Below are 52,990 nucleotides of genomic sequence, written 5' to 3'. Positions count from 1 at the left end.
GTGTTCAGGGGGCTGGTGCTGGCTTGTTGACGTAGCCTATCGGCCTGTGGCCTTTACCGGAAAACGTCTTTTCGAAGGTGAGCCTTGTCCCAGCCGTCCTCTGCCACACCCGGTGCCTTGTCCGGTCTTGTTGTCCTCGACCTGTCCCGTATTCTCGCCGGGCCGACCTGCACCCAGATCCTGGGTGATCTTGGCGCAGAGGTGATCAAGATCGAGAGGCCGGGCCGGGGCGACGATACACGTGGCTGGGGCCCACCTTTCCTGAAGGACGGAGAAGGCAGGGAAACCGGCGAAAGCGCCTATTACCTGTCTTCCAACCGCAACAAGGCCTCCGTCGCAATCGACCTTGCCAGCCCCGAGGGGCAGCAACTGATTGCCGATCTGGCGGCAAAGGCCGACATTCTGGTTGAGAACTTCAAGGTCGGCGATCTGAAGCGACGCGGATTAGACTACGACACGCTGAAGACCCGTAACCCGCGCCTGATCTACTGTTCCATCACCGGCTTCGGCCAGACCGGCCCCTACGCGCAGCGGGCCGGGTATGATTTCCTGATCCAGGGCATGGGCGGGATCATGTCGCTGACCGGCTTTTCTGACGAAGACGGCGGCACGGAAACCAAATGCGGTGTCGGCATCGCCGATGTCATGTGCGGCATGTATGCGACGGTCTCTATTCTTGCCGCGCTCAACCACCGCAACAGCACCGGTGAAGGTCAATCCATCGACATTTCTCTGCTGGATGCCCAGGTATCCTGGCTGATCAACCAGGGTGTTGCCTATCTTACGTCCGGCAAGGTGCCGGGACGTCTCGGCAATGGTCATCCAACCATCGTTCCCTACGAGACTTTTCCGGCGAGCGACCAGTCCTTCATTCTGGCAGTCGGCAATGACAGCCAGTTCGCCAAGTTCTGCAAGGTTGCCGGAGCGCCGGACCTGGCCGTTGATCCGCTTTACGCCAGGAACGCCGACAGGGTGCGTAACCGCGCAGAGCTGATCCCGAAAATTCGCCGCCTCACCATCGAGAAGACCGCGGCAGAATGGATCGCCGACCTAGAGGCGGCGGGCGTTCCCTGCGGCCCGGTGAACGATCTGGAGCAGGTCTTCGCCGATCCGCAGGTGATTGCGAGGCAAATGCGCATCACGCTGCCCCATTCTCTCGCCGGTGAGGTTGATCTGATCGGTTCGCCCATCAATCTGGAAAAGACGCCGGTTGACTACCGCAGCGCACCGCCGCTTGTGGGGGCCGACACGACGGATGTTCTGACCCGTCATCTCGGCCTTGGCGCGGCCACCCTTTCCGATCTTGCCGGCAGAGGGGTTCTCGACCTCGGCCCAACCCCGCCAGACGCGGCGACTGAAGGACACAGCAGCAAATGACCACCGGTGCGGATATTATCGCAGGCAAGCTTCACGCGGCAGGCTGCCGCCACGCCTTCGGCATTCCGGGCGGCGAAGTTCTGGCCCTCATGCAGGCACTGGACGAGGCGGGCCTCAACTTTGTGCTGGTGAAACACGAGAACGCTGGCGGCTTCATGGCCGAAGGTGGCTGGCATGCGGATGGCGCGCCGGGCGTGCTTCTGGCAACGCTCGGGCCGGGAGCAGCTAATGCGGTCAACGTCGTTGCCAATGCCTGGCAGGACCGGGTGCCGCTGATCTTCCTCACCGGGTGTGTCGACCAGGGCGAGGCGGAAAGCTACACCCACCAGGTGTTCGATCATCAGCAACTGCTGCGCCCCATCGTCAAGGCAAGCTTCTCTGCCCGTCTGGGGGCACTCGACGTGATGATGGAAAAGGCCCTGGCCATCGCGCTCGATGGCCAGCCCGGGCCAGTGCATATCGACGTGCCGATCCGTGTTGCCGAAGTGGACACACAGGAAGCCTGGAGCCGTGCGTTCCAGTCGTCTCCAGCGGCGAGTGCCCCGGTGTCCGGTCCGGATCTCGACACGGCGCTGGAGCTTTTCAGAAATGCCGAACGGCCAATTGCAATTGCCGGTGTCGATGCCGTCAACGAGGCAGCTTCCGCAGCAATAAGCGAATTCTGCGAAGCGTTTCAGATCCCCCTTGTCACCAGCTACAAGGGCAAGGGACTGCTGGACGAAAACAATCCGCTTGCGCTTGGTGGGGCCGGTCTCTCACCCAAGGCAGATGGTCTGCTCTTGCCACTCATCAACAAGAGCGACTGCATTCTGCTGCTCGGCTACGACCCTATCGAGATGCGCATCAACTGGCGCAATCCCTGGGCGGCCGATGCACCGGTAATCGACATCACCCCGGTGCTGCGCACCCATGGCATGCACAGCGCGCGGTCAACGCTGCGGAGCGCCGTGCAGCCGGCGCTTGATCTTCTGGGCGCTGCGCGCCAGCCGGCAAAGCCTTCCTGGCCGGAGGGCGAACCGGCCGCTGTTCGGGCCGAACTGGACAAGGCCTTTGCGCCGGAAGCGTCCGGCTGGGGACCGGGCACGGTCTTCCACACACTGCGCGCGGCTTTGCCGGCTGACACGGTGGCAACCGCCGACAGCGGTGCTCACCGCATTCTCGTCAGCCAGATCTGGCGCTGCCCGATGCCGCGACAGATGCTTCAGTCCTCAGCCCTCTGCACCATGGGCTGCGCCGTGCCACTGGCGATGGGCCATCGCGTGGTTGAGGGCACGTCTCCTGTGATTGCCTTTGTCGGCGACGCGGGGCTGGAAATGTGCCTCGGCGAACTCTCCACCCTGCGTGACCTCAAGATTCCCGTCATCATCTGTGTGCTGGTCGATACCAGCCTGTCGCTGATCGAGTTGAAACAGCGGTCCAGCCAGCGCCCGAATGTGGGTGTCGATTTCGGCGAAACGGATTTCCCCGCCGTTTCCAAAGCCTACGGGGGTCACGGGGTGTGGGTGGAAGATGCAGAGACCCTGCGCCGCGAAGCCGAGGACGCCCTTGTCCGCGAAGGCTTCACCCTGCTGGCCTGCCGGATCGAACGGCGCGCGTATGATGGGACGTTCTAGAGAAGGGCGGACCAGAGGCTGAGATCTGCACTGTCTAAACGTCAGTATTTGATCAGCCAGCGAAAGGCATCCCGAAGAAAGGTCTTGCCGTTTTCTGGCACAGGGGTGCCGTGTGCAATCAGAACCTTTTTACAGGGCCAGTCCAGAATGCGCTGCAGGGCAGACCGCGCGGCCTCCCGGTTCGTGAAGGCTAGCCGGAATTTTCGGGGAACAGAAGGCGTTTGCCCCACCATCAGGTCGAGACGGGCAACAAGGGCACGCCACCCCTTGAACCAGCCGGGTGAAAACTGCTGCAGCAGATCCGCGAAGATGGCCGTGCCGCTGGCCCAGTGGAAGAGGACGGCCTCGCTGGTAATCCGGTTGCCCGGAACAACCACGATATCAACCTCTTCCTGCCGACCGGGCTGCAGGAGGTCGACGAGCTCGCCAGCGAAGATAAGTTCCGGTCGCCGGTCACGCAGACCGGGTGGCGCGAATATTCCGGCGTTTGGATAGGCCTGCTGCCACTCGGCAAGGAAAGTGTCATGCAGGCTGTTCGGAGGGATAATGTAGCGGACCGTGCCCAGGGCAGCTATCGCTTCACTGAGGTTTGGAGAGAGCGCAACAGGTGACCAGACCATGAGCTCTTCGGTAGAGAGACGGATAATTGCCATGCGCGTGGGATAATGGAACCCGGCAGCAGCCATAAGCGTAGGGCCTTCAGCGATCCAGATTTCCGGTCCGAATTCCTCGAGCATCGCTCGGCTCCGTTTGTTTACACGAGTATAAAATTACACTAGTGTATAAATATGGCAAGCATGAAACGCACTGAGCGCTCACGCGCACTCATCCTCGATGCAGCGGAAATTGCGTTTCGCGAACTGGGGTACGAGGGGGCTTCAGTTCAGGAAATTGCGGAACGTGCTGGCCTGACGCGCAAGACCGTCTATAACCTCTTCGGATCAAAGGAAGACATCGCTCTTAGCATCATCGCGCGGGTGGAGGCCGAGGACGCAATCTATCGTGCGCGCATTGTCGAGGGGCATGACGCCTTGGCGCTGCTTGAAGCGGTTCTGATCGACAGCACTCAGTGGTGCATTGCCAATCCCGCACTGGCGCGACTTGTCCTAATTCCCGACCAAAGGCCTTCCCTCGAACCACCGCCGAACCGCCCCTCATTTCAAGGGCTGGTGCGTGATATTCTGGCTCTCGGCCAGACTCAGGGGCGCATCCGAAAGGATGAAAAGCCGGAATTCATGGCGTTGATCATGCTAGGCGTATTTGGACAAGCCATGCTGAACGGGTTGCAGGCAGGGGAGTTTCCAGAAACCGACGTTCGCAGAATTGTCCGCTTGGTGGTGGAAGGCATAGGCGGCGTAACTGCTTGAAGCATAAAATTCTGTGACGCTGTCTGTCCTGCCTTTTTCGCAAAGCCGCAAACACATCAAAGTTTAATCAGTCTGGTAAGAAGTCTTTAACCAACGTGCCTGAAAGCAGGTGCCTGCTCCTGTTTCCCACCACCGGTAGTGGTTGTCGTCACACAATTTCCCTTATTCGCTGTGTCTGATTCCTCTCTATGGGATGAGGAGCGAGTGATGACCGAGAAGCGTGCCAGGAGTGGCTACCCTTCCCTGGTGGTGGCCATATGCGGCTTTGTTGCGGTTGGGGGCGTGATCGCGGTGCTGACCGCATGGTCGTTTGTCGGCGAGCGACTGAAGGAGAGCCGCGACGCAGCTCTTGCGGAAGCGGTCTCGGTCAGGGCCGAAGGGGTCGCGCTTAATTTTGCCCGTGAGCTTTACCAGGATTGGCGTAATCTTCGCGTTATTGCGGAGGAGATACCCGGGCAGGGTGAGCCAATCGTCCGGACCGCGTTGGATCTGGTCGTTGCCGGAAAGGATCGGATTTCCTGGGCCGGCCTTGCGTCTGTCGATGGAACGGTTCTGACGGCGTCCTCGGGCCTGCTGGAAGGTGCAGATGTTTCGGGGCGAGCCTGGTTCCGGAATGGGCTTGGAGGTGATTTCGCCGGGGACGTCCTCCAGGGTGAGCTGCTACCTTCCGCGGGAAACGAACTGCGGCCTTTTCTCGACATGGCAACGCCTGTAACCGACGACTTCGGGGCGGTCGAGGGGGTGCTGACCTTTTACATCAATCATCACTGGGTCGAACAACATCTGACAGAATCTGCTCATTCCATGGGGCTGGACGTTTATGTCATCGACCGGACAGGAAGCATCGTCGCAAGAACGGACGGTCTTTCCGGGCCTATCGACAAACTGCAGAGCTTCCGGTCCGCAATGACCGGGGTGCGGCAAACCGGGAGCGAGACATGGCCGGACGGCACGACTTACTTCACGACGGTGATACCGGCCCTGCGCTACGCGGATCTGCCTGCATTCGGTTGGAGCATGATCGCGCGCGTCAGCAACAATGCGCATCAGATCGGTGATTTCACGAGCTTGTTCATCATTTACTTCGTGACCCTTGGTATCGTCCTCGTGGCCCTCACGAGTTTGTTCATTCTGATCTTCGTGCGCCCTTTCGGCAAATTGGCAAACACGGCAAGGGCAGTCATGCGGGGCGAGGACATCTACCCATATGAGGCGAAGACAACGGCTGAGGTGAGGGTGTTGAGTGCGGCGGTCGCAAGGCTGCAAAACGTAATGCATCCCTGAAAATGGGCCCTGTCAGCGGTGCGGTGTCGACAGTCTTTGTGTCAGATCGCCAAGCAGCGCACGGTATCGGGTCTTGGTCACCCCCGGGGCGTCTCCCGTCGTGTAGAAGCGGCGTAGCAGGGCTTCATGTTGTTCCGGTTTCGGCTCCAGAAGCAGGCGGGCGCCGTCGTCATCCGGCATTGTCACGATGGCGTTGACGATGCCAACGCCGTCTATTTCGATCTTGACCGGGGCATCGTCATGCATGGCAGCCCCACGGATCCTGACCGAATTCTGCGTAAGCCCCACAATCCAGACACGGGTCCTGCCCTTGTCTGAATGAAGAATGGCCCGTTCGGGCTTGTCCTGGAAATGGACCTCGCGCCTGGGAAGTTCCACACAGACAATCATCGTCACACCCAGGACGATCAGGTTGTAGAAGGTCCAGAACATGATAACGATCTTGCCGTCGCCCGCGTCCTCATACGCAAAGTAGTCGGAGATGATCCCGAGCAGCAAACCGACAAGTGTCAGCAGGAAAAAAGCGCCGAAAAGGGCGATCAGGCGCCACTGAACGACCACCCGGCTTCGGTCTCCGCCTTTTGCGGTCACGGAGAAGGGATGCCCTTTGGGAAAGAACAGTCCGGTGATGGCGGCTCTGGTAATGGGAACGGCACCCAGCAACTGGCTGATGTCGTTGACAATGGGGACGACCAGACCTCCGGACACGAAGTTCAGGGAAATAAGGATCCAGAGGTAGTAGGTGCCGAAATACCGGAGCACTTCCTGCATGGTCGCATCGACGACCAGGATGTTGAAGTACCAGTAGAGCAGCGGATAGACGAGGATGGCGATCCGGAAGGGAAAGTTCGTTGTCCAGTATAGAACGCTGTCGATCACGCTCCACCGGTCGGCAAGCCCCAGGCGGTTGCCGGAAAAGGGTCCGAGCCGGCTGCGCGCGATCTGCATCATGCCCAGACACCATCTGGCGCGCTGGCTGATATATTCCTTGAGCCCTTCCGGTGCGAGGCCTTCCGAAAGGGCTTCGTTCAGGTAGACAGTGGTGTAGCCGGCGTCCTTCAGGCACAGCGTCAGAAGGAAGTCCTCGGTGACGCTTTCCGTTGAAAACCAGCCGATCTTCCTGAGCGCGCCCCACCGGATGACGGAAGAGGTTCCGCAGCAGAAGGCAATGCCCCAGGCGTCGCGCGACGGCTGGAGATAGTCGAAGAAAAAGCGCTGCTCGTCCGGGTAGGACCGGCTGAGGCCGAGATTGTGCTGGATCGGATCTGCGTTGAAAAAGTGTTGTGGTGTTTGAACCAGCCCAACCTCGTCGTCCTTCAGCAGCGCGATCGTTCTTTTCAGGAAATTGCTGTGCGGAACGAAGTCTGCATCGAGAATGGCAATGAAGGCGGGCTCTGGACCTTCCGCAGCCATCTGCCGGAGGGCATGGTTCATGTTGCCGGCCTTGGCGCCTGTGTTTTCGGCGCGCCTGACATAGGTAACGCCTTGCGAAGCGCAGTAGTCCTTCAGCCAATCGCGCCCACTGTCATCAAGCACATGGACGCTGAAATCCGGGTAATCGAGGGCAAGGGCCCCGACAATCGTCCGTTCCAGTATGTCCCGGTCTTCGTTGTAGGTGGGAATGAGAACGGCCACCTTTGGTGCGGGCTCCGGCTTCCACCACGCCTGCTGTCGGTTCGCCTCCTGCCTGCGGTCTCGATGCCGCGACAGGATAAGAAATGCACTCAGCGATGACAGGCATGCGGCGCATTCGATCGCAAAGAAGGACCAGCTTGCGAGACAGTCGAAAGTCAGGTCCAGCGGCGCAAGCGTGTAAGCGGCACGCCAATAAAGATATCGGGCGGTCAGAACGGCGCAGGCTACGAAAAGCAATGCCCTGTGCCAGGTCTTTTCCCGGGAGAGCAGCAAAGGCACGAGCATCCCGAAGGCAAGCACCAGATTGAGCTGTACGATGCTGGAGACGGTATCGCTGAGATAGACGACCGGGAACATGTCAGAGCCAGAGGTTACGCAGGAAATCGAGCGGCCTTGCTTCGAAGAAGACCCGTCCCGTTCGCCCGATGGCACAGGCAAGTGCCGGGTCCTCCCGGATGGTCGGCGCAACAAGGGTCACATCAAAGCGCTGCAGGTGCCGTTCGCTGGGCGCCACGGCAAGGTTCCGGTAGATCGTCTCTGCCCCGGAACCGGCCAGGCGCGTGATCGTGCCTTCCAGAACCTTTTGGTCGTTGTTCACGCGAAACTTCGCAAGGTCACCGATCTTCAGACGGTTATAGACGGATTCCGCGACACTCAGAGTGACGATGGTGGAGGAGCAGTTCACGAGGCGCATCAGCGGCTCGCCCCGCCCAACCGTCTCGCCATTTGCAGCCAGAACTTCCCATATGGTTCCGTTGACGTTCGAAATGAGTTTCGAGGATCTCAGCCGGTTCACTCTGAGCCGCTCGACGTTGATGCGATTGTCCAGAGCCACTGCCTTTGCCTTTTGTGCATTGAGCAAGGCCTGCTTTTCGGATTGATCAAGTGTCAGTTCCGAAATGCGTTGCTCGGAATAGGGGGCGTCATTGTAACCATCGCCCAGAAACGTCCCGCTTCGAGCCGCCTGCAGTTCGATTTCGACTATCGCTGCCCTCTGACGCGCACTTTCCAGGTCCTGAGCGGCCACGCGCTGCGTCGCTCTTATGCGCTCGAAGGAGGCGGAAGGCTCCAGGCCGCGGTCTGTCAGTTTTTTCGACCGCTGGAAAGCCGCCTCTGCTTCATCCCCCCTGGCTTCGGCCGCGCCAATCTCGAAAGTCAGGGCGCGCAGCTCGGCTTCAAGCTGCTGGATCCGCTGCCGCTGATAACGTTCCGATCTCGCCTGCAAATCGTTGATGGATTGTTCGATCGCGGCAATCATGTTCGTCAGCCGGTCGATCTCGGCTGCCACGAAAGCCTTTTCGCGGATCAATTCGTTGAGGTGGACGTTGTCGACAAGGGGATCATTGATCGACCCGAGTTGCTCGCCTTCTGTCACGGAAGATCCAAGCAACCGGTGTTCCAGCGTCAGGCGCCCGGCGGTTGGCGCCCGGACCGTCGTAAGCCTGGCATTGATCACGGCATCTGCGCTTGTGCCTGAGAGATGTTCGCCTGCAATGACAAACCCTGCAGTGACGATAACCAGGCCCGCAAGCAACAATCTCAAAATCCGCATCGGACCTCTCAAGTGAGCCTGGCGAGAATGAATGCCCCCAACGCAGACTCCCGTATCGCGCTCTGCGTGTAAAGGTGGCTTTTTACTTTCGTTGCTGGTGCGGATTTTCCGATGGAATACCAATCTGCTCAAACGAAAATTGCGCCGGCAAAAATTCTATCAAAAGTTGTGTATGGGTGTGTGCTGCGCAGCCCTGATCCCCGTTTGATTGGTCAGGACATGCAAACCGGCAAAATTTGGCAGGGGGGGCTGGCTCTAGTCGCGGTTCATGCCACAGCGCATTTCAAGGGCATCCTGATGGAGCTCTCTTTTCCTTAGGTCAGCCGGTGCGCGCAGAATTCCAGACGGCAAGGTCCCGCAAGATAGGCACCAGCGCCAGACCATCACGAGTCAAGGAATAAACTGTTGCAACAGGAGCCGATCGCGATACCAGCCCGTCCTTTTCAAGGTCGCGCAATGCCCGGACGAGGACGCGGCGGCTTGCAAACTCAAGGCGTCGCTGAATGTCCGGCAGACCGCTATCCTTCTCGGACAGCGCAATCAGGATCGAAGCTTTCCATTGTCCGCTCACAGTCTGGAGGCCGGCTGCAAGATCACACCATCCATGAAGATTGCCCCGGTTTCGCTCCTGGATCGTCGACCAGGTCCGATCTGCTGTGTCAAAATTGTCAGACTGGCTCATGTGCGGGAAGCTCCGGTAGGTGTCTCCCGAAACATGGAGATCCCCTTATGTCAGAACAAGTTTTTACCGGCTTTCACCATTTTGCGATCCGCACCCCCGACCTTCAACGCTCCGTCTCATTCTATGAAGAACTCGGTTTTCGCCAGGTACACGACTGGGCTCTGCCGGACTACGGCATTGATCGTGCCGTCATGATGCAGGCACCTGACGGAAAAAGCTGGATCGAACTGTTCGATCTGAAGGCCGGGATCCCGATGCAAGGTGTCGGTGCGCAAAATGGTCAAAAGGTTTCAACCGGTGCCCTCGCGCACCTCTGCCTGAGCGTGACAGATCTTGATCAAGCGTGCCTCCGGATTGGTGAAGCCGGTGCCAGGCATCTCAATGGTCCGGAAACCCTGACCCTTGGCGACCCCGAAGTTCGGGTTCGAAACGCTATTTTTGAAGGGCCGGCCGGGGAGGTCATCGAACTCTTGCAAACCGTCCGCTTCCCGGGTGACCGCTAGGCTTGTCTTGGGCTGATGTTGGAAGGTCGCATGGCCGCTGCGTCCGCCCCTTGTCCCAGGCCTTGAGCTGGTCAACGGCGCGTCTGGGGCCAAGGGTCAGGCGAAAGAAGTCGAACAGGCCCGGACGTACCGAGGCGAAAAAATAATTGAAGTGAAGCGCAAAGAAGCGAAAGCGCAGATGGCGGAACCTGTCTGCGGTCATTCTGTCGGGAATGCGTACGCTATACCGTCTGGGCTCCGGCAGAGTTTCGCTTGGCCCGGCCGGCCGGGCATACCGCGCCACCGGTGCGGTGCGGCCGCCGCAGAGCGGATCGTGGGGGCCGTAGAGATCCGTCCAGTCGACACCGGAACGGGCCACCGCCGTCACGGCGTCGCCAAACCCGCCGTCCGGTCCGAACGCACCCAGGCAATCGAACGCGGGCCCCAGCGTGACAAAAGAAAAACCGCCGGGTCGCCTGACGATATCCGGCTGTCGGCGCAGGACCGCGGCAAGAATATAGATCGCCACGAAGGTGCCGCAGCTGTGGGACACGAACACGATGTCCGTGTCGTCCTCTGCTTCCGCAGCCGCGGCAACGATCAGATCGGCGCTTTCCTCTATGCGGGCAAGCATGTCCGGGTGGTCGTTGCGGGCAAGCCGGGCCATGAAGTGCCAGCTGTTGACCAGGTACCGGAAGAAGGACCTGGGCTCCAGCCAGGTCATGAGCAGATAAACCGCGACCAACCACGCCGCGCTGCCTCCCAGGAACACAGCCCAGGCCGCTTCATCCGCATGGTCCCCCTGGATGGCAGCCGCCACATTGCGGAAAATCACCGGCGCCAGAAGGAGCGGCGGCAGCAGGCTGGCCAGAAAATAGAGAAAAAGGCCCACAGGAGGATAGAGGCAAAACACCCCGTGCGCCCAATTGCTTCTCAGGGCGGCACGGTATCCACCTGCCTGCGCGATCATCAGGAAAGACCGCAGTGCATCCCAAATCGTGCGCGGCCAGGAGCGTTGAAAATCGGGTTTGATGACGTCCCGCCAACCAAGTTGCACAAACGTCGTGTCGACGCGGCCCTCCGGCCAGTCTACGTGCCCGTTCCAACTGGCCGTGGTGCTTCCAGGCGCAAGGCCTTCCTTGAGTGGGGAAAAGGCCCCGTCCACCCCCCGGATGGTCAGGAAAGTGTCGAACTCCTTCTGGAGCAACGGGAAACAGTGCCGCGTCGGGCGTAAATCATAGCCAGGACAATAGATCACGAGCCGCTTCAGATACGTCTTGATAAGCCTCTCCCCCAATACCAAGCCTTCCCATTTGGCCCGTAGTCGCAGGGCGATTAGCCTTATGGCACCAGCTGCGGTCAAGTCTATGTTTTCTCCGGCGCGGCGATCTACCCTGTTAAAACAAGCAGGCGAGGGGCCCTCGAGGCACGCTCTCCTTTGCAGACTGGACATTCCTTTCGTCGTCATTATGCTGCACCCGCGAAAAGAAACCCGGACGGCAAACGGGGCGCGGGAGGATGAAAACGATGATCATCTGCCGGACAAAGGCGGAGATGCGCGAGGCCTTGCGAGGCTGGAAGCGCGCTGGTGACACGGTCGGGGTGGTGCCGACCATGGGCTACCTGCACGAAGGGCATCTCGGCCTCGTGCGTATGGCGCGGCAAAAGGCGGACCGTGTGGTTGCCACCATCTTCGTCAATCCCACCCAGTTTGGCCCCAACGAGGATCTGACGACTTACCCGCGCGATGAAGCCCGCGATCTGGCGCTTCTGGAAGCGGAAGGCGCCGACGCCGTGTTTCTGCCGAGCGTTGAGGAAATGTACGGTGCCGGCGGGGACACCTTTGTCGAGGTTCCGCGCCTGTCCTCCATTTTGCAGGGCGCACTCAGGCCAGGTCATTTCCGGGGCGTCTCAACGGTGGTGACCAAGCTCTTCAATATTGTCACGCCGGACTTCGCCGTCTTCGGCGAGAAGGACTATCAGCAGCTCACCTTGATCAGGCAGATGGTGCGCGATCTCGACATGCCGCTGGAAATCGTGCCGCACAAGACGGTGCGCGAGACCGACGGGCTCGCGATGTCGTCACGCAATGTGCGCCTGACGCCGGAACATCGGGCTGAGGCTGTTCAGCTCAGCCGGTCGCTTACCGCTGCCGAGGAGCTTGCAAAATCCGCCCCGGCCATTTCGGCGCTGGAAGCCGCTGTTCGAAAAAGCCTTGGCGAAGCGCCCTCCGGAAAGGTTGAAAGCGTCGATATTCGCGATGCGGAAACCCTTGAGGAGCTCTCCGGCAGGCTCGACCGCCCGGCCGTCGTGCTGCTGGCCGTGCGCTTCGGTACCGTTCTCCTGATCGACCAGCGGGTGATTGCGCCCGCCACCCGATAATCCGTCTCAAGCCCCTTATCGAAAGGACGCCGCATGAGCACCCAGAAACCCGTCCGCCGTATCACGGCCCCGCAGATCACCCGCCGTAAGGGCGCAGACCCCATCGTCTCGCTGACCTCCTATCACGCGCATACGGCGGCTATCGTCGACAAATATGCCGATTTCATTCTGGTGGGGGACAGCCTCGGCATGGTCATGCACGGCATGGAATCCACCGTTGGCGTTTCGCTGGAACTGATGATCATGCACGGCAAGGCCGTGGTGCGCGGAACAAGCCGGGCGCTGGTGGTGGTCGACATGCCCTTCGGCACCTATGAGGAAAGCCCGTCGGTTGCATTTCGCAACGCCGCCCGCGTGATGAAGGAAACCCAGTGCGGTGCCGTGAAGCTGGAAGGTGGCGCACGCATGGCAGAGACCATCCGCTTCCTGACCGAACGTGGCATTCCGGTGATGGCTCACATCGGCCTGACGCCGCAGTCGGTCAACGTTATGGGCGGGTTCAAGACGCAAGGGCGAGACGAGGACAGCTGGGCGAGCCACGAGGAAGACGCAAGGGCCGTCGCCGAGGCCGGCGCATTCGCGCTTGTTGTGGAAGGCATGGTCGAACCGCTGGCGGCAAGGATCACCAAGAAGATCTCGATTCCAACCATTGGCATCGGCGCATCGGCGGAATGCGACGGCCAGATCCTGGTGCTGGAAGACATGCTCGGCCTCAATCCGACACCGCCGAAATTCGTCAAGGTCTACGGCAATCTCGGCGGTCAGATCGAGGCGGCGGTGAAGGCTTATTCTGACGAGGTCAAGGACCGCAGCTTCCCAAGTGAGAGCGAAGTTTACCGGTAAGGCCGGGTTCGCACCTGTCGGCTCGACAACCCGGACGCCGTGAAACTTGGATCCGGGGTCGGGGCGCCCGTGCCTCGCCTTTTGAACGCATGCCCACCTCGTCCGCCGGTGGCTCTCCGGTCCCGACTCGTGCTGACGCTTGGCCGGGATGACGATGGAAAGGTTTGTTTTCCGGCGCTATCCGATGGAAAAAATCAACGCCCGATTTCCGGCTGCAAAGCCTCCGCGCCGGGCGTAAGGTCGGGTCATGCTGATGACACGACCCAGTTTTGACACGCTCTATGAAGCGCTCCTGAACCGTGATCCGTCTTACGATGGTCGCGTTTTTGTCTGTGTGGCTTCCACTGGCATCTTCTGCCGGCTGACCTGCCCAGCGCGCAAGCCAAAACGGGAGAACTGCACCTTCTACGACACGGTATCGGAGTGTTTCGACGCGGGGTTCCGGCCTTGCAAACGCTGCCGTCCGACCACGCCGGAGGCAAGTGCCGACCCGGTGGTGAAACCGCTGATCGAGGCGTTGGAAAAACGGCCTGCCTATCGCTGGGGCGAGCCGGATCTCGTGCGCCTGGGGTTTGACCCCTCCACGGTGCGCCGGGCCTTCAAGCGCCATTTCGGCATGACCTTTCTGGAAATGGCCCGCCAGCGGCGCCTGCAGGAAGGCTTCTCCACGCTTGCCGAAGGCGGCAAGGTGATCGATGCACAGCTCACGGCAGGCTTCGACTCGCCAAGCGCGTTCCGCGAGGCCTTTTCCAGGATACTCGGCCAGTCTCCCGGTGCCTTTTCCGCCAAGCCGCTGCTCTTTGCCGACTGGGTGGCCTCACCGCTCGGCCCGTTGATTGCCGTTACCGACAGGACCCAGCTGCACCTTCTGGAATTCCTAGACCGTAAGGCCTTTCCGGCCGAGTTCAGGAAACTCCAGACCTATGCCAAGGGCGAGATCGGCTTTGGGCGGACGGAGGTCACCGACCAGATCCAGAGCGAACTCGACCGTTTCTTTGCTGGAACCGGCGGCCGGTTTGAAACAAGGCTGGCGTTGCACGGATCTGCCTTCACGCGGGATGTCTGGCGCGCGCTCTTGACCATTCCGCCCGGCGAAACACGAAGCTATTCCGAACTGGCACGGGCCTTGGGGCGGCCGGAGGCAGTGCGCGCGGTCGCTCGCGCCAATGGCGCCAACCAGATCGCGCTTGTGGTGCCCTGCCACCGGGTGATCGGCGCCGACGGCTCTCTGACCGGTTATGGCGGGGGGCTCTGGCGCAAGCAACGGCTGATCGAACTGGAGCAGAGCTACCGGAAGACACCGGCCGCTTGACGGACGTCCTGCGTGCCGGCCAGTGGCGGGCATCGTAGCAGGCAACGTTCCGCCTTGGACAAGGTCGTGCAAGTGCCGACGGCCTTGCACGGACGCATCACCGGTCGAAGCGGACAGGCACCTGCATCTTCATATGTGCTACGCGAATATCGCGCGGAAACTTGGGCATGGGCGAGGCCCTGCGCACCATGTCGAGCGCGGCCTGATCCAGCAACGGGTGACCGGAAGACCGGGTGATGCGAATGCCGGAAACAGAGCCGTTGGAGGAAATCGTGAAGCTGACGCTCACTGTTCCTTGCAGTCTCTGGCGTTTCGCTTGCCTCGGATAGCGTTTTGCCCGGCGCAGTTTCGCCACCACCTTGCCCTGGTAATTGGAAGTCGCCTTCGTGCCGCCGTCGTTGGTGCGGGCATCCGCCCGGCCATTGGCGTTGGAATTCGCACTTCTGCTGGTGATGCGTTCGCCACCCTTGCGGGCGCTGGCCTCCGCCCCCTTGGTCTGTGCTTTTTGGGACTTTCTGGATTTTTCGCGCTTGTCCGGCTTGGCAGCTTCCGCCTTGCGCACCGGCGGCTTGGGTTTGCGGGTCGGCGTCTGTGTGATCTCGGCGAGCGGATCGGCAATGGGCTGTCGCGCTTCGGTTCGCGGTTCCACGGGCTTTACTGGCTTCACCTGAGCGGCGGGCTCCACCCGTGCAAGGTCGACAGGCTTTTGCTGCGGTGCCGGCTCGACCGGTTTGACGGGTTCCGGTGTGACCCGGCCTTGTGCTGTCTCTGTCTGCGTCTTCGGCGGTGTGAAGGGCGCTGTCACCAGCTCCGTGGACGTAACGCCTGCCACCGCCGGAACGGACGGGACAGGTTCAGAAACCGGGCTGTCAGGCACTGCCTCGGCAACGGCCGGGACTGGCTGGGCCTCTACCGGTTTCATCGGTGTGTCGGGCGGCACCTCGGGCGTTGCCGCACGTTCGTCCACGTCTTCAATTGGTGTCTCGTCCGGCGTCACGTCTTTGGCCGGCTGATGGTCGGCAACCGAATCCACCTTCGCGCCGGCAACAAGATCCTCAATGGACCCGATCACGGAGACGCCGCCACCTTCTGAAGCTGCAATCGAGACTTCGTTGGGATCTTTGGCAAAGAAGGCGGCACCGGTGCCGTGCAGCACCAGGGAAAGGATTGCCCCGGCAGCAAGGAAACGCGCGAAACTCACTTCGAGCCTCTTCTTGTAATGAGCACGATGTCGCTGCGCCCGGCATCCTTCAGGTCGCGCAGCACCTTTTCCAACGCGTCCGCCTTCAATGTGCCGTCGGCAGCCACCTTGACCGGGCCGTCTGAGCCGCCTGTCGTACCATGTGTTGCCAGCCAGTCGGCGACACCGATCTCGGTTTCTCCGGCAAAGGTTCGACCTTGCTGGTCGACGATGAGGGCGCCGGTGGACCGGATGGTCTCGTCCTCCAGAATGTTCAGCGGGGGCTCGATTTTCCTGGCATCGTCCCGGGCAACCGATCCGGCAAACAGGAAAAAGATCAGCATCAGGAAAACGACGTTGATCAGCGGAATGGTGTTTTCCGGCGGTTCGCGGCGTTGTGGCAATTTCAAGCGCATAAGATCACCTATTGTCCCGTCACCAGAATGCTCTTCAACCCGCTTCGGCGGGCCGTCGACATGACGTCAACCACGTCCTGGACACTTGCCTCCGGCCCGGACCAGATCGCGACGATGCTGTTTGCCTTGAGCGCGGAAAAGAGCTCCGGCATGTCCGCTTTCAGGATCGGGCGGCCGTTCAGGTCCAGATGGTCTGAAGTGTGAATGCGCAGGTAGGCCGGTCTTGCCGCCGCGCCGCCGCCTTCACCGCCGCTGGAAATATCCAGCGACTGATAGCGCGTGAAGCTGGACGCCAGCATGAAGAACAGCAGCAGCAGGAAGATGACATCGATCAGCGACGTCAGGCCTACGGGCTTGCGCCGGGCCCTTGCTTTAAACTGCATGCCTCGTCTCCGAAGCCTCCAGCGCCACAATCCGGGCCGAGCCGCGTTCGGCAATGGCGCCGGTGAAGAAGGCTGTGACGAGCGCTTCCATCTCGGCCTGCTCCGCTTCGATGCGGCTGTCGAACCAGCCGACAATGGCGGAGACGGGGATCGCGACCGACAGGCCGACGGCTGTCGTCAGCAACGCCACCCAGATACCGCCAGCCAGAACGGAAGGGTCCACCGCCGCGCCAGCGCCCTGCATGGCCTGAAAGGCTTCGATCATGCCGAGCACTGTCCCCAGAAGGCCGATCAACGGGGCCGTCTGGGCAATCATGTCGAGCGGGCGCAGATAGGCCCTCAGCATGTTGATCCGCTGGATGCAGATCCGCTCGACATCCTCTTTCAGAAGCTCGGTCCTGGTGTCGTTGCGCGCTCTGCCCTGAACGAGCCGCAGCATGATGTCGGCAACCACGGATTTTCCGCCGGCGGCCATCGCTTTTGCTTCCTGCGGCCGTCCGTCCAGCCACAGGAACAGCGCCTTGCGGGCGGTGCCGAAGCGGCCGACCCCCAGATAGAGGAACTGCAGCAGCTTGGCGGCGATCAGGGCTGCGGCCACCAGAGAAAGAACGAGCAGGAACAACACCACCGGGCCGCCCTGGTCGACAAGGCCGGAGAGCGGAGACAGGAAGTGCGGCAGGGCCGCGGTTGAAACATCAGGCATCTTGATCACGCTTGGGTTTTCATCAGAGGATCAGGTCGATTTCCGACCGCGAGTCGATCCGCAGCAGCGGCAGGCAGTCCTGCTGCGCGGCATCCTGAAGGTCGCAGGCACGCACCTCGTTCAAAAGGACACGGGAGATGCCGGTGCAATCGCCCTTGGCAACGTCATATTGCCGGACACGCATCTTGCCGGCGGGCAGCTCACCGAAATCAATGGCGGCATAGCCGGAAACACCATCGGAGGTGTCGAACATCACCAGATCGAGACCAAGAGCCTTCACAGGTGTCGGCAGGGTGTTGCGGACGACGAAGGTCAAGCGGCAGGACCCATTGACCGTCTCCGCATCATTCAACTGGACGGAAATCTCTTCGGTTGTCTTGGTGGTCACCTCGGGGGCAAGGCTCTGGGCGCTCGCCCCGGCTGCAAGCTGACTGCTCAGCATCAAGGCAATCGCACAGGTGCGAACAGGCACCGGAAACAATGATGTCTTCATCCCTTCGCTCTCCTGCAGAGGCTGGCGGCAGGTATGGCTCCACACTGGAAAGTCAGCCGCACACCATTCGAGTTACAGATATCTCTCCAGCCGGCAGGTTCTGGTCATGCGCCAGGCCGCTGGGGCCGCCATCCCGCTGACAAGAGTGTCCTGTCGGGACACACCAAGGGTGGCATTGGCTCGCAGAACTGCTGGAGAGTTTGGAGGGCTGAGGCGGCCGGTGCTGTCATGAAAAAGACAGCCGCTGCCTTGGCTATTCGTTCTTTATACCGAAAGTGGCAGCCGAGGAAACCGGTCACGCTGAAAAAAGTTGAATTTTTTTATCATGTTTTAAAATGCCTCCCAGCCTGCTGGCTGAAAGAACGAAATGGCTACGCCCAATGAAACACCCCGGCAGGTTCTGACGCGTGACCGCCTCCAGGCACAGCCGTCATTGCGTTGTCAGACAGAGCATGGCTTGATGACTTCGAGACCCAATGTCGCGGAGCAAGTGCATGATCGACCCTGCCACCCTGATGACCTATATCGCGATCGTCCTCGGATTTGTTTTCATTCCAGGACCGGCGACGATCCTGACAGTCGCCAGGGCGACCAGTTCGGGAACAAGGGTGGGAATTGCAACGGGGGCCGGTATTGCGGCAGGCGACGTGCTTCACACCGTCATGGCAATCGTTGGACTGTCCGCCATCATAGCGACATCGGCGCTTCTCTTCAGTGTTATCAAATACGCTGGCGCCGCCTATCTCGTGTATCTCGGGATACGGGCAATCTTCGAGAAAGCCCCGAGCGACCTGACGAGAGGAGCGCTTCCGATCACTGCAGGCCACGCATTCCGCCAGGCGGTTTTGGCAGAAGTTCTGAACCCGAAAACCGCACTCTTCTTCCTGGCCTTTCTGCCCCAGTTTGTTAACCCCGAGAGCGGATCGGTCGCAATTCAGCTGAGCGTATTGGGTATCGTCTTTGTCTTTCTCGGATTGCTCAGCACGATCGTTTTCGCGGTCAGCGCCGGTGGCCTCGGTAACTTCCTGCGCCGGCACCCGGCCGTCTTGAAATGGCAGGGCAAACTGGTTGGCAGCATCTATTGTGCACTCGGTGTCCGCTTGGCATTGCAGGAACGGTAAGCTTGTCCGCATGGGAGCAGAGCGACTTTCGCTCCCGCAGTCTCAGATGCCTGGAATGTGTGCCGGTTTCGGACCATGCCGCGTGATGAACGGCACTCACAGGGCCTCAGTGGACAGCAACAACAACCTCTTGGAAACTGCATGGTTCCAACTGAAACCAGCAGGGAGGTCTCATGCCCCGATTTGACGCCCTGTCAGCTCCAGCGAGCCCGAAGCGCCACGCCCTGTCGGCCCTTCCCTTGTCTCTGCTCGCTTGCGTCGCTGAGACGTTCATGAACTCCCTATCAAGCAACAGCAAGAGCCGTGAAAGACGGAGGGCTTGCGGCTTGCAAAAATGCCTGGTCCCATTGGCCAAGAACGTTTGCCGTGGAAAAGCGATCCAGCGAGGGCGGGCCGGCTTCGCAGAAAGATCTGCGCAGCGCCGGGTCGGTAAGGACCCGAGTGATCGCCGAAGCAAGCGCCTCTTTGCTGCCCATTGGCACGAGCAGGCCCGTGGTTCCGTCCTGCACGATCTCACCGGGGCCCCAGGGGCAGTCGGTAGAAACAACTGCCATTCCGCTCGATATCGCCTCAAGGACGACATTCGCAAACCCTTCGAAGCGTGAACTCAGGGCAAACACGTCACCGGGCGATGTCCATTCGCCCGGCACTTGCGTGACACCCGCCAGGCGAACGACTTCCTGCAGCCCGAGGTCTGAAATCTGCTTTTCGAGTGCGGACCGCTCCGGACCTTCGCCATAGATCGTCAACTCCGCATCAGGGACGCGCTCCACGACCTGGGCAAAGCCAGCGATGAGGATATCAAACCCCTTTTGTTGGTCGAGCCGTCCGACCGCGACAACCCTGCGGCCCGCATCAGGCCGCGGCTTGGCGCGTGGCAGCGGTGTGACCGGATTTGGAATAACGGTGGTCTTTTTCTGGATGCGGGCGGATTGTCTTTCACGCGCGCGCTCCGTCATCACGACGACCCTGTTCGCTGCAAGGGCCGCCATCGGCCGGGTCCAGCGCCAGAAGCGGCTCATTTGCTGAAGATCGAAATTGTTGCGTTCCGATATGATCGTCGGAGTGCCGGTACCCGCGGTCGCAAGCACCGTGATGACGTTGATCTTGGTCAGGAAGGAGACGACCAAATCCGGTTTGATCCTCGCCAGGCGTCTACGCAGATCCATTGCCCGTTGTGCAGCGACAAAATGCCGGGAATACTGGCCGGTGCGGCTTAGGCCTTCGACCTGAATGTCGGGATCATAGGAAAAATATGAGGTGGAATCAGTCGCGTTGACGGCGATCACATGCACATCATCGCCAGCGGCAAGACGGTGGTGGGCCAGCAGGTTGACGACTTTTTCCGCACCGCCTGCGCCGAGGCCCGCAAGTACAAACACGACACGCATTACGGATCCTTTCTCGCGACAGAGCAGGTGAAGCCGTTCCGCACCAGATGGTTGTCCATTTTCGCGCTGTTCATCCCTTCATGTTCAGCAGCGGAACGGATCATCTGTGCACGCGAATGAAGGTCGAGCTTATCGGTCGCCCTGATCTTGTCGGTTTCCACCGGCTTGGTGCTGATGTGCGCACGAGCGACAATTAAAGAGCTGTAAAAAATTGGATCTCCCCCCCAGGAAATGCACAGTGAAAAAATAGCGCTGCTAACAACCAAACGGTCGCGGCTATTTTGTTATGAAGCTTGGCGGTATTCCATTCTGCTACAAAATAATTAGTATTCGTATCGTCTTAAGTTAAAGCTCTTACTCAAATATAAGTAAAAGAGCTTACATTCCAGGCGCAGCCTTGCGGAAAATCTTACGGGAACTCAACCTGCTCCCTGGTCGGACCGTGCAGCCTCTCTCCCACTGCAATTTGGTTCCTGACCCGCTACATGAACTTGTCGCACACGAGCGAAAAAATGTGGTTTAGTTAACGACCAATCCTCCCAATTTAATAAATATTACACCATTTGCGCCTCGCAGGGAATGCTTTGAATACAACAAGTCCCTCTACGAGACGCAGGATCTTTTCGCTGCAATTTATGCTTGCGCGATAGACCTGTAAGAAGTGAATATTTTTGATCGTATATTGTGTCCCAAATAGTAATATTATGATATTTATAGAATAATATTAGGAGGCGAAAAGACTTTACAACCAATATTTCAACGCATACGTGAATTTGTCGGGGATATTTGGCTTCGCCAGGCTCGTACATCGAGATACGTATTGGTAAGTCAGGTTTTAGCGGTTCCTGGAAGATGTATTCGAAATGCGTTCATCGAGTTCAGACAGCGTGTGCTGGACCCTGTTTTGTACCGGAGAGTGGCTGCAGGCAGCTGACAAACTATTTGGCCCGAGGTTGAACCCGGGTCATCGGGTCGGGCAAAGCCAAGACCAGCCTGGGATCTCGGACAAGGGCAATCCACGACACCTCCCGGTATCGTTCGATGTTTCGAGAAGAGCGCTTCCCGGGAAACCCATGGATGATGGGCCCCAACTCTGTTTGCTCCTGCGCTGATCTCATTCGGAAAGTGTTGCGGGACGTTCGCAAGTCTCACGGACCGCTGTAAGCGTCCTCGACGCCTCTTCCGCGAGACAGTTTGCGACTTCGTTCGCGATACGTGGAAGAGTTCTGCGTGCACTGACGGCAACGCTGATTGACTGGGCGGCAATTCCCCTTGCTTTGACCTCAAGCGCGACCATGCTGCCGTTCATCAGTTCAGGAGCAGCGTCCATTTCGGAGGTCAGGGCAACATGGCTTCCCCCGATCACGAGCTGCTTCAGAAGCTGAAGCGAATTTGTGACGACGGGGGGAGGGCCGTCCTCGAAGACCCAGGCATGCTGTTCATCCAGCATACGGCGGATCGAAAGGGCCCTGCTCTGAACGACGATGGCCTGCTTGCGCACGTCCGCAAGCTTCACGGAACGCTGAGCCGCCAGTGCATGTCCAGGTGCAACGACGCAATAGAGCGGCAGGTCGGCGGTCCAGATGACGTGTACGTCCCTGAGCCGGCGAAGATTGAAGGCGAGGATCAGGTCGCATTGACCGTCGTCCAGAAGCTCTGCGGCACCGTCAGGGGTCGCAACTTCCACATCGACGCGCACGCGCGGGTACCGTTCGCTGATGACTTCAAGAAAACGCGGTATGACGCCATTCACCTGGCTGTCCATTGTCGCAAGGCGGATGTGGCCGAAATCAACACCCTGCATGCGCTTCACATCGGACTGGATGCGGGTTTCGTCGGCGCGCCACCTCTGTGCCAGGAGGACGAACATTTCGCCCGCGGGGGACAGCTGCATGCCCCGCGTCTGGCGGTCGAACAGCTGAACACCGATCCGGTCCTCGAGCAGCTTGATCTGCCTGTCGATTGCCGAGGCGGAAATGCCGATGGCGCGGGCCGCCGCCTGAATCGACCCGTGTTCCGCAACAGCCTCAATGTAGTGCAGGCTGCGGGGCACAAGATGGAGGTGCATCGTGCATCATCCTAATTATTAGAATGCAATGTTGCCTATTCCATCATGGATTGCAACGGAAACGCCAAGTAGCCTGACTTGGACAGCCACGGAGAACGAACCGAATGTCCAGGGCCGGAAGCCTTCAGCAACTGAACGTCGCGCCACGGGAGACAGCGCTCCGGATGCTGGAGCGGATTGTCGAAAGGTCGTCCTGGGTGGCGGAAATCGTGGTCGATCAGCGCCCCTTCGCTTCCGACCAGGAAGTTGCCCGGCGCTTGGTCGAAACGATCCTGTCGTCAGGGTTCGACAAACAGGTCCAGCTCTTCCGCGCCCATCCGGAACTTGCCGGCCGCGAGGCCACCGAAGGCACGATGACCGAGGCCTCGACGGACGAACAGGGCCGCCTCGGGCTGACGGCATTGGCCGCTGAAGACGCGGCGCGCCTCAAACGCATGAATGCGGCCTATGCGGCACGTTTCGGCCACCCGTTCATCCTGGCGCTGCACCGCATGCCTGACCTGGAGGTGGTGTTCGACACCTATGAGCGCCGGCTGGCTGCTTCGCCGGTGGAAGAGCACGTGTCGACGCTGGCGGAAATCGCTTCGGTTATCGGGAACCGTGCTGCGCAAGCCTTCGGATTACAGTCAGGGGAAGACCCGGCGGAAACGCAGGCTTCCGCAGTGGAGACCGACCGTTTGCGGACAAAGACCAGCGAGGCGCGCAATGTCTGAACGCCATCTTTTCGGAACGTCGCGGCCTTTGTCGCGTCTAGGCTCCACCTCGGAAGAGCGAAAAGCCCCAGGGGGTGAACTTGAACGGCAGATGGAAATGTTCGTGAACGGCATCGATGCCGAAGCGAAAAACCGCGACGTCCAGAAAAGACGGGTCGGGAATGGAAACGCCGCCCGCCCTGAAATACGCGCCGACGTCGAACTCCACCTCGTAGGTGCCGCGCAGGACACCTGTTCCTTCCGCGACAGGATGAATGAAATGCCCCGTCGCCGTGCAAGCGCCTTCCGCGACCATGTCCGGCTCCGGCGACAGGCGCCTCAACCGGACCGTCAGGCCGGACGCCGGTATGCCGCGCGCAACGTCAACCGCGTGGATGGAGATGCCCCCGGCCTGCACTGCGGTTTTTTCATCTGTCATCCTGATGCCTCATCTGATCTCGCGGTGCCACGTCTTCGGGCAAACTCTGTCACGCCAGTTCCTGCGATGCAAAGGCGACCTGAGCGGCATTTCGAACGCAGGCATCCCTGTGTGGAAGCGAGGCAAGGATGAACCAGTACTCCAATGAGCCCGAAGATAATGGTCAGGGCGAACTGGCCGTCGAAAGCCCTGTCGGGGCGACCGGCTGGGGCGGTGAAATTGGCGGTGTGCTTCTGCTTGTCCTCAGCGTCGTCTTTATGGTGGGCGGATGGCAACTGGGCCTTGGCGTTCCGACACGTCTTGGAACCGGCGCCTTTCCCTTCGCAACGGGTGCCGTATTAGCCGTGCTCGCGCTCGCCATCGTTATTGCGGAGCGAAAGGGCGACGGACTTGCGGAAACGCCGGACTGGATCGGGCTGCTGGCCATCTCCGCATCGCTGGCCGTCTTTGCGATCGTCGTGGACCGGCTGGGTCTGGTGCCTGGGGTCTTTGCGACCGTCGTCGTTGCCAGCCTTCCCGACCGCAACCTTTCCCTGCGGGGCAAGGCTCTCCTGGGGATCATCGTCGCACTGGGATGCTGGGGTGTCTTCATCGAGCTCCTGAACCTGCCCATCAAGCCTTTCCTGGAGTTCTAGCATGGATATTCTTGCAAACTTCAGCCAAGGCCTGCTCGTCGTCCTGCAGCCCGAAAACCTGATGTACTGCTTCATCGGGGTCTTTCTCGGTACGTTCATTGGCGTATTGCCCGGGATCGGCTCCATGGCGGCGATTGCGATGATCCTGCCGATCACCTTCTATCTCGATCCCACGCCGGCGCTGGTTATGATTGCCGGTGTCTTCTACGGCGCCGAATACGGCGGTTCGACGGCGTCGATCCTGCTGAACGTTCCCGGTACGCCGGCGGCCTCCATCACGGCAATCGAGGGGCACCAGCTGGCCAAGAAGGGCCGTGCGGGTGTTGCCCTGTTCTCAACGGCGACGGCCTCCTTCGGCGGCGGTATCATCGGCATGGTCGTCATCGCACTCTTGTCGCCCCTCCTGGCAAAGCTCGCCTTGTCCTTTGCTCCGGCAGACTATTTCGCCGTCATTCTGCTTGGTCTGATTGCAGCGTCCGCCGTCAGCAACGGCGGTGCCCTGAAGGGGATTGCGATGGTCATCACGGGGTTGATGCTGGGCACCATCGGGATCGATCTCACTACCGGGGTCACACGGTTCACCATGGGTGTTCCCGAGCTACGTGACGGCATCCATATCGTCATCGTCGCAATGGGACTGTTCGGTGTTGGCGAGGTGATCGCCTCGATCCGTGCCACACGCAGCGGTACGGCAACCCAGACCGTGGATTATTCCGATTTTTACCCGTCGAAGAAGGAATGGAAATCGCTGTTCGCTCCCATCCTGAGGGGCGGGGCCATCGGATCCTTCATCGGCGCCCTGCCAGGCACCGGGCAGACCATCGCGGCGGCCCTTGCCTATGCCGTGGAAAAACGGGTCTCGCCGCAGCGCAAGGACTTTGGAACCGGCGTTGTGCCGGGTGTCGCCGTTCCCGAGGCCGCTAACAATTCGGCAACCCAGACTGCATTCATCCCGACGTTGACGCTGGGTGTGCCGGGCAGCCCGCCGATGGCAATCGTCATTGGAGCACTCATGATCTACGGCATCACGCCGGGCCCGCGCCTCTTGACGGAGCAGCCCGACATGTTCTGGGGGCTGGTTGCGAGTTTCCTGGTCGGCAACATCATGCTGCTCATCCTGAATATTCCGCTCATTGGCATATGGGTCAGGCTTCTGAATATCCCGTACAAATACATGTACCCCACCATCATCGTTCTGATCTGCATGGGGGTCTACAGTCTCAACAACAACGTTTTCGACATTTGGCTGACACTCGTCATCGGTGTCGTCGGATACGTGATGCGCCTCTTCCGGTTCGAGCCGGCGCCGCTTCTTCTGGGGTTCGTTCTGGGTCCCATGATGGAAGAGCACCTGCGCCGCACGATGCTGCTCTCGCGCGGAGATCCCATGGTTTTCGTGACGCGTCCCATCAGCGCGACGCTTCTGGCAATCACTGCGCTGATTATCGTTTTCGCACTCTACTCCACGGCACGAACGCACCGCCGCGCATTGGCGGCCCGTCTCGGATCAAGCAGAAAGGAACAGCCAAATGAACTATAAGGCCCAATTTACCGGTGCGGTGATGGCAGTCGCCACCGCCATGACATCCACGGCGGTGCTGGCGGAACCGGGCGCCTGGAGCGATGAGCCCGTCCGCATCGTCGTGACCTTTCCCCCTGGCGGAACAAGCGACCTCGTCGCCCGTCTTCTTGCCCAGCAACTCGATACCGGTTTCGGGCAAAAGGCGGTTGTCGACAATCGCCCCGGCGCCGCCGGAACCGTGGCGGCGGACTATGTTGCCCAGCAGCCTGCTGACGGCACGACGCTGATCTTGTCAAACAACGCGCCATTCACCATTTCGCCAACGCGCTTCAAATCTCTGCCTTACGATCCTATCGCAGACTTCACGCATGTCGCCTACATCGGCGCATCCGCACCCGGGCTCTTCGTGCAGCCATCGTCGGGCATCACGACGCTTGAAGCGTATGTCGCCCAGGTGAAGGAGACACCAATGACCTACGGGTCGAGCGGCGTAGGCTCGATCTCCCACATCCTCGGCGAAGCCGTGGACGCGGCATTGTCGGTCGAATCCATCCACGTGCCCTATCAGGGCAGCGCGCCCGCGATCCAGGATTTCCGGGCCGGCGCGCTGGATTCTTTCTACGATATGGTTGTTCAGAACAGTGACATGATCGAAGACGGCGAAGCCGTTGCGCTCGCAATCGCGTCGCCGGAACGCAATCCGCAGCTTCCGGATGTGCCGACATTCCGGGAACAGGGATATGACATCGTGATCGAGAACTGGGTCGGCCTTTCCGCACCTGCAGGTCTCGACCCTGCGCTCCGGGACAAGATCCATGAAACGGTCCTTGCGGTATTCGCCAAACCGGAAGTCCAGGCAAAACTCACCGATCTCGGCATCACCCACGTGGCCATGTCATCGGAAGACTATGAGGCCCTTGTCAGCGAACTCATCGGGGTCTGGGCGCCGCTGATCGAAGCGGCCGGCATCAAGGAATGATCTAAGAGTTCCGCCGTTCCGCTTTCCGGCGGGGCGGCCCCGGTTCTGCAACGGGGGCAAGGGTCGCAGCAGCCACGTGGTCAAGCACGTTGTTTGGCCCAGGCGAACAGCACCTTCATTGCATCCTCGGAAAGAGCCTGACGTGCCGGCATCGCCCGTTCCTCGACCGTCTTTCCGCACTGTTCACGGAGCGTGTCCGCGGCTACCGTGAAACGTGCCGACAAGGGCAAATGCTGGAGGGCCGCATTGCTCTCGGCAAGACCCGCCGCGTAGTACAATCGCCGGATTCCGGAGATCTGCATTGCGGCGACACAAAGCGCACACGGTTCGCAGCTCGAATACAGATCGCACTCGTGTAGATCGACCGTGTCGAGGTGCCGGCAGGCGTCGCGGATCGCTTCCGTCTCTCCATGCGATGTTGGGTCACGCTTTTCCAGAGACCGGTTGATGCCTTGCCCAACGATCTGTCCATTCCGGACGACAACCGCGGCGAACGGTTCGGTTCCCGGGGTCTCCAGGGCCGTTGCCGAGAGCTCAATCGCCCGGCGAAGGAATTGCTCTTCGAACATCACACAACCTTTTCGCACCTGCAGTTTCTGCGCCGTTGCGCGAGTTTGACACGCAGAGGCGCTGGAGAGAAGACGTGCTCAAATTGTGTTTGATGCGACGAGGGGAGAGCCGATTTCCGGGAAATTTTGCGCATGCTGCGATGTGGATCGCGTTCTCCTTGAAGGACATGAACCAATACCGATTGCGCGCAATCACGAATTGGATTGTGGCCGCCTGACCGAGTTCCCCCCGGCGATGATCCGATTGATCAGATCAGACACGGCCCGGTGAGTTTCCACGTCGTCTTTCGGACCGGTCGCGTTTTCATGCGTTGAAGCGGCATCGCGCAAGACGCCCACGATCTCTTGTTCGGGAAGAATTTTGTGATCGTTCATTGCCAGCAAAAGGGCTTCACAGATCGAGAGCGCCGCCATTCCTGAATAGTCTCTTTGGTCAGGCATCTTGATGACCCCTTTCACGGGCTAGAAGCCCAGGCATATCCCAACTTCGGCTGCGAGGCGCAACGAAAGGCTCAGCCGTCGGGATCCGCGGACGTTGTTGTGCTTAATGGTTGATGATGCGCCTCGACCGGCGCACCGATCCTGGCCGAATGACCTGACAAGCGGGCTGATGAGCGATCATCGGCAGTGGTTGGTATTGGGTGCCAGTCCGATAAACTTCACCATGGTGACAGAAAATCAGTATGCTGCACTGATTGAAAGCAGTCTTGGCCCAGTCATTTTGGAAATGGTTCGTTGCCTGGGAGAAAAGGATTTGAACTCTATCGAGAAAAGTCCGCTTGCCCGCAAGCTTTCCAGCTTCGTGGCCTTGTCCCCGAACGAACTCGAAGTGTTGCACCATCTGCATCAGCGTCGCCGCTCATTCGTGGCAGGACGTGATCTCGTACAACAGGGACAGTCGGAACAAGCTGCCTATATCCTTTCCGAAGGTTGGGTCTGTTCCTACAAACTTCAGCCGGACGGGACACGACAGATCATCGATTTTCAGATTCCTGGAGATTTTCTGGGGTTGCGAAGCGTTCTGTTGCGCACCTCGGATCATAGTTTCGAACCGGTCACCGATATTCAGGCAGTTGAAGTTCCCTCAGATGATCTGCTTGCGGCCTTCGCGCAGAGCACCCGCCTGGCGACCGCTATTCTCTGGGCGATATCGCGGGACGAGGCGATGGTCGTCGAACATCTCGTAAACCTGGGACGCCGTGATGCGGACGTCCGTATGGCCCATTTTCTGCTCGAACTTGGCTCCAGGTTGGCGCTGGTCGGCATGAGCAGCCAAACGGGCTACAACTGTCCGCTGACACAGTATCACCTCGCCGACGCACTGGGACTGAGCGCCGTGCACGTCAACCGCATCTTGCGGCAGTTGCGCGAAAACGGGCTTGTGACGTTTCGAAATGGCAAGGTGACATTCGATGATCGTGACCGCCTGGTCGAATTTGCCCTGTTCGATCCCGAATATCTCGACCAGACCGGGCCATTGCTGAAATAGGCCACACCGAGTGTCTCTCTTGGGGAGCCGGTATTGCGTAGGGATCTATGGTGGATCTTCTATCCGCGCAACAACGAACGCCGTATCGCTCGTTTTCTGGTCGGGTGCGGGCGGGATGCATCCGATATTCCGCTGACACGGACATTTGGTGAAAACACTCTGAAAAACTTCGAGGTTTGGACAAAGATTTCCGATGAAAACTAACCTTGATCAGTACAGGACGATCCGGGTCTCTCTAAGATGTTTGAAATAGTCGCGCCCCAAGAATTGGCCGAGCAAGGCCATCCAGGGAGCCTGACTTGAGCATACCCAAGACAAATGGCGGACTTTACGATGAACACTCGGTCGACCAGATCGACGGTGAAGTTCTTCCATCCTTTCTCTCTGAGAGGGCAATCGGAAGTCCTACCTGCCGGAGACTATGAAATTCTTGTCGAAGAAGAGCTTCTTCAGGGATTGAGCTTCCTCGCCTACCGGAAGACGGCAACGTATCTGATCGTCGCCGACAACGGCAGGACCGAGATGCGGGAGATCTCCGGAAACGATCTGGAAGAGGAACTCAGCCGAGACCGGGCCGCCAACGATGACAAGCAACAGAGCGAGGCGGCGCCCTTTCCGCCGGAGGACTTGAAATGAATATTCCAGAATGGGTGAAACCTGCCGCGTATGGTGTCGTGATCGGCGCAATTGCCGTCAGCATAGCGGGATTTTCGTGGGGAGGCTGGGTCACCGGCGGAACCGCGGCAAAGATGGCAAGCACGTCGTCACATGACAAGGTGATTGCAGCGCTGGTGCCGGTGTGCGTCGGCCAGTCTCGTTCCGATGATGAGCGCACGGCAAAGCTGGCGGAAATTCGCGAAACTTCAGCTTACCAGCGCAGGACCGTACTCATGGAAACCGGCTGGGCGACGATGCCAGGATCCGACAGCGCGGACCGGGATTTGGCCCAGGCCTGCCTCACGGCACTTGAGCCTGACCTGTCTTGAGTGAAGTCCTGTCTGGAGACAGGAGCGGGGTGTCAGTCATGCCTGAAAAGACAGTCCTAGAGTTCGACTTGGAAGCTGCCGATACCGTCGCGTATTACGTGAAGCAAGACGTCATATGCGAAGGTTTCTTCTGCCGACAAAGGCGAAATCGCCGGGAGAGTACGTTCTCCATCCAGACAGCAAGCCCAGGCATGCCGGCGCATGGAGCCGAGACGAGACGAAACATCGCTCCGCAGTTCGTTTCTGCTGACAATGTGCAGCAGAAAACGGATCTTTTTGAAAACGCGCCAATCGATCCGGATGCGAAAACGCTCTCGAACACAAGCCGCGAAAGCAATCCACCCAAGTTTTAGTTTCCGGAGAGGAAAAGTCATGTCTTCCGAAAAAGACGGTCCGCAGAACTCGGGCCCATGGGGGACTGACCCTAAGAGCCAGTCTTTGGACGTGGACGCCTTTCTACGTCAGGGGCGGCAGCATTTCGGTGGAATGTTTCCGGGCGGTACACCGTCCGTTCGCGGAATTCTTGTCGCCGGCGGGCTTGCCATCGTCGCACTCGGCTTGTGGTCGTCCTATTACACCGTGCCGAGTGACTCCGTTGCCGTGATCCAGCGATTTGGCAAGTTCGTCGCTGAAGTACCACCGGGATTGCATTTCAAGTTTCCCATGGGCATCGACACGGCGACGATCGTCCCGGTCAAGCGACAGCTGAAGCAGGAATTCGGCTTCACAACACCAGGTGGCTCGGATCCCTATCAGAGTCCCGCGGACGGACGGCGCGAGACCGAAATGGTCACGGGCGATCTGAATGCGGCCCTTGTCGAGTGGGTGGTTCAGTACCGGATCTCCGATCCGGTCAAGTTTCTGTTTGAGGTACGCGAACCGGCCGCAACGCTTCGATACGTCTCTGAATCCGTCATGCGCGAAGTGGTCGGCGACCGCACAGTCGACGAAGTCATCACGATCGGTCGGCAGGAAATCGAAAGCGAAGCGCTGCTGAAGATGCAGACACTGGCGACCAAATACGCCATGGGCATCAGCATCGACCAGGTGCAGCTCAAAAATATCAATCCGCCCGAGCCCGTTCAATCCTCGTTCAATGAAGTCAATCAGGCCCAGCAGGAAAAGGAGCGTCTGATCAACGAAGCCCGCCGGGAATACAACAAGGTCATCCCGCTGGCGGAAGGCGAAAAGGACCAGCGTATCCGCGAAGCCGACGGTTATCGGCTGAAACGGATCAACGAGGCTGAGGGCGATGCCGCGCGCTTTACCGCGCTGCTGACGGAATATCTGAAAGCACCGGAGGTCACCCGGCGGCGAATCTATATCGAAACCCTTCAGGACGTGATGCCTACTATCGGGTCGAAGATCATCGTTGACGGGTCAACCAGCAGCATCTTGCCGCTTCTCAATCTCGACCGCCAAAGGGAAAGCCAGCCATGAAGATCGTATGGGGACTTCTTGCGGGCATTGTCGCCGTTGCGGTTGTGACCGCTTCCACCGCCGTCTACACGGTCAGCGAAGTTGAACAGGCGATCATCACCCAGTTCGGCAAGCCCGTTGGCGAACCGGTGACGACGTCGGGCCTGAAATTGAAACTGCCCTTCATACAGGACGTCAACCGGATCGACCGACGGGTTCTGGAGTGGGACGGCAATCCCTCCGATATGCCGACAAAAGACAAGCTTTACATTTCGGTCGACCTCTTTGCCCGTTGGAAGATTATCGATCCCTTGCAATATTTTCTTCGTCTGCGTGACGAACGCAGTGCGCAATCGCGGCTCGATGACATCCTTGGCAGCGAGACACGCAACGCGGTTGCCAAGCACGAGTTGATCGAAATTATCCGCACGACAAGGGGGCGCATCCCCTTGCGGGATTCTCTCCTGACCGACGAAGAACGCGCCCAGGATATCGGTTCACTGGTTCCGATCCAGAAAGGCCGTGCACTTGTAGAGCAGGAAATTTTCGGAGCCGCGGCCGAAAAGGTTCGTGTCTTCGGGATTGCACTCCTCGACATCCGGTTCAAGCGCATCAATTACAATGAAAGCGTCCGGCCGAAGATTTATGACCGGATGGTCTCCGAGCGGCGTCAGATCGCCGAACGTTTTCTGTCCGAAGGCAACGGCGAGGCGGCACGTATCCGCGGCAACCGGGTGCGCGATCTGAACAAGATTCAATCCGAAGCCTACCGGGCGGTGGAAGAAATCCGCGGTGTGGCCGACGCCACCGCCGCCGACATATACGCCCAGGCGTACAACATCACGCCTCTTGCCGCGGAGTTCTACGAGTTCTCGAGAACTATGCAGGCCTACAAGGACATGATTTCTTCCGGAACGACCCTCGTCTTGTCGACGGACAGCGATCTCTTCAAGTTCTTGAAGGGCGTGCAAGCTTACGACGGGAAAAAAGAGCCTGACCTTCCGGAGTTGGATGCCGGGGTGCTGGGGCGCGTGAGTCCTGTCCGCCGTTGAGCCGATCTGTCCGGGCGTTTTTTCGCCCGGAGCGAGAAATGAAAAGTGACTGCGCCCCAAAAAACCGATGAATTGTGGTCGCTTGGTGAAAGTCGAAAACGCTCAAGAGAGTAAATGTCGAGGAGGGTATTATTCTTCGGTTTGAAGTAAATCGAGCAGGTCTGCCCTATGTACTAGGGAGAAATGCCTACACGATATCCGATTGTTTCGCGTATTTTTTCTTTTATTCAAATGACGCAATCCGGAGACACCGTTAAACCGCAATTGAGGCGCTCACTCACTCTGGTGAAGAGCCTCTAATCAGCAGTCATTTTTCTGTCTGGCGAGCGCCAGTTGGCTGCTGTCGCGAAGGTCAAACTCACCTTAGGGCAACTTCCGCTCAAAACCAAAAACCACTTCGTGCCTCTGTCTAACCCGACATGCATGTTCCTTCATTGGAGAGAGTGTTAAAGGCACGGCCATTGTGAAGAAATCCGAACGTCTTCTGGAGCGTTCTCCCGATCCGCCATCAGTCTTTGGACCATGCATGGCTGGCTCGTCGGTGGTGAATCCCATGATGGTTGGTGAGCTTCCCGTTGCCAACGTTGCTCCGTTCGGCAGTTGCTGGCCGGTGCCTGATGGTGCCCCTCCCGCCGCACATCCGAAAGTGATGCGAAACCGGTTGCCGGATCCCTTTGATTTCACGGTGCGGGCACTCGCAACTTGGGATGACGAGGGCGGCAGACCAAGTTTGGACTCGATGCACAGTGAGTATGGGAAGCGGATCGAAGTCGACGGCTCCTGGACGATCTACCACGTCTTTACCGGAGGGCCGGCAACAATTGACGGCGATCTGATGCAGGGCATGAATGCAAGAAATGCGCTGGACCAGATGACGAAGAACAATTCGGACAATTCCAGTCGGCGCGCGGCACGGCCACAGATTTTGAAGGCGCGGTTCTTGGCGGCCTGGTGGGTTCGATTGACCAAATACTTCTAATTGGGCGTCTTCTTTGTACCTGTCTAATCAGGCCTTCGTCGTACGAACCTGAACCAGCTCAGTCAGCTCTTCGCGGTCGGAGACATTCGGCAGGGATGCTTGTCCGCGTAGATGAACCTGGTGTCCGCAAACCGGCTGTCCACGGCCTAATCTATCCCTGGTAGATTTGGTATTTGTTCCGCCAGGTAGTCGGCAAGCAATCTAACGCGGGAGATGCCGCGTCGTTCGGGAACGATGAGCATACTGACGGGGACCGGCTGCAATCCGTACTCCGGAAACAGGATTTCCAGTTCTCCTGTTTTCAGCAGGTCGTCGACCAGCCATTGATGTGCGGGGGCAATGCCCCGGCCTGCGGCCAGAGCCTCGCGCGCGGCCAGCCCGTTGTCGACGCGAAACGAGCCCGTGAGGTCCACCCTGCTGCGGTCCCCATTTTGACCGGTCAGCTCCAGGGTTTCGCTGCCGGCAACGTTTGTCATGCGAATGGCTTGATATCCGGAGATATCTTGAATGTTCAAAGGTCGCGCGACTGTTGCCAGATAGGAAGGCGCGGCGACCAGAATACGCTTGGACATACCCAGTGCATGAAGCTTCATTGAACTGTCGCTCAGGGGCCCAAGACGGATCGCTATATCAATCCCTTCCTTGACCAGATTGATACGCTCGTCTGTCAGGCTCAGGTCGATCCCGATCGAAGAATATTGATCCTGAAAAGCAAAGAGCAGCCGGCTGACATGCAAAACACCCAGGGCAGTCGTACAGGAAATTCGAATGTTGCCTGCCGCAGCACTCCGGTCGTTTCGAGCTTCATCGGTCGCCTGCTCCACCAGGCGTAGAACATTGAGGCAGGCCGCATAGAAACCTTGCCCTTCATCCGTCAATGCAACGCGGCGTGTCGTGCGCGTCAGCAACGGCACTCCCACGGCCTCTTCAAGCTCTTTGATCTGGCGGGTGACTGTTGACTGCCCCACACCAACCTCGCGGGCAACGGCGGAGAAACTGCCCCGTTCCGCAAGTCGGACGAATGTTTGCATCCGATCGATGCTGATGTTCAATCTATCCATATTACGGAATAGTATTATGCATTTAGCCGCTATGGCGCAATTAATTCGGCCTGATTATTTGTCAACGCGTGAGACCTTCAAGGAGCCGGTGAGCCCATGGCCTTTTGCGTGGCACCAGCTGCGATATCCGGCAACAATCAGGAAAAAATCCAGATGACTTCAGAAAACAGCCCGCTAATTGTGATTGCCGGCGCAACCAGCAAACAAGGCCGTAGTGCGGCAAGCAGCCTGCTGAAATCCAACCGTTTCCGCGTGCGCGCATTAACCCGCCGCGGTGACACACCGGAGGCCTTGGCGCTGGCAAAGTTGGGCGCCGAAATTGTCACGGTTCCGCTCGAACCAGGTCAAAAAAGGCAATTCGTTTCCGCATTCGAAGGCGCTGACGGCGCTTTTCTCATGACACCTCCCATTGCTCCGCCACAGACGCACGAGACGCAACTCGGCATTGAGCTGGCCGATGCCGCGGTCGAGGCCGGGGTGGGACACGTCGTGTTCAGCACGCTTGAGAATGCCGACAAGCGCTCGAGCGGGCGGAAATACGTCCCGCATTTTACCGACAAGGCGCGGGTGGCGGATCACATCCGCAGCCTGCCAATATCCCACACCTTCATTATTCTGAGTTTTTTCTACACCAACCTGCTTGAATACTATACGCCGCGCATGGAAGGCGGCACGCTGGTATTGCCAATCTATTTGCCCGAAGACTTTCGAGCGCCTTTCGTCGATCCCTTGACCGCTACCGGTCCTGCCGTCCTCGAAATTTTCTCAAATCCTGGAACGTACAATCACAGAACATTGCCGATCGTCGGCGACGTTATTTCCCCGCGAGAGATGATCCAGACGTTCCGGCGTGTTACGGGGCTGAAGGCCGAATATCGCAATGCCTATACGCGCGGCGGTCTGTTGCAATATTTTCCCGAATTCGCAGCCAATGAACTGCATGTGCAAGAGTTGCTTGGGATGGTGGAATATGCCGTGGACTATGGCTACTTCAGCAAGGAACGTGATCTTGAATGGAGCCGTCGCATAGACACAAATTCACTCAACTGGGAACAATTCCTGCGTAAAACGGGATGGCGCGGAGAAGCACGTTCTTTCGCGCTTGATGCCCGGTAGCTGCAGCCGGGCAGCCCCGCTCGAGGGCCTCAGACCGGCACTTCCGACGTCGCCTTCACGGTTGAGACAACGATAGATGTCCGGAACTTGCGGACGTTCTTGTCGGCAAAGAAGAAACGGTGGGTGAAGGCCTCGTAGTCGGCGATATCCCGGGCCATCACGATGAGGATGAAATCGGCCTCTCCGGCAATACAGTAGAAGTGGGTGACCTGGCGATCTTCACGCGCTTTGCGCTTGAAGGCGTCGATCTGGTCGAGGCGGTCGCGCTCCAGTTCAACAGCCACGATGGCCGTGATGCCGAGGCCGACCTGTCCGGGATCGAGTATCGCGACCTCCCGCTGGATCGCTCCTGTCTCCCTTAACGCTCGCACCCGGCGCTGGACCGAGGCCGTTGAGAGGCCGGCCGTCTCGGCAAGGGACTGGATCGAGGTTTTGGCGTTCTTCTGGAGCTGATCGAGAAGTTTTCTGTCTGAGGCATCCATGATGTCTTTCCTTTAGTTCAAGCAGTCTTCTGATCTTTTTGTATCATTGATCGGCCATATCGTGTGTCGTGTGCATCAGATGGACTCGTCTAAGGTGCGAAGCATGACACATGGTATGAAAGTTGGGGCCTTCGCCATTTTGCCCCTGGCGCTTGGAGCCGCCGTCTACGGTTTCGCGTTTGGCCTTCTGGCTGCGCAGGTTGGTTTCCCGTGGTGGGGCGTTGGCTTGATGAGCGCCTCCGTCCACGCCGGATCTTCGCAGATCGTTGCCGTAGAACAGTTTGCGTCGACGGGTGCCGTCCTGGGCGCGGTCTTCGCCGGGGCTGCCTTGAACCTCCGCTATGTCGGCATCGTCGCGTCCCTCTCGGAAGTGCTCAACGGACTTTCGCTTTGGAAGAAGCTGGTCGCTATCCACGTGACCGGGGACGAGAACTGGGCTCTGACAATGGCCGAGCGCGCAAAGTCGCCCGATGTCGGAGCCAAATTCCTTCTGGGGTCCGGAATGGTGATGATCTCGGTCTGGACCACTTCGACCGCACTCGGGGCGGTGATCGGAGCTGTCCTGCCGAACCTCGAACGCTTTGGTCTGGGCTTCGCTTTCACCGCGGCCTTCATCGCCATGGCGCGGGGGCTCTGGCGGGGACGGTCTCAGGCGCTTGCCTGGTCTGTGGCGGCAGGGGCAACGATTGCGGTTGTCTCGCTTGGCGCACCCAAGGCTTACGGGATCGTTGCGGGCGCGATTTGCGGGTTGGTGGCCATCTACCTGGTGCGCCGCGCGAAGGAGGCAATCACATGAGCGGGGCACTTTGGGCCGTAACCGGTCTGTTGGCCCTGGCGGCTTTCCTGGTCCGGGTCGCGGGGTTGATTGCAGGCGAGCGCATCCGGGCGTCCCGTCAGGCCTGGATCCTGGATGATGTGCCGGGATTGATCGTCGTCAGTCTGGTCGCCTCGTCGCTGACCGGACAACCACTGCCGACCTGGATTGCAGCCGGTGTGGCACTTGGCATCGCAATCATGACAAACCACGTGATCGCGACCATGGCGTTGGGCGTGGTTGCCTTTGCCGGCCTAAGGTGGCTGGGGGTGTAAAGGGGTATTTCATTCAGTGCGCAGGCAAGCACGCTGACGCTTTCAAGGACCCTGAATTAACCTGGCGGCCGTCAGACGACAGAACGCTCCGCAATGCGCCTCCCAAACGCTCGCTCAGCGGCTTACGGGACGGTCCGCCAAGCGCTTCCGCGGCTGAGGTTTCCTGTCTTCAGCAGCATGAACTTTGCTGCCATTGGCGGAACGTCTCTGTCAGCCGGCAGGCATCGAAATGCCTGCCGATCAGAGCTGTTCGATCACCGCGTCACAGATCGTGCCTTTCGCCCCAAACTCAGTCGCCGCCGACCAGGCCCGTTCCGGCGAAGAGCATCATCCAGACTTTCATCCGCATGATCAGCGCCTTTTCCAGCGCCCAGGCCTGGATGACACCGCCCATGAAGGTGCCCTGGAGCGAGCCGGAAATCCGGGTCGTATAGGCCTGGACAAGGCATCTGGTACCATCGACAAGCAGAGCATTCTGTTCCGGATATTCAAGCCGGACATGCACGACCAGATCGCCTGGGCCGCGCCGGTCCGATGGCTGCATCAGGGTGCCGGTCGGACCGAGCTGACCGGTCGCGATAGCGTCCTGGATGCGGACGATGCGCGCTGCCAGAACCGTGTCCTTCATGCCGTTGTTGATGTTGCTTTCGCAGGCAACCTCCGCCGGCATGCCGACATGCAGAACCGCGCTGTTGGTCTGGCTGAAGCCGGCGACAATCTCGATCGGATCGCTCTTGTTGCGATCCGGAACGATCACCATCGCCGGGTTGACGGAGAACTGCGCGGCGCGGGCGCCGACGTTCAAGGTAAGCTGCTCGATCCGCCCGGAGACAGACGAGTAGACCTTGGTCTCACTGAGAGTGACCTTGGCTTGATCAAGCGCGGCTTCTGCGGACTTCAACTGTGCAGGCAACACCTGGCTGAGCTGTACCTGCAGCGCCTCCAGCTTGGAGTCGGCGGCATTCACATTGGCGGCGGCCTGTTCCTGCGCAGCCTTTGCGTTCTCATACCTGTTCAACGTGTAAGCGGGCGACTTCCTGTCCTTCAGGTCCTGCTGTTCCGTCATGGTCAGGTTTGCCTTGTCGAGAGCCGCTTTGGTCCGGGCAAGATCAGCGCCTGCTTCCTTGATCTGCGCCTTGATGACATCAATCTGGCTGTTGACTTCGCCCACCGTGGCCTGAGCGGTGGCGACTGCCGCCTTTTCACTGCTGTCGTCCACCGTGAAGAGGAGATCGCCAACCTTGACGTTCTCACCGGCCTTGACGGACACCTCGGTGACCGTGCCGCCGCGTTCGGTGACAACCGGAACGACGCGAAAAGGGATCAGCGCATTGGTTGTGTCGGGATGATAATATTCTACCGTGAAGATCAGCGCGACGAACAGCACGATCCAGACGAACAGCGCACGGTGGACGTTGTAGAGCGTCACGGCGCGGCCCCGCCAGCGCAAATAGGCAATACGCAGCAACAGCGGAAAGCAGGTAATAAGGAGCTCGATCATGCGTTGGCTCCTTTTGTCTCGTCGACCGCCTGAAGATCCGCGACCGGTTGTTCATCCGGGGCAACTGTCTCATTGGCAGGTGGTGTGTCATCGACGGCAGCTGTTTCCACCACCGGCGCGAGTTCGTCCTCAGCCGCTTCCGGCTTCAGCCATAGAACAACGTCATAAGCGAAGGCGGCAATGATCAGTGTCATCGGCAACAGAAGGCTGACGTCCCGCAAGGGTGGCACCAGGTCATAGGCAAGGCCGACCACCAGCATGGTCGGGATCGTTGTGCGTAGCGGGGTCGTAGATCCCCTGTGTTCCGCGTAACGGTCGAAAACGGCGTAGAGGTAAATCACCAGAAACAATAGAAACAGCAGGGTAATCAGTCCCGCTGTGGCAAAGCTGTCGCTGGTGCCGGGCGCGACCCAGGAATCTGGTGGCGGATCCAACGTCTGCCCTGTCGTTGCCGTTGTGCTCATGAATGTCCCCCTGTCGGACGCCCCATGACGCGGCGTCGCAGACACCATAATGACCGGACCAACGCCCGATTGAAACTGTAAATTGTTGCCCCAATTGAAGACACGCCACGCCGATAGCGCCCGGTCTTGTCGGGACACACGCTTTTCTGGGGTGAGGCATCGACCTGATTGACACGCGGTTTGACGTGTTTCCCTCGCGCGGCTCAATTTCGCTTTCATGTCAGCTGGTTAAGCGGCCAACGGGGTTCCCTGTCAGTCGCGGTGCTTCGGAACTGAATGAGAATCATGAGCAGGCAGAGAACTGACATTCGCCGGGTGTCGTTAGCCTCCTGAAAGCGAACATGGCGGGTTACGGGCTTTCAACGTCGGCGTTGCCGCCGTAGCCATCAGCATGCCGGTTCCAGGGGTCAGTTATCCGGTAGAAACTTTTTCATGGAGACGGTGTTGTTGCTTCGGGACACCTCAACCCACCCCAGGTGCTGATATAATCGGACATTGTCAGGCATATCGACGTGTGTGTTTAGACGCATTTCGCCATATCCCTGCCGCTTGGCCTCGCTTACTGAAAGCTCGATCAGTCGTCGCCCCAAACCCTTACTGGCGTGGTCGGGACGGACCGCGAGGTTCGCCAGTTTCAAAAAACCATCACCGGCGACAAGAACGAGACCAGCAACAACATCATCGCCGTGCACGGCAACCCAGACCTGATTGACGGCAATGTCTTCCGCACACCCCTCGGAAACCGGGGGCAAATCGGAGATGCGATCAGAATATTGGGCATATGCCGCGTCGATGCAGGCTGCCAGGGCGGTGGCATCCGCCGCTTGAGCGGGGCGGATGACCAGATCTCGGGGTATCAAAACGTTACGTCCATCGGGTTCGTGTCAGGGGCCAACACTCGTAACTCAATACTCAAGGGTGTTGAAGCGGACTTTGGCGGCGTCGCAGAAGGCTGGAAGATTGAGTTCGAAGGTCTGCTGGCACGGATCGTCGCGGTGGCCGGCAGGCAGCACATGCCGGTGCGCGTACTTCCCTAACGAGAAGCCCTGTCGAATGGTCTGTGCCGAAGACCCGTCCAGCATTTTCTTCGGGATCCAAGTCCGTAGTTACGAGTTGACCTGTTGGGGTGGCGCCTGTGCCTGACCGCTTTTGAACAGCTTTCATGATGTGCGGGGCGCGTCCCTTGTGATGGTGTCGAAAAACCCCCACCTGCACGACGACATTGAAACAAATTGGAATACCTCATGACTCAAACCGACACCGAAAACCGCAAGTACGTACTGGTCGAACGTCCCAAGGGCGCTCCCGACGGCAACACCTTGCGGCTGGAAACTGCAGAGGTGCCGAGCCCGGGTCCTGGCCAGATGCTCTTGCGCAACGAATATCTGTCGCTCGATCCCTACATGCGCGGCCGGATGAGCGATGCGCCCTCCTATGCTGCACCCGTCGAGATTGGCGCGGTGATGGTGGGCGGCACCGTGGCACAGGTCGTGTCATCGGACGTGGCCGGCTTCGACAAGGACGACTGGGTCGTGGCCTTCGGCGGCTGGCAGGACTACGTCCTGTCCGATGGCTCCGGCGTGATCAACATGGGCAAGTCGCCGGAAAATCCCTCATGGGCGCTTGGCGTTCTCGGCATGCCGGGGCTGACGGCGTGGTCGGGTTTGACCCAGATCGGGCAGCCGAAAGAGGGCGAAACCCTCGTCGTCGCCGGGGCCAGTGGTCCGGTGGGCGCAACGGTTGGACAGATCGGCAAGATCCTGGGCTTGCGCGTCGTCGGTATCGCAGGCGGTCCAGAGAAGTGCCGCCATGTCGTGGATACCCTCGGCTTCGACGATTGCATCGACTACAAGGCCGACGGTTTCCCCAAGGCGCTTGAAACTGCTGTCCCCGATGGCATCGATATCTATTTCGAAAACGTCGGCGGCGCGGTTTTCGATGCGGTCTTGCCCCTGCTCAACACCTCCGCACGGATCCCGGTGTGCGGGCTGATCTCGCAATATAACGCGACCTCGCTGCCGGATGGCCCCGACCGGATGAACCTGCTTCTGGGCACGATCCTGCGCAAGCGGATGACCATGCGCGGCTTTATCGTTTTCGATGACTTCGGTCACCTATACCCCGAGTTCGCCAGGCAGATGGGCGACTGGGTCAGGCAGGGAAAGATCAAATACCGCGAAGAAATGATCGCCGGGCTGGAAAAGGCACCCGAAGCGTTCATTGGCCTGCTGAACGGCGAGGCTTTCGGCAAACGCGTCATCAAGCTGAGCGCATAAGCTTTCTGAAAATCAAAGGAATGATCCGATGAAAATTCTCATGGTGCTAACATCGCACGATCAACTGGGTGACACTGGCAACAAGACGGGGTTCTGGCTCGAAGAATTCGCCGCGCCCTATTACGTCTTCAAGGATGCCGGGGCCGACATCACCCTGGCTTCGCCGAAGGGTGGACAGCCGCCACTGGACCCGTCCAGCGACAGCGACGATGCCCAGACCGACGCCACCAGACGGTTCAAGGCAGACGAAGCCGCACAGAAGGATCTCGCCAACACCAAGGTCCTCTCGACCGTCTCGGCCGAGGGCTATGATGCGATCTTCTTTCCCGGCGGACATGGACCCTTGTGGGACCTCGCCGAAGACAAGGACAGCATCGCTCTGATCGCAGCATTCGCTTCAAGCGACCGTCCCGTCGGCGCTGTCTGCCACGCGCCGGCCGTGTTCAAGCACGCCAAGGGCACGGACGGCAAGCCGCTGGTGTCGGGCAAGACGGTGACCGGTTTCACCAACACCGAGGAAGAGGGTGTCGGCCTGACCAACGTCGTGCCGTTCCTGGTTGAGGACATGCTGAAATCGAACGGTGGCGATTACAGGAAGGGCGACGATTGGGCCTCCTTCGTGGTCACCGACGGCAAGCTGGTAACCGGGCAGAACCCCGCGTCATCAGGAGAGGCCGCTCACAAGCTGCTCGCCCTGCTGTGACCTGACTGAACGGGGTGGCTGTAACGGTCGCCCCGTTCATCTGAAATCAGAATGAACGGGAGTGCCGAAGGAATATCCTTGTTGCCGCTGTCACCGGCAAGGTGGGCTTTTACCTGAGTTCTGAATCCAACCTGCACCCGGCTGGAGAAGTTAGGCTTTCCCGTGGATCGGGTGTGCCCAGGTTCCCTAGGAGATGAACGGCCACATCAGAATTCGAGCGCCAGAAGGTCGGAAGGGGCATAAATGTTCTGGTGATATAACGGCTTCTCGTCGCTTAGCCTGGTGCGGGCCTGGATGAAGAAAACCGGTGTATCAGGCACCAGATCGAACATGGCTGCATCGCGCAGGGACAGCTGCATTGTCGCGACAGTGGTTCTAAGCCGCTGAGCGCGTTTGCCTAGCAACGCCTCCAGGTGGGTGCGCACGTTGACGCCTTCCAGCTCGCTCAGTTCGATATTGTCGATATTGATCAATCCCGCAGGCAAATACATCTCGGCACCCACGTTGATGCCGTCGCCCGACATCCTGCGCCGGATGACCGTATAGGGGCCATCTCCCAGGTGTTCCGACCAAACCCCGGTTTCATTCGTTCGCAGCACTTCCACCCGAGTGGAGGTAACGCGGAAATGCTTGCCGGTCGCCGCGACACGAAAGCGGAAGTGCCAGACGTTGGGGCCGATAGGTTCGCCATCCGCCACCCGCGTTCCGTCGCCACGCCGGCGCACGATCAGGCCAAGGTCCTGCAACTGGCCAAGCGCGCTCTGCACCGTGCCAGGAGCAAGGGACAGACGCTGGGCGATTTCCGCTTCTGGCGGAAGCCGGTCACCAGGCCTCACGACACCGTCACGGATTGCGGAAATCAACGCCAGCCGCAATGCGCTGCGCTTGGTCTCACGCGGGTTACGGCTATGCTCCTCGGCAAGCTTTTGCTGCAGCAGGTCACATAGATCCAGCGACGCGGTCTTCAGTTCCCGAATACCGGTATTGCTCATGCTGTCGATGCTTTCTTCCTGCTGCCTCGCCAAATGGCCCGCGCTACGATCATAATCGTAAGCAACAGGAAGATACCAGCTACCGGACTTGCCAGAATCGATAGCCCATCCACTTGATAAAGCAGCAGCGACTGGCGCAGGGACGTCTCGAACATCTCGCCGAGCAGAAAGCCGATCACCGTGCAGACCACGGAAATGCCGACGCGTGTAAACAAAATGCCCATGCCGGCAAAGGCAAGCATCACGCCCACATCCCACAGGGATTGCGACGGCAGATATATTCCGAATATACAAAGCATCAGCACCGGTGGAAGAATGATCCGCCGCGGCACGCGGGCGAATTGAATCCAAAGCGACAGTCCCGCCCGCCCGATCAAGAGGTGAAGCAGGTTGGCGACAATCATCGAGGCGAAAAGTCCATAGATCAGCTCTCCATGCATTTGCAGCATGAAGGGACCGGGCACGACCCCGTGCATCATCAAGGCCCCAATCAGCAGAGCCGCTGCGATGTTTCCGGGGATGCCGAGGGCGATCGTTGGAAACATCGCAGCGGCACCAATGTGGTCACGCTCTGGCGCGGGTACACCGATGCAGATCTGGGCAGCCGGCTCCGCCTGATGTGGTCTGGAGCCGAATACCGGGGCCGCGGGCGCAACACCCGCTGGCAGGGCCGTGTTCAGGTCTCGGATGGCCAGATTGCTCGGTTTGCGCCGGTCAACCGCCTGAACCCGGAGCAACCGCTGCATCAGGTCGGTTCCAATAGCGCGATCTTCAACACGATCACGACCGGCAACCGTATGGGCTGCGACATGTGGCTGGCAGGTGATGCGCCGGATGTGCGTTTGACAACCAACCATGGCGACCTGTCTCTGGCTCCGGCAACCATGAACGTGGACTCCGTGGTGATGGAAGCCGGAGGCCTCGCCCGCAAGCTGGTTGCCCAACGACTGCCCGATGAGCCGCTGGACCGCAGCGCCTCTTTCGAAGCTGAGGTGGATATAGCCGCCAAAGGCGACACTCCGATCTGGATCTGCGTCAACCTGGAAGATGGCAACCAGGCCTGGACGACACCAATCTACCTGCACCGGGACGAACCGGCCCCAACGTGACGACGGGCGCCGGAAGGCCCTCAGCCATCACCTGGACATTTGCGTCGACCGTGCGATGGCATCAGCGCCCGGTCAAGAGGCCCAAAAGCAAGGTACTTCACCCGGCCAGAACACAACGCCGCAGAAGTCCCGTCGGTCAAAGTGTCCCCGTAGTCGAAGTTCGCCAGATTTGCCATCGCAGGGATCGCAAGCGACCAGGAAAGAACGGCGAGCAGAGCCAGGGATTCAAGGAACTGTCCTGTGAAGTGGGCACGCTCTGGAAGGCTACTGCGATCTGTTGCTGGAGTGCAGAGGCGCCCTGAGAGATGCGGCGACAGCAGGAAAGGAACTCCGAAGGCGTCTAGAAAACGCGGGGCTATTCAGTCGCCGTCAAATTTAAAATCGTAAATGTCCTGAAGCTTTCCATCCGGCCTTTCTACCGCAAGATCGGGGAAAATCTCATAGACATTCCCCTTGAATACGCCGAATTGATCGTCGATCATCTTGTAAATATCGTAGACTGTACTTGCGAGATCATAGATGTCATAAGCCGTTGAGAGAACATTGAGGACGGGGACAAATTTCATTCAGGCCGGCGTAACTTTTTCGTCGCCTTACGTCCGATCGCAGTGTGAGCTTCGCGCATTATTCCATCTCAAGTCGGCGCAAGATATCGTTTAAGCTTATCAGCAGTGGCGGCGGCCCGCCCTGCGATTTTACTGTGAAATGGCACCAAACGTTGTTGTGCTACGCGTCCGACCGCCGCGTTTGCGCGACGCCATTTCCGCAGCCTTTTTTACAGGTGTTACATGCGCGAACCATTAGGTTTCTTTTGCCTCGTTCGATATCTCTATGAGATCTTTCTCTTCAAACGTTAGAAACCCCGGTTTAAATAAAATCAGTCTTGGCCAAGTAAATCCAGCTGTCTTACTCTTGAAAATCGGTGGTTTTCCCTTCGGGCTGTACTCCATCACAAATCCAATCATCTCCAAGTTTAAGAAAGTAAGGAGGACACTGTTGTGATGCCAGAAAACTGCACCAGCAGCTCGCCCCAGCACGGAATAGACACGCTGCGGATCATCTTTGAAAATCGAAACATTTTCGAATCTGAAGTCGATAGTTTCGGATTCGCCAATACCTATTTGGGTAAGTAAACCACCTTCGAACGAGCATTCTGGAGCATCAAGATCGCGAAACTCGTTTCGAACCACCCTGCCGTCGGGAAGTGTTTCTTCCGTTGTCTCGTCCAAAGGCCCCATAATACCTTCAAACTTGGCAACTTCAGCATGTGTCATGCCGAATTCCAGTGGACCCACACCCTTCCCCGGTTGAACAGTCCAAACTTCGCTCATTCAAAATTTCCTTGCCGTATTTGTAGCGCGCTTATGCGCGGTAGCCACGAAGCGTTTGCAATCGCCACCCATGCGTTCTCGATAACTGGAAAACGTCAGCAGCAAATGACGAAGCACACCGACCCTACGCCTGGATTCGATGCGCTCCATAACGGCTCCGTCGAGCCGTACCATGCCAGGGGTTGGCACCGGGGGCGCATCTGGCGGAGATAGAAACTCGTATCCATCTTCCAACGACCAAACGACGTTTCAGCGATGGCATCAACGGCGCCTTCGAGCCGACTGTACGTCTGTTCATAGGCAGTGAAATTCACGAGTTGCACCATTCAATTTTGATGTAGGAAAATCAAATGATGTCCCGGCCAGGGTAGCGTGCTTTCAATTCTTCTTCTGTTCCAAGTTCTTTGATGAAAGCCGTAAAATTGGGGGCAACGTAACCGATATTGTTCCAACCATATCCTGGCGTACCAAATGTTTGATGTTCAATTTCATTGATAAAGTGGATGTTCCCATATGTTTCAGGTCGCAAGTCTATTAGGATCGTTGCGTAGTCGTCGCTAGTTAATGGTAGCAATTCTTTAGGAACCCGTGGACCTACGTTATCTCTGAAGCGATCAGCATTATATAGACTTTCCGCATCCTGAATTGTCAGTGCTGCCCATGGGACAATTGTAAAGGTATAACAAATCGCTTTTTTCTCAGGAAAGTCACAGGGGAAATAATTTGCCCCTATTCTTGGAACCGCGCCGATTGTAGAATAATTACGCAAAAAATCTTTATAATCCTCTGGTAATGACGCGCCGCAGATTTTTTCAATTTCTAATATTTCTTCATCCGAACTTGGTTGAAAGTAGTCTGGCCCAGCTTCTCGCCTCACTTTCCACATTTCATATACTTTTGAATTAAGTTTCTCTAAGTCCATAATGCGGCTCGTCCTTAGAATAGATCTGTTTTTTGGATGGACCTAAATCCACTGTGCGCGACACTTTCGTGTACTGTTTTGTCGATAAACGCAACGCGACCATCCTCCATGTGATGCAGAATGGTGTTGGGAGGTTTACCTGCAGGAAATGCGTCAGGGTGCTCTCTAAATAACGCAGTTTCATTGGCACTCACGCGCCCTGTCGGGTTCTCTAGGTGGAATGCATCTCCCTTCTGGTAGGGGCTAAAATCAGGATATCCGCCAACATTTTCCAGTTGTCACGGCTCTGTCGAACGTAGGCTTGTCTGCCTTCTCCACAAGCATAAAGGCGTGGTCCGATTTGCTTGATTTTCGTCAGGCGACCATAACCTCTGGCGTCGTCACTCCAACTACCGGCCCCCTTGACCTTCTCCTGAAAATTTTCCTGCCAGTAAGTATGATAGACGTCTCCTTCCGAGGACATCAGAACAAAATAGCCGTCAGGTGTCGGGTGTTCGTCACTATGAAAGACTGTCATTGATTGGGTGTGGAATTGAAAATCCGCATAAGTCCAGTTTTGCGGCGGCGTGTCATTGCGATCATAGCGATAGAAGCGGCCGTCTGGATCGAAAGCCTCGGCGGTATCTCGAACAGCAACGAGCGCAAGCGTCAGATCGGAGAGTGCGCAGGCACGCGTCAATTCAATAGGCAATTTCGTTTTCATGGTTTGACGTTAGCTCCCGCGACGGCGCCTGTTTTTTAAGCGGACACCAAAGATGTGCCAGATCGTGCGAGACACTGAAGTGTACTTGCGATGACGCGATAGAATTCCGCATCCATGAACGAGCTAACTCCGTGCGCCTTTATTAAGTTGTGATAGCTGGGCGGGAGTGTGATGCCTAAGAGGCGCTCAACTTCTGCTGTATAGCTTTCCAGCGTTGGCCCAAAAAAGGACTAAGTCGTCAGAATTAGACCGAGTAATTTTTGGAGCAAAAGCATAAATTCTCAGAGCAGAAATCAAAATTTCAGAAATGTTATGAAATTAGATGTCTATTTTTGATTGTAAAAAGTCTAAATATTTTCCTTCTTCTTGTTCAAATATTTCTAAGCCAGCTCCCATATACGCGCGAAGCAATTCATCGGTAGCACGTTGCTCCTTGCCAATTTCCAACGCGGATTGCCCTAGGCGCAAATGAATATATGGATTTCCTAGCGCGTCTGGCCCTTTCAATGCCTGCTGAAAAGAGTCGTAGCAGCTATCCCAATTTTGATTGAAAAAATAGGCATCGCCCATTGCACAATAGAGCCAGGTCCATGCTTCCCAATCTTCTTTAGGAGGGGGCAGTAGTGTTACCGCTTCCCTGTACTTCTCAACCGCTTGAATGTGCTCGCCGATATCGGAAAACGCGTCTCCTTCAGCAGAAAGTGTCTGGATTTTTGCATAAAGCCCTTCGGAAAGTGTGTTCATTATTTCAACCTAAAAGCCGCAAAGTCTGACCACCCGAATTTTAATTGAAGTGTGTTCACTTGAATAGTCTCGTATGATTGTTTTTTGGTGTTGTATTACCCAAAATTTGGGCGTGGAAAAGGAAAACAAATTGAATATTGTTTAACAATTTGAAATTTTATTTGATAATTATTTGAATTATTCATTGGATGCAGATTTTCTATTTTTATAGAAGTCTAAGTATTTCTTCTGATCGCCTTTGAAACCTTCAGGTCCATAAATTTCATGTATTCGATCGAATATGTAATAAGCACGGTCTAGATCACCAAGGTCGAACATTGCTTCTCCCTCCAGCATGAGAATAAGATGGTCTTCATGATTTGGATCGTCGTACATTTGTGCGGTTATTTCTATCCATTTTTTAACATTTTCCATGTCTCTAAGAATGACAAAATCTTCAACGAAGCCACGAGATAGACTTTGCGGATAGTAGTCCCAAGCATTTTTCGGCTCTGGGATCAGATCCCACGCGCTCATTGCGGTGTTTAGAGAGCTTTTAATATCTCCCTTTTGATAATGTTGCCCCGATTCTGACAGAATTAGGTCAATTTTATTTCTAATGTCTTCAGGTAGTATTTCTTTTCTTTCCATATTTTCCTCATTTCGTTGGCGGGAGATATCTTGATGGGGTTGTTGCACCTCGTGCAGAATTCCAAGGTCCCCATTCAAAGCGATAATTGTTAGGATCTAGAATCCATTTTCTTACTTCTGGAGATTTGACGCCCTTCCGCGTTCCCGGCGCATCGCCTTGAACGCAGGTCGTGCTGGAGCACAGCACCATCGCCTTCTTGCCCGTGAAGCGCACGGATGGCGTATAGCCCTGGTCGTCGCCGCAATAGTCGACGATCTGATAAGGGATCGGTACAACCGAATTGCCGACCGGCGTCAGGCAGAATCCTATACGCCTGTCTCGATCAAAAATGCCGCGTCGGTATCCATGCTGCATTGGGCAACCACGGTGGCGCCGGACTGCAGGGCCGCTTGGGGAATGTCGATGCGCGCGAGAGGGTCGTCGGCAACAAGCGCAAAACGGCAACCGTTTGCGCGCGTGGAAAGCGCCTTGCGGAGCCGGCGTGCGGGCTGGGGACATCTGAGGCCGCGCGCATCAATGATATCGCCGTCCTCGATCTCGAACCGCTGCCTCACAAGCACGATCACGTCGCAAGGAGCAAACAGGTCGTTGAGATCTTCCGGGAAGGTTGTGCCTGGCATCAATCGAACCGCCTGATCCAGCTGAGCGTTACTGCCGCGTTTTTGTTTCTAAACGGCGCTTTCAGCACGTTGTATTTATACCCTTCAAACCTGATCGGCTTGATGATGCGGGCAATTGTAAAATAGCCTTCCGGAATGCCGCTCATATCGGGGTTTCCGAGCGCGGGCATTTCTGACGCCCGAACTAGAATGCCGCCATCAAATGGCAACACAGCCATTTCAGGGGTCAACTTGTCCCGGATCGACTTAACGCCACCAAGCGCCTCGACATTGTCATTACCCAGAATGGTGAGCCAGTTCGAGGAACGCGGCCATATGTAGCCCTCGTTTTCCTCGCTTTCGACGAAATAGTCACCCATAGCGTCATATTCCAGCGCCGGGTATTGCATTAGCCAAGGGTAGTAGTAGGGGCCTCCCATCACTTCTCTTCCGGGCACAGACAAGGTTCCTAGGCCGCAGGAGCCGTGAACAGCACCAAGGCGTTCGCTCCACATTCGAACCAGATCCGTGAGCTCATCCAGGTTCGCAAATACAAAAGAGGGAGGAATGTGTGCTTTCAAGCCGGAAAGACGATTGCGGAAGTTATTTCTTTCTTGCCCGAATGCCATGAATTTCCAGAGAGAAGGGTCATCACTCTCCTTCTCGTTTTCTTGTCCCTGAACATTGACATAGAAAAGTTCATCTTCTTCCAGTTTTTCGAAACTCATATAGGCTTCAGGTATACCGCTCCCCTTGTAGCGCCGCATCGATGACTCATCATCTACCTGATAATATTCGATATCTCGTTCGAACCGGTCAAAATACTCTTGAAGGCAGAGCATCAGGGCTTGCCGTTTTTCCTTGCGCCACCCCTCCAGAAAATAGATCGACAGAAGAATCCCAACACGGGATACGATCAGCTTGGTTCTCGGCAAGCGTAAGATCCCCTGCTGTTCTATGTCTTCGGCGTTGAGCGTGAGATCAACCGGTATATCCATCGCCACAGGCATCAATCGAACCGCCTGATCCAGCTGAGCGTTACTGCCGCGTTTTTGTTTCTAAACGGCGCTTTCAGGACGTTGTATTTATAGCCTTCAAACCTGATCGGCTTGATGATACGGGCAATTGTGAAATAGCCTTCCGGAATACCGCTCATGTCGGGATTTCCGAGCGTAGGCATCTCCGATGCCCGGACAAGGATGCCACCGTCGAATGGCAGCAGATCCATCCCGGGAGAGAGTTTGCCTTTGATTGCTGCCGTACCGCCGAGCGCCTCGACATTGGCCTCGCCGAGAATTGTCAGCCAGTTCGAAGAGCGCGGCCATTTATAGCCTTCATCATATTGGCTTTCACTGAAATAGTCACCCATAGCGTCATATTCCAACGCCGGGTATTGCATCAGCCATGGGTAGTAGTAGGCCCCTCCCATTGTCTCACGACCCGGCACAGACAAGGTTCCTAGACCGCAGGATCCATGAATGGCGCCAAGGCCTTCACTCCATTGCCCGATCAGCTCAGCAAACCTGCTCGGATCGGAAAAGACGAAGCTTGGCGGGAAATGGACTTTAAGCGCGGAAAGCGGTCGACGAATGTCTGTTTTGTCAAAGCCAAAGCCCATTGCCATCCAAAGGCTTGGGTCGTCATACTCCTTCGGCGGTGTTTTCCCTTTGATGAAGAAAAACAACTTCTGGCTCTCGTCCAAATCCGCATAGTTCCGGTACGGCCCGGGAAGCCCGCCGCCCTTATAGCGGCGCATACTTCTCTCATTGCCGACTTGATAGTATTCAATGTCTTTTTCGAAGAATTCGATATAGTACTGAAGGCACCGCATGAGCCCCTGGCGCTTGTCTTTGCGCCAGCCCTCCAGGAAGTAGATCGACAGCAAGACGCCTACACGGGATGCAATTAACTGGCTTTTGGGCTTACGTAGAATTCCACGTTGTTCTATATCGCTTGCATCGAGTTTCAGATCGTCGGGTATCGCTAGAACTTCAGGCATGTTGCTTCATCTGCCGGATCATATGGCGTCGAACTCTCAAGACTTGCCTCAGTCCCAAGAATTTTGAATTTGCTGCAATCGCTAAAGTCATCAATATCGAATTGGTAAGATCATTCTTCCGGGCAAAGCCCTTATTATAAGCCAATTCTTCCGACCATTATTCTATGTTATTGTGGCCCCACCTGCCTTACAGGCACCACATTACCGACGCCGCCTTCGCCTTCCTTGGGTGGAATATAATCATAAAGGGTGGGGGGCTCCATGGAGGCCAGGAAGACCAAATGCTCTACCAGAGGCTGTTTCTGTAAATAGGCGACGGTATTTCGTCCACCCATGCTCAATGCAGGAACGAAGCCGTAGATTTCACCCCATTTGAGCGCTCCAACACGTTCCAGAGCCTGCGGCATCATGTCTTGGTAGTTCTCGTCTTCCCAAACGTCTAAATCAGGAGATACACGACCAGACAAACGACCGCCTATAATCATTTCATCGGTATCATACCTTTGATGTTCTTCATCAAATGCGCGCGGTTCAATCCTAACTTTGTTTCGTGGGAGGCTTAAACGAATTTGCCCATTACCGTCCCAAATATCTATTTCCCCAAAAGCAGTGTAACCAAAGGCAAACATTTTATTTGGATCTATTTCCGGGTCGCCTAGAAACACATAATCAATAATAGGTTTTACCATCTTTGGGTCACACAGCCAGTACTGTCCGTTGGTCCAACTACACCAACCATGACTTGACCAGAATTCCAAAAGGCAATCCGGCAATTTGCCTTTGTAGGCTTCAATCTCAGACGGGTCTGGATGACGAATATCATCCGGTGAATAGGCCTTCAGAATTTCTGCAAACCAATCGATTTCAAATAGGTTGTAATTGGATTTTTCAGCCATTCTTACCGCTCCGTGATTGGCTTGCCGGGCTCGTCAGGCACACTTTCGCACAAACGCAAGTCCACTTGCACACTCGGGCAATTGTTCATAGCTTGCCTTTCTGCGTGTTTTGTGAGTCGGGACGCGCGAGTATTCCCGTTCCGATTTGGATTGATCCATTGACTTCCCATGGAACTATTTTCCGCCAATCCCCCAATACGGTCTTCTATTGGCAAATTTGGATCTACGACTGATTTGTACCCTCCTCCTGCTACCATGTCGGGATTATGCAGGGCGGCCGAAGAAGAAAGATATTTCTTCATTTCTTCTTGCCACATTATCGGGCCATATTTTTGTTGAAATGCTCTTTGAACTCGCTCAGTTTGTTTGAACTCTTCTCTTGCTAGCTCTTGAAACGGTGTTGAAAGTGCCCGCATACCTACTGGATTAGCTTGATATGCTGCACGATTAGTAAGCATTTCCTGAGGGGTCATTCTGTTCAACCCGTCTTCCTGTAACTCCATCTGCCGCTCGAATTCCTTCAAGTCGATTGTCGACTTTCTGGGCATGAAACAGATGGTTAGCAAACGGCATCTGCGGTCTTCATCCTCATCGACCCGAACATTCGAATCCATCGGTCCGGGAACGGGCAAAGGCTTCGGGTCTTCGTCGGGATCTGGATCTTGGCTTTGCAGCAACTCTGCGAGTTAGCGCTGGCTTTGATATTGATGCATCTGTCGATAGAAGTCATCGCGAACGAACCCTTGCGGAACACCGTCCTTCAGATCTCGAACCGCTCTGTCAAATAACTCGAATTCTTCTGCATCGAAGTTCTTTACGCCACCATAGCGTTCGGCTTCCCGCTCCATATAACTGAGTGGATCGCTCCAGGCTCGTTGGTTTTCTTCTTGTCCTAATCTATAGCCTTCATAAATAACCGCTCCCCAAATACCAAAGCGACGCAAAAGCACTCCGCCCAAAGCTTCGCCACCAGCAGCCGGAGCCGCCCGCTTGGCGGATTGCTGCATCAATTCCCGCAGCATCTGCTGTGCTTCTGGACTTGATGTGTCGAAAGCAAGCTGAATAGGTTTGCTGAGTGCCAAAGACCCCGGCACCGGATCGTTATCTTCCGGTGCCTGGTAGGTGGCGGTATCCCTGACGAAAATCGCCTCGCCGACGGTATTCTTGCAATTCATATGGAAGCGGTCGAGGTGGCGGATGACGTTGGAGCCTTCTGCCCGGACTTCCGGTGCATGACCGATGGGTTCGCAGATATCCTCCACCGTGCCGGATTTGACGCCTTTCCGTGTTCCCGGCGCATCGCCGTGCACGCAGGTCGTGCTGGAGC

Annotated in this window: 64 protein-coding genes; 29 read left to right on the top strand and 35 right to left on the bottom strand. The window is 57.6% G+C overall.

Annotated elements, in window-relative coordinates; all coding sequences use genetic code 11:
• Positions 1–84: 84 nt before the first annotated feature.
• Together AC2A6O_RS21820 and AC2A6O_RS21815 are read left to right on the top strand one after the other, a co-directional pair.
• The gene (locus tag AC2A6O_RS21820) at positions 85–1,377 is read left to right on the top strand and encodes a CaiB/BaiF CoA transferase family protein (protein WP_498930279.1); all 1,293 of its coding nucleotides are present in this window, start codon (positions 85–87) and stop codon (positions 1,375–1,377) included.
• Positions 1,374–2,990, top strand: a complete 1,617-nt coding sequence (locus tag AC2A6O_RS21815) for a thiamine pyrophosphate-binding protein (protein ID WP_498930277.1) — start codon at positions 1,374–1,376, stop codon at positions 2,988–2,990. Before AC2A6O_RS21820 ends, AC2A6O_RS21815 begins: the two co-directional genes overlap by 4 nt.
• Before the next feature lie 41 nt (positions 2,991–3,031).
• Here the strand turns inward: AC2A6O_RS21815 and AC2A6O_RS21810 are convergent, their stop codons facing one another.
• Entirely contained in the window at positions 3,032–3,727 is a 696-nt protein-coding gene (locus tag AC2A6O_RS21810) for a DUF4336 domain-containing protein (protein WP_498930275.1), read from the bottom strand.
• A 51-nt stretch (positions 3,728–3,778) separates the two neighbouring features.
• Here AC2A6O_RS21810 and AC2A6O_RS21805 point away from each other — a divergent pair, with 51 nt between their 5' ends.
• Together AC2A6O_RS21805 and AC2A6O_RS21800 are read left to right on the top strand one after the other, a co-directional pair.
• Complete coding sequence (locus AC2A6O_RS21805) at positions 3,779–4,357, top strand: TetR/AcrR family transcriptional regulator (protein WP_498930274.1); 579 nt, start codon at positions 3,779–3,781, stop codon at positions 4,355–4,357.
• 207 nt (positions 4,358–4,564) lie between these two features.
• Positions 4,565–5,641: a cache domain-containing protein gene (locus tag AC2A6O_RS21800; RefSeq protein WP_498930272.1), complete on the top strand. Its 1,077-nt coding sequence runs from the start codon at positions 4,565–4,567 to the stop codon at positions 5,639–5,641.
• Between the two features lie 12 nt (positions 5,642–5,653).
• Here the strand turns inward: AC2A6O_RS21800 and AC2A6O_RS21795 are convergent, their stop codons facing one another.
• The gene (locus tag AC2A6O_RS21795) at positions 5,654–7,708 is read right to left on the bottom strand and encodes a glycosyltransferase family 2 protein (protein ID WP_498930839.1); all 2,055 of its coding nucleotides are present in this window, start codon (positions 7,706–7,708) and stop codon (positions 5,654–5,656) included.
• Entirely contained in the window at positions 7,635–8,828 is a 1,194-nt protein-coding gene (locus tag AC2A6O_RS21790; RefSeq protein WP_498930270.1) for an HlyD family secretion protein, read from the bottom strand. The genes AC2A6O_RS21795 and AC2A6O_RS21790 overlap by 74 nt, the downstream gene beginning before the upstream one ends.
• Before the next feature lie 111 nt (positions 8,829–8,939).
• On the opposite strand from AC2A6O_RS21790, the gene AC2A6O_RS21785 reads away from it, so the two are divergent.
• Positions 8,940–9,146: a hypothetical protein gene (locus AC2A6O_RS21785; RefSeq protein ID WP_498930268.1), complete on the top strand. Its 207-nt coding sequence runs from the start codon at positions 8,940–8,942 to the stop codon at positions 9,144–9,146.
• A 1-nt stretch (position 9,147) separates the two neighbouring features.
• Here the strand turns inward: AC2A6O_RS21785 and AC2A6O_RS21780 are convergent, their stop codons facing one another.
• A complete protein-coding gene (locus tag AC2A6O_RS21780) occupies positions 9,148–9,510 on the bottom strand; it encodes a winged helix-turn-helix transcriptional regulator (RefSeq protein WP_498930266.1) in 363 nt (120 codons plus the stop codon).
• 47 nt (positions 9,511–9,557) lie between these two features.
• Here AC2A6O_RS21780 and AC2A6O_RS21775 point away from each other — a divergent pair, with 47 nt between their 5' ends.
• The gene (locus AC2A6O_RS21775; RefSeq protein ID WP_498930264.1) at positions 9,558–10,013 is read left to right on the top strand and encodes a VOC family protein; all 456 of its coding nucleotides are present in this window, start codon (positions 9,558–9,560) and stop codon (positions 10,011–10,013) included.
• Here the strand turns inward: AC2A6O_RS21775 and AC2A6O_RS21770 are convergent.
• Complete coding sequence (locus AC2A6O_RS21770) at positions 9,970–11,355, bottom strand: hypothetical protein (protein ID WP_498930262.1); 1,386 nt, start codon at positions 11,353–11,355, stop codon at positions 9,970–9,972. The genes AC2A6O_RS21775 and AC2A6O_RS21770 overlap by 44 nt on opposite strands.
• A gap of 164 nt (positions 11,356–11,519) precedes the next feature.
• Here AC2A6O_RS21770 and panC point away from each other — a divergent pair, with 164 nt between their 5' ends.
• The 3 genes from panC (at position 11,520) to AC2A6O_RS21755 (ending at position 14,529) form a co-directional block, all read left to right on the top strand.
• A complete protein-coding gene (gene panC, locus AC2A6O_RS21765; RefSeq protein ID WP_498930837.1) occupies positions 11,520–12,374 on the top strand; it encodes a pantoate--beta-alanine ligase in 855 nt (284 codons plus the stop codon).
• 33 nt (positions 12,375–12,407) lie between these two features.
• The gene (gene panB / locus AC2A6O_RS21760; protein WP_498930261.1) at positions 12,408–13,217 is read left to right on the top strand and encodes a 3-methyl-2-oxobutanoate hydroxymethyltransferase; all 810 of its coding nucleotides are present in this window, start codon (positions 12,408–12,410) and stop codon (positions 13,215–13,217) included.
• Positions 13,218–13,464: 247 nt separating this feature from the next.
• A complete protein-coding gene (locus tag AC2A6O_RS21755) occupies positions 13,465–14,529 on the top strand; it encodes a bifunctional transcriptional activator/DNA repair enzyme AdaA (RefSeq protein ID WP_498930259.1) in 1,065 nt (354 codons plus the stop codon).
• Positions 14,530–14,626: 97 nt separating this feature from the next.
• On the opposite strand, the gene AC2A6O_RS21750 is transcribed toward AC2A6O_RS21755, so the two are convergent.
• The 5 genes from AC2A6O_RS21750 to AC2A6O_RS21730 are packed head-to-tail and all read right to left on the bottom strand — an operon-like array spanning position 14,627 to position 17,704.
• Positions 14,627–15,730: a TonB family protein gene (locus AC2A6O_RS21750; RefSeq protein ID WP_498930257.1), complete on the bottom strand. Its 1,104-nt coding sequence runs from the start codon at positions 15,728–15,730 to the stop codon at positions 14,627–14,629.
• Positions 15,727–16,125 (bottom strand): ExbD/TolR family protein, encoded by a 399-nt coding sequence (locus tag AC2A6O_RS21745; RefSeq protein WP_498930255.1) that lies wholly within the window; start codon positions 16,123–16,125, stop codon positions 15,727–15,729. Before AC2A6O_RS21745 ends, AC2A6O_RS21750 begins: the two co-directional genes overlap by 4 nt.
• A gap of 8 nt (positions 16,126–16,133) precedes the next feature.
• Complete coding sequence (locus AC2A6O_RS21740) at positions 16,134–16,508, bottom strand: ExbD/TolR family protein (protein WP_498930253.1); 375 nt, start codon at positions 16,506–16,508, stop codon at positions 16,134–16,136.
• Positions 16,498–17,211: a MotA/TolQ/ExbB proton channel family protein gene (locus tag AC2A6O_RS21735; RefSeq protein WP_498930251.1), complete on the bottom strand. Its 714-nt coding sequence runs from the start codon at positions 17,209–17,211 to the stop codon at positions 16,498–16,500. Before AC2A6O_RS21735 ends, AC2A6O_RS21740 begins: the two co-directional genes overlap by 11 nt.
• 22 nt (positions 17,212–17,233) lie before the next feature.
• Complete coding sequence (locus AC2A6O_RS21730; protein ID WP_498930249.1) at positions 17,234–17,704, bottom strand: hypothetical protein; 471 nt, start codon at positions 17,702–17,704, stop codon at positions 17,234–17,236.
• 494 nt (positions 17,705–18,198) lie between these two features.
• On the opposite strand from AC2A6O_RS21730, the gene AC2A6O_RS21725 reads away from it, so the two are divergent.
• Complete coding sequence (locus tag AC2A6O_RS21725) at positions 18,199–18,825, top strand: LysE family translocator (RefSeq protein WP_498930247.1); 627 nt, start codon at positions 18,199–18,201, stop codon at positions 18,823–18,825.
• A 284-nt stretch (positions 18,826–19,109) separates the two neighbouring features.
• On the opposite strand, the gene AC2A6O_RS21720 is transcribed toward AC2A6O_RS21725, so the two are convergent.
• Together AC2A6O_RS21720 and AC2A6O_RS21715 are read right to left on the bottom strand one after the other, a co-directional pair.
• Positions 19,110–20,216, bottom strand: a complete 1,107-nt coding sequence (locus AC2A6O_RS21720) for a glycosyltransferase family 4 protein (RefSeq protein WP_498930245.1) — start codon at positions 20,214–20,216, stop codon at positions 19,110–19,112.
• Positions 20,217–21,330: 1,114 nt separating this feature from the next.
• Positions 21,331–22,284, bottom strand: a complete 954-nt coding sequence (locus tag AC2A6O_RS21715) for a LysR family transcriptional regulator (protein WP_498930243.1) — start codon at positions 22,282–22,284, stop codon at positions 21,331–21,333.
• A gap of 104 nt (positions 22,285–22,388) precedes the next feature.
• Here AC2A6O_RS21715 and uraD point away from each other — a divergent pair, with 104 nt between their 5' ends.
• Positions 22,389–22,997 carry a 2-oxo-4-hydroxy-4-carboxy-5-ureidoimidazoline decarboxylase gene (gene uraD / locus AC2A6O_RS21710; protein ID WP_498930241.1) on the top strand — a complete coding sequence of 203 codons (609 nt, stop codon included), beginning with the start codon at positions 22,389–22,391 and terminating at the stop codon, positions 22,995–22,997.
• Positions 22,998–23,034: 37 nt separating this feature from the next.
• On the opposite strand, the gene AC2A6O_RS21705 is transcribed toward uraD, so the two are convergent.
• Positions 23,035–23,415: a hydroxyisourate hydrolase gene (locus tag AC2A6O_RS21705; RefSeq protein WP_498930239.1), complete on the bottom strand. Its 381-nt coding sequence runs from the start codon at positions 23,413–23,415 to the stop codon at positions 23,035–23,037.
• 128 nt (positions 23,416–23,543) lie between these two features.
• On the opposite strand from AC2A6O_RS21705, the gene AC2A6O_RS21700 reads away from it, so the two are divergent.
• From AC2A6O_RS21700 to AC2A6O_RS21690, 3 genes are read left to right on the top strand one after another with little or no spacing between them, the layout of a single operon-like run.
• Entirely contained in the window at positions 23,544–24,050 is a 507-nt protein-coding gene (locus AC2A6O_RS21700; protein WP_498930237.1) for a tripartite tricarboxylate transporter TctB family protein, read from the top strand.
• A 1-nt stretch (position 24,051) separates the two neighbouring features.
• On the top strand, positions 24,052–25,590 hold the full coding sequence (locus tag AC2A6O_RS21695) for a tripartite tricarboxylate transporter permease (RefSeq protein ID WP_498930235.1): 1,539 nt from the start codon (positions 24,052–24,054) through the stop codon (positions 25,588–25,590).
• Positions 25,580–26,551, top strand: coding sequence for a Bug family tripartite tricarboxylate transporter substrate binding protein (locus tag AC2A6O_RS21690; protein ID WP_498930233.1), 972 nt, complete (start codon positions 25,580–25,582; stop codon positions 26,549–26,551). The genes AC2A6O_RS21695 and AC2A6O_RS21690 overlap by 11 nt, the downstream gene beginning before the upstream one ends.
• A gap of 80 nt (positions 26,552–26,631) precedes the next feature.
• Here AC2A6O_RS21690 and AC2A6O_RS21685 read toward each other — a convergent pair whose 3' ends face one another.
• Positions 26,632–27,120, bottom strand: a complete 489-nt coding sequence (locus AC2A6O_RS21685; protein WP_498930231.1) for a nucleoside deaminase — start codon at positions 27,118–27,120, stop codon at positions 26,632–26,634.
• Positions 27,121–27,312: 192 nt separating this feature from the next.
• Complete coding sequence (locus AC2A6O_RS21680) at positions 27,313–27,561, bottom strand: hypothetical protein (RefSeq protein ID WP_498930229.1); 249 nt, start codon at positions 27,559–27,561, stop codon at positions 27,313–27,315.
• Positions 27,562–27,730: 169 nt separating this feature from the next.
• Here AC2A6O_RS21680 and AC2A6O_RS21675 point away from each other — a divergent pair, with 169 nt between their 5' ends.
• The 8 genes from AC2A6O_RS21675 (at position 27,731) to AC2A6O_RS21640 (ending at position 33,045) form a co-directional block, all read left to right on the top strand.
• Positions 27,731–28,609, top strand: coding sequence for a Crp/Fnr family transcriptional regulator (locus AC2A6O_RS21675; protein ID WP_498930227.1), 879 nt, complete (start codon positions 27,731–27,733; stop codon positions 28,607–28,609).
• Positions 28,610–28,642: 33 nt separating this feature from the next.
• Positions 28,643–28,813, top strand: coding sequence for a hypothetical protein (locus AC2A6O_RS21670; protein WP_498930225.1), 171 nt, complete (start codon positions 28,643–28,645; stop codon positions 28,811–28,813).
• Positions 28,814–28,942: 129 nt separating this feature from the next.
• A complete protein-coding gene (locus AC2A6O_RS21665; protein ID WP_498930223.1) occupies positions 28,943–29,245 on the top strand; it encodes a hypothetical protein in 303 nt (100 codons plus the stop codon).
• Positions 29,242–29,595 carry a hypothetical protein gene (locus AC2A6O_RS21660; protein WP_148582333.1) on the top strand — a complete coding sequence of 118 codons (354 nt, stop codon included), beginning with the start codon at positions 29,242–29,244 and terminating at the stop codon, positions 29,593–29,595. Before AC2A6O_RS21665 ends, AC2A6O_RS21660 begins: the two co-directional genes overlap by 4 nt.
• Positions 29,596–29,633: 38 nt before the next feature.
• The gene (locus AC2A6O_RS21655) at positions 29,634–29,948 is read left to right on the top strand and encodes a hypothetical protein (RefSeq protein WP_148582334.1); all 315 of its coding nucleotides are present in this window, start codon (positions 29,634–29,636) and stop codon (positions 29,946–29,948) included.
• 19 nt (positions 29,949–29,967) lie between these two features.
• Positions 29,968–31,035 (top strand): FtsH protease activity modulator HflK, encoded by a 1,068-nt coding sequence (gene hflK / locus AC2A6O_RS21650; RefSeq protein WP_498930220.1) that lies wholly within the window; start codon positions 29,968–29,970, stop codon positions 31,033–31,035.
• Positions 31,032–32,066 carry a protease modulator HflC gene (hflC, locus tag AC2A6O_RS21645; protein ID WP_498930218.1) on the top strand — a complete coding sequence of 345 codons (1,035 nt, stop codon included), beginning with the start codon at positions 31,032–31,034 and terminating at the stop codon, positions 32,064–32,066. The genes hflK and hflC overlap by 4 nt, the downstream gene beginning before the upstream one ends.
• A gap of 463 nt (positions 32,067–32,529) precedes the next feature.
• A complete protein-coding gene (locus AC2A6O_RS21640; protein WP_498930216.1) occupies positions 32,530–33,045 on the top strand; it encodes a hypothetical protein in 516 nt (171 codons plus the stop codon).
• 146 nt (positions 33,046–33,191) lie between these two features.
• Here the strand turns inward: AC2A6O_RS21640 and AC2A6O_RS21635 are convergent, their stop codons facing one another.
• The gene (locus AC2A6O_RS21635) at positions 33,192–34,106 is read right to left on the bottom strand and encodes a LysR family transcriptional regulator (RefSeq protein WP_498930214.1); all 915 of its coding nucleotides are present in this window, start codon (positions 34,104–34,106) and stop codon (positions 33,192–33,194) included.
• Positions 34,107–34,259: 153 nt separating this feature from the next.
• Between AC2A6O_RS21635 and AC2A6O_RS21630 the strand changes: the two genes are divergently transcribed.
• Complete coding sequence (locus AC2A6O_RS21630) at positions 34,260–35,222, top strand: NmrA/HSCARG family protein (protein WP_498930835.1); 963 nt, start codon at positions 34,260–34,262, stop codon at positions 35,220–35,222.
• 29 nt (positions 35,223–35,251) lie between these two features.
• Here AC2A6O_RS21630 and AC2A6O_RS21625 read toward each other — a convergent pair whose 3' ends face one another.
• Positions 35,252–35,704 (bottom strand): Lrp/AsnC family transcriptional regulator, encoded by a 453-nt coding sequence (locus AC2A6O_RS21625; protein ID WP_498930212.1) that lies wholly within the window; start codon positions 35,702–35,704, stop codon positions 35,252–35,254.
• A 103-nt stretch (positions 35,705–35,807) separates the two neighbouring features.
• Between AC2A6O_RS21625 and AC2A6O_RS21620 the strand changes: the two genes are divergently transcribed.
• A complete protein-coding gene (locus tag AC2A6O_RS21620; protein WP_498930210.1) occupies positions 35,808–36,500 on the top strand; it encodes an AzlC family ABC transporter permease in 693 nt (230 codons plus the stop codon).
• Positions 36,497–36,793, top strand: coding sequence for an AzlD domain-containing protein (locus AC2A6O_RS21615; RefSeq protein WP_498930209.1), 297 nt, complete (start codon positions 36,497–36,499; stop codon positions 36,791–36,793). Before AC2A6O_RS21620 ends, AC2A6O_RS21615 begins: the two co-directional genes overlap by 4 nt.
• A gap of 289 nt (positions 36,794–37,082) precedes the next feature.
• Here the strand turns inward: AC2A6O_RS21615 and AC2A6O_RS21610 are convergent, their stop codons facing one another.
• The 3 genes from AC2A6O_RS21610 to AC2A6O_RS21600 all read right to left on the bottom strand — a co-directional run bounded on the left by AC2A6O_RS21610 (position 37,083) and on the right by AC2A6O_RS21600 (position 39,450).
• Positions 37,083–38,294 carry an HlyD family secretion protein gene (locus AC2A6O_RS21610; RefSeq protein WP_498930207.1) on the bottom strand — a complete coding sequence of 404 codons (1,212 nt, stop codon included), beginning with the start codon at positions 38,292–38,294 and terminating at the stop codon, positions 37,083–37,085.
• Positions 38,291–38,758 carry a hypothetical protein gene (locus tag AC2A6O_RS21605; protein ID WP_498930205.1) on the bottom strand — a complete coding sequence of 156 codons (468 nt, stop codon included), beginning with the start codon at positions 38,756–38,758 and terminating at the stop codon, positions 38,291–38,293. The genes AC2A6O_RS21610 and AC2A6O_RS21605 overlap by 4 nt, the downstream gene beginning before the upstream one ends.
• 407 nt (positions 38,759–39,165) lie before the next feature.
• Positions 39,166–39,450 carry a GNAT family N-acetyltransferase gene (locus AC2A6O_RS21600; protein WP_498930833.1) on the bottom strand — a complete coding sequence of 95 codons (285 nt, stop codon included), beginning with the start codon at positions 39,448–39,450 and terminating at the stop codon, positions 39,166–39,168.
• Between AC2A6O_RS21600 and AC2A6O_RS21595 the strand changes: the two genes are divergently transcribed.
• The 3 genes from AC2A6O_RS21595 to AC2A6O_RS21585 all read left to right on the top strand — a co-directional run bounded on the left by AC2A6O_RS21595 (position 39,361) and on the right by AC2A6O_RS21585 (position 41,737).
• Positions 39,361–39,795: a hypothetical protein gene (locus tag AC2A6O_RS21595; RefSeq protein WP_498930863.1), complete on the top strand. Its 435-nt coding sequence runs from the start codon at positions 39,361–39,363 to the stop codon at positions 39,793–39,795. The genes AC2A6O_RS21600 and AC2A6O_RS21595 overlap by 90 nt on opposite strands.
• 207 nt (positions 39,796–40,002) lie before the next feature.
• Positions 40,003–41,034: an NADPH-dependent curcumin/dihydrocurcumin reductase gene (gene curA, locus AC2A6O_RS21590; RefSeq protein WP_498930203.1), complete on the top strand. Its 1,032-nt coding sequence runs from the start codon at positions 40,003–40,005 to the stop codon at positions 41,032–41,034.
• A 28-nt stretch (positions 41,035–41,062) separates the two neighbouring features.
• Positions 41,063–41,737 carry a type 1 glutamine amidotransferase domain-containing protein gene (locus tag AC2A6O_RS21585; protein ID WP_498930201.1) on the top strand — a complete coding sequence of 225 codons (675 nt, stop codon included), beginning with the start codon at positions 41,063–41,065 and terminating at the stop codon, positions 41,735–41,737.
• Between the two features lie 206 nt (positions 41,738–41,943).
• On the opposite strand, the gene AC2A6O_RS21580 is transcribed toward AC2A6O_RS21585, so the two are convergent.
• Together AC2A6O_RS21580 and AC2A6O_RS21575 are read right to left on the bottom strand one after the other, a co-directional pair.
• On the bottom strand, positions 41,944–42,729 hold the full coding sequence (locus tag AC2A6O_RS21580) for a GntR family transcriptional regulator (RefSeq protein ID WP_498930199.1): 786 nt from the start codon (positions 42,727–42,729) through the stop codon (positions 41,944–41,946).
• Positions 42,726–43,274, bottom strand: a complete 549-nt coding sequence (locus tag AC2A6O_RS21575; protein WP_498930197.1) for a tripartite tricarboxylate transporter permease — start codon at positions 43,272–43,274, stop codon at positions 42,726–42,728. The genes AC2A6O_RS21580 and AC2A6O_RS21575 overlap by 4 nt, the downstream gene beginning before the upstream one ends.
• Before the next feature lie 15 nt (positions 43,275–43,289).
• On the opposite strand from AC2A6O_RS21575, the gene AC2A6O_RS21570 reads away from it, so the two are divergent.
• Positions 43,290–43,838 carry a hypothetical protein gene (locus AC2A6O_RS21570; RefSeq protein WP_498930195.1) on the top strand — a complete coding sequence of 183 codons (549 nt, stop codon included), beginning with the start codon at positions 43,290–43,292 and terminating at the stop codon, positions 43,836–43,838.
• Between the two features lie 359 nt (positions 43,839–44,197).
• Here AC2A6O_RS21570 and AC2A6O_RS21565 read toward each other — a convergent pair whose 3' ends face one another.
• From AC2A6O_RS21565 to AC2A6O_RS21505, 13 genes are all read right to left on the bottom strand, one after another.
• Positions 44,198–44,320, bottom strand: coding sequence for a hypothetical protein (locus tag AC2A6O_RS21565; RefSeq protein ID WP_498930193.1), 123 nt, complete (start codon positions 44,318–44,320; stop codon positions 44,198–44,200).
• Between the two features lie 318 nt (positions 44,321–44,638).
• On the bottom strand, positions 44,639–45,169 hold the full coding sequence (locus AC2A6O_RS21560) for a hypothetical protein (RefSeq protein ID WP_498930191.1): 531 nt from the start codon (positions 45,167–45,169) through the stop codon (positions 44,639–44,641).
• Between the two features lie 346 nt (positions 45,170–45,515).
• Positions 45,516–46,091 carry an SMI1/KNR4 family protein gene (locus tag AC2A6O_RS21555; protein WP_498930189.1) on the bottom strand — a complete coding sequence of 192 codons (576 nt, stop codon included), beginning with the start codon at positions 46,089–46,091 and terminating at the stop codon, positions 45,516–45,518.
• A gap of 211 nt (positions 46,092–46,302) precedes the next feature.
• On the bottom strand, positions 46,303–46,794 hold the full coding sequence (locus AC2A6O_RS21550; RefSeq protein WP_498930188.1) for a hypothetical protein: 492 nt from the start codon (positions 46,792–46,794) through the stop codon (positions 46,303–46,305).
• Between the two features lie 318 nt (positions 46,795–47,112).
• Positions 47,113–47,538 (bottom strand): tetratricopeptide repeat protein, encoded by a 426-nt coding sequence (locus AC2A6O_RS21545; protein WP_498930186.1) that lies wholly within the window; start codon positions 47,536–47,538, stop codon positions 47,113–47,115.
• 177 nt (positions 47,539–47,715) lie between these two features.
• The gene (locus AC2A6O_RS21540; protein ID WP_498930184.1) at positions 47,716–48,168 is read right to left on the bottom strand and encodes a hypothetical protein; all 453 of its coding nucleotides are present in this window, start codon (positions 48,166–48,168) and stop codon (positions 47,716–47,718) included.
• Positions 48,169–48,175: 7 nt separating this feature from the next.
• On the bottom strand, positions 48,176–48,523 hold the full coding sequence (locus tag AC2A6O_RS21535) for a PAAR-like domain-containing protein (RefSeq protein WP_498930182.1): 348 nt from the start codon (positions 48,521–48,523) through the stop codon (positions 48,176–48,178).
• A complete protein-coding gene (locus AC2A6O_RS21530) occupies positions 48,475–48,789 on the bottom strand; it encodes a sulfurtransferase TusA family protein (RefSeq protein ID WP_498930180.1) in 315 nt (104 codons plus the stop codon). The genes AC2A6O_RS21535 and AC2A6O_RS21530 overlap by 49 nt, the downstream gene beginning before the upstream one ends.
• Positions 48,789–49,778 carry a type VI immunity family protein gene (locus AC2A6O_RS21525; RefSeq protein ID WP_498930178.1) on the bottom strand — a complete coding sequence of 330 codons (990 nt, stop codon included), beginning with the start codon at positions 49,776–49,778 and terminating at the stop codon, positions 48,789–48,791. Before AC2A6O_RS21525 ends, AC2A6O_RS21530 begins: the two co-directional genes overlap by 1 nt.
• On the bottom strand, positions 49,778–50,767 hold the full coding sequence (locus AC2A6O_RS21520; protein WP_498930176.1) for a type VI immunity family protein: 990 nt from the start codon (positions 50,765–50,767) through the stop codon (positions 49,778–49,780). The genes AC2A6O_RS21525 and AC2A6O_RS21520 overlap by 1 nt, the downstream gene beginning before the upstream one ends.
• 167 nt (positions 50,768–50,934) lie before the next feature.
• On the bottom strand, positions 50,935–51,663 hold the full coding sequence (locus tag AC2A6O_RS21515; protein WP_498930174.1) for a GAD-like domain-containing protein: 729 nt from the start codon (positions 51,661–51,663) through the stop codon (positions 50,935–50,937).
• A gap of 2 nt (positions 51,664–51,665) precedes the next feature.
• Positions 51,666–52,211, bottom strand: a complete 546-nt coding sequence (locus AC2A6O_RS21510; protein ID WP_498930831.1) for a polymorphic toxin type 15 domain-containing protein — start codon at positions 52,209–52,211, stop codon at positions 51,666–51,668.
• A 138-nt stretch (positions 52,212–52,349) separates the two neighbouring features.
• Positions 52,350–52,990 (bottom strand): PAAR-like domain-containing protein (locus AC2A6O_RS21505; RefSeq protein ID WP_498930172.1); only part of this gene is annotated, 641 nt, incomplete at its 5' end.

It is taken from the genome of Labrenzia sp. ATLA3, assembly GCF_057180185.1.
This window is presented reverse-complemented; position numbering and strand designations above follow the sequence as displayed.

What these genes read in the sequence shown, in the direction of transcription:
- AC2A6O_RS21815 (WP_498930277.1), top strand. Translation starts at nt 1,374, where the DNA reads ATGACCACCGGTGCGGATATTATCGCAGGCAAGCTTCACGCGGCAGGC.
- AC2A6O_RS21810 (WP_498930275.1), bottom strand. Translation starts at nt 3,727, where the DNA reads ATGCTCGAGGAATTCGGACCGGAAATCTGGATCGCTGAAGGCCCTACG.
- AC2A6O_RS21805 (WP_498930274.1), top strand. Translation starts at nt 3,779, where the DNA reads ATGGCAAGCATGAAACGCACTGAGCGCTCACGCGCACTCATCCTCGAT.
- AC2A6O_RS21800 (WP_498930272.1), top strand. Translation starts at nt 4,565, where the DNA reads ATGACCGAGAAGCGTGCCAGGAGTGGCTACCCTTCCCTGGTGGTGGCC.
- AC2A6O_RS21790 (WP_498930270.1), bottom strand. Translation starts at nt 8,828, where the DNA reads ATGCGGATTTTGAGATTGTTGCTTGCGGGCCTGGTTATCGTCACTGCA.
- AC2A6O_RS21785 (WP_498930268.1), top strand. Translation starts at nt 8,940, where the DNA reads ATGGAATACCAATCTGCTCAAACGAAAATTGCGCCGGCAAAAATTCTA.
- AC2A6O_RS21780 (WP_498930266.1), bottom strand. Translation starts at nt 9,510, where the DNA reads ATGAGCCAGTCTGACAATTTTGACACAGCAGATCGGACCTGGTCGACG.
- AC2A6O_RS21775 (WP_498930264.1), top strand. Translation starts at nt 9,558, where the DNA reads ATGTCAGAACAAGTTTTTACCGGCTTTCACCATTTTGCGATCCGCACC.
- panC (WP_498930837.1), top strand. Translation starts at nt 11,520, where the DNA reads ATGATCATCTGCCGGACAAAGGCGGAGATGCGCGAGGCCTTGCGAGGC.
- panB (WP_498930261.1), top strand. Translation starts at nt 12,408, where the DNA reads ATGAGCACCCAGAAACCCGTCCGCCGTATCACGGCCCCGCAGATCACC.
- AC2A6O_RS21755 (WP_498930259.1), top strand. Translation starts at nt 13,465, where the DNA reads ATGCTGATGACACGACCCAGTTTTGACACGCTCTATGAAGCGCTCCTG.
- AC2A6O_RS21745 (WP_498930255.1), bottom strand. Translation starts at nt 16,125, where the DNA reads ATGCGCTTGAAATTGCCACAACGCCGCGAACCGCCGGAAAACACCATT.
- AC2A6O_RS21740 (WP_498930253.1), bottom strand. Translation starts at nt 16,508, where the DNA reads ATGCAGTTTAAAGCAAGGGCCCGGCGCAAGCCCGTAGGCCTGACGTCG.
- AC2A6O_RS21735 (WP_498930251.1), bottom strand. Translation starts at nt 17,211, where the DNA reads ATGCCTGATGTTTCAACCGCGGCCCTGCCGCACTTCCTGTCTCCGCTC.
- AC2A6O_RS21730 (WP_498930249.1), bottom strand. Translation starts at nt 17,704, where the DNA reads ATGAAGACATCATTGTTTCCGGTGCCTGTTCGCACCTGTGCGATTGCC.
- AC2A6O_RS21725 (WP_498930247.1), top strand. Translation starts at nt 18,199, where the DNA reads ATGATCGACCCTGCCACCCTGATGACCTATATCGCGATCGTCCTCGGA.
- AC2A6O_RS21720 (WP_498930245.1), bottom strand. Translation starts at nt 20,216, where the DNA reads ATGCGTGTCGTGTTTGTACTTGCGGGCCTCGGCGCAGGCGGTGCGGAA.
- AC2A6O_RS21715 (WP_498930243.1), bottom strand. Translation starts at nt 22,284, where the DNA reads ATGCACCTCCATCTTGTGCCCCGCAGCCTGCACTACATTGAGGCTGTT.
- uraD (WP_498930241.1), top strand. Translation starts at nt 22,389, where the DNA reads ATGTCCAGGGCCGGAAGCCTTCAGCAACTGAACGTCGCGCCACGGGAG.
- AC2A6O_RS21705 (WP_498930239.1), bottom strand. Translation starts at nt 23,415, where the DNA reads ATGACAGATGAAAAAACCGCAGTGCAGGCCGGGGGCATCTCCATCCAC.
- AC2A6O_RS21700 (WP_498930237.1), top strand. Translation starts at nt 23,544, where the DNA reads ATGAACCAGTACTCCAATGAGCCCGAAGATAATGGTCAGGGCGAACTG.
- AC2A6O_RS21695 (WP_498930235.1), top strand. Translation starts at nt 24,052, where the DNA reads ATGGATATTCTTGCAAACTTCAGCCAAGGCCTGCTCGTCGTCCTGCAG.
- AC2A6O_RS21690 (WP_498930233.1), top strand. Translation starts at nt 25,580, where the DNA reads ATGAACTATAAGGCCCAATTTACCGGTGCGGTGATGGCAGTCGCCACC.
- AC2A6O_RS21685 (WP_498930231.1), bottom strand. Translation starts at nt 27,120, where the DNA reads ATGTTCGAAGAGCAATTCCTTCGCCGGGCGATTGAGCTCTCGGCAACG.
- AC2A6O_RS21680 (WP_498930229.1), bottom strand. Translation starts at nt 27,561, where the DNA reads ATGCCTGACCAAAGAGACTATTCAGGAATGGCGGCGCTCTCGATCTGT.
- AC2A6O_RS21675 (WP_498930227.1), top strand. Translation starts at nt 27,731, where the DNA reads ATGAGCGATCATCGGCAGTGGTTGGTATTGGGTGCCAGTCCGATAAAC.
- AC2A6O_RS21665 (WP_498930223.1), top strand. Translation starts at nt 28,943, where the DNA reads ATGAACACTCGGTCGACCAGATCGACGGTGAAGTTCTTCCATCCTTTC.
- AC2A6O_RS21660 (WP_148582333.1), top strand. Translation starts at nt 29,242, where the DNA reads ATGAATATTCCAGAATGGGTGAAACCTGCCGCGTATGGTGTCGTGATC.
- AC2A6O_RS21655 (WP_148582334.1), top strand. Translation starts at nt 29,634, where the DNA reads ATGCCTGAAAAGACAGTCCTAGAGTTCGACTTGGAAGCTGCCGATACC.
- hflK (WP_498930220.1), top strand. Translation starts at nt 29,968, where the DNA reads ATGTCTTCCGAAAAAGACGGTCCGCAGAACTCGGGCCCATGGGGGACT.
- hflC (WP_498930218.1), top strand. Translation starts at nt 31,032, where the DNA reads ATGAAGATCGTATGGGGACTTCTTGCGGGCATTGTCGCCGTTGCGGTT.
- AC2A6O_RS21635 (WP_498930214.1), bottom strand. Translation starts at nt 34,106, where the DNA reads ATGGATAGATTGAACATCAGCATCGATCGGATGCAAACATTCGTCCGA.
- AC2A6O_RS21630 (WP_498930835.1), top strand. Translation starts at nt 34,260, where the DNA reads ATGACTTCAGAAAACAGCCCGCTAATTGTGATTGCCGGCGCAACCAGC.
- AC2A6O_RS21625 (WP_498930212.1), bottom strand. Translation starts at nt 35,704, where the DNA reads ATGGATGCCTCAGACAGAAAACTTCTCGATCAGCTCCAGAAGAACGCC.
- AC2A6O_RS21620 (WP_498930210.1), top strand. Translation starts at nt 35,808, where the DNA reads ATGACACATGGTATGAAAGTTGGGGCCTTCGCCATTTTGCCCCTGGCG.
- AC2A6O_RS21615 (WP_498930209.1), top strand. Translation starts at nt 36,497, where the DNA reads ATGAGCGGGGCACTTTGGGCCGTAACCGGTCTGTTGGCCCTGGCGGCT.
- AC2A6O_RS21610 (WP_498930207.1), bottom strand. Translation starts at nt 38,294, where the DNA reads ATGATCGAGCTCCTTATTACCTGCTTTCCGCTGTTGCTGCGTATTGCC.
- AC2A6O_RS21605 (WP_498930205.1), bottom strand. Translation starts at nt 38,758, where the DNA reads ATGAGCACAACGGCAACGACAGGGCAGACGTTGGATCCGCCACCAGAT.
- curA (WP_498930203.1), top strand. Translation starts at nt 40,003, where the DNA reads ATGACTCAAACCGACACCGAAAACCGCAAGTACGTACTGGTCGAACGT.
- AC2A6O_RS21585 (WP_498930201.1), top strand. Translation starts at nt 41,063, where the DNA reads ATGAAAATTCTCATGGTGCTAACATCGCACGATCAACTGGGTGACACT.
- AC2A6O_RS21580 (WP_498930199.1), bottom strand. Translation starts at nt 42,729, where the DNA reads ATGAGCAATACCGGTATTCGGGAACTGAAGACCGCGTCGCTGGATCTA.
- AC2A6O_RS21575 (WP_498930197.1), bottom strand. Translation starts at nt 43,274, where the DNA reads ATGTTTCCAACGATCGCCCTCGGCATCCCCGGAAACATCGCAGCGGCT.
- AC2A6O_RS21565 (WP_498930193.1), bottom strand. Translation starts at nt 44,320, where the DNA reads ATGATCGACGATCAATTCGGCGTATTCAAGGGGAATGTCTATGAGATT.
- AC2A6O_RS21560 (WP_498930191.1), bottom strand. Translation starts at nt 45,169, where the DNA reads ATGAGCGAAGTTTGGACTGTTCAACCGGGGAAGGGTGTGGGTCCACTG.
- AC2A6O_RS21555 (WP_498930189.1), bottom strand. Translation starts at nt 46,091, where the DNA reads ATGGACTTAGAGAAACTTAATTCAAAAGTATATGAAATGTGGAAAGTG.
- AC2A6O_RS21550 (WP_498930188.1), bottom strand. Translation starts at nt 46,794, where the DNA reads ATGAAAACGAAATTGCCTATTGAATTGACGCGTGCCTGCGCACTCTCC.
- AC2A6O_RS21545 (WP_498930186.1), bottom strand. Translation starts at nt 47,538, where the DNA reads ATGAACACACTTTCCGAAGGGCTTTATGCAAAAATCCAGACACTTTCT.
- AC2A6O_RS21540 (WP_498930184.1), bottom strand. Translation starts at nt 48,168, where the DNA reads ATGGAAAGAAAAGAAATACTACCTGAAGACATTAGAAATAAAATTGAC.
- AC2A6O_RS21535 (WP_498930182.1), bottom strand. Translation starts at nt 48,523, where the DNA reads ATGCAGCATGGATACCGACGCGGCATTTTTGATCGAGACAGGCGTATA.
- AC2A6O_RS21530 (WP_498930180.1), bottom strand. Translation starts at nt 48,789, where the DNA reads ATGCCAGGCACAACCTTCCCGGAAGATCTCAACGACCTGTTTGCTCCT.
- AC2A6O_RS21525 (WP_498930178.1), bottom strand. Translation starts at nt 49,778, where the DNA reads ATGCCTGTGGCGATGGATATACCGGTTGATCTCACGCTCAACGCCGAA.
- AC2A6O_RS21520 (WP_498930176.1), bottom strand. Translation starts at nt 50,767, where the DNA reads ATGCCTGAAGTTCTAGCGATACCCGACGATCTGAAACTCGATGCAAGC.
- AC2A6O_RS21515 (WP_498930174.1), bottom strand. Translation starts at nt 51,663, where the DNA reads ATGGCTGAAAAATCCAATTACAACCTATTTGAAATCGATTGGTTTGCA.
- AC2A6O_RS21510 (WP_498930831.1), bottom strand. Translation starts at nt 52,211, where the DNA reads ATGCCCAGAAAGTCGACAATCGACTTGAAGGAATTCGAGCGGCAGATG.